Source organism: Neobacillus niacini (assembly GCF_023715415.1).
In the GTDB taxonomy this organism is placed as follows: Bacteria; Bacillota; Bacilli; order Bacillales; family Cytobacillaceae; genus Neobacillus; species Neobacillus niacini_C.
In genome coordinates this window covers 288,358-346,028 of the sequence record NZ_JAMBOB010000004.1, presented here as the reverse complement: position 1 = coordinate 346,028, position 57,671 = coordinate 288,358, and the positions used below count along the sequence as shown (strand labels likewise).

The 57,671-nt window shown below is 40.2% G+C and carries 54 protein-coding genes and 2 riboswitches (2 of these 56 only partly in view); of the genes, 27 read left to right on the top strand and 27 right to left on the bottom strand.

The window, feature by feature from the left end:
• A protein-coding gene (locus M3189_RS10970) for an NAD(P)/FAD-dependent oxidoreductase (RefSeq protein ID WP_251634100.1) crosses the window boundary here: on the top strand, nucleotides 1–470 show its 3' end. Its footprint begins 589 nt before the window's first position; the window shows 470 of its 1,059 coding nt (coding positions 590–1,059); its start codon lies off the left edge, out of view; it ends in the stop codon at nucleotides 468–470.
• 14 nt (nucleotides 471–484) lie between these two features.
• Here the strand turns inward: M3189_RS10970 and M3189_RS10965 are convergent, their stop codons facing one another.
• Nucleotides 485–1,459: a glycerophosphodiester phosphodiesterase family protein gene (locus M3189_RS10965; protein ID WP_285889591.1), complete on the bottom strand. Its 975-nt coding sequence runs from the start codon at nucleotides 1,457–1,459 to the stop codon at nucleotides 485–487.
• 92 nt (nucleotides 1,460–1,551) lie between these two features.
• Here M3189_RS10965 and M3189_RS26935 point away from each other — a divergent pair, with 92 nt between their 5' ends.
• Nucleotides 1,552–1,674 (top strand): hypothetical protein, encoded by a 123-nt coding sequence (locus M3189_RS26935; protein WP_285889562.1) that lies wholly within the window; start codon nucleotides 1,552–1,554, stop codon nucleotides 1,672–1,674.
• Between the two features lie 78 nt (nucleotides 1,675–1,752).
• Here M3189_RS26935 and M3189_RS10960 read toward each other — a convergent pair whose 3' ends face one another.
• The 3 genes from M3189_RS10960 to M3189_RS10950 form a co-directional block, all read right to left on the bottom strand.
• Nucleotides 1,753–1,980, bottom strand: coding sequence for a hypothetical protein (locus M3189_RS10960; RefSeq protein WP_251634096.1), 228 nt, complete (start codon nucleotides 1,978–1,980; stop codon nucleotides 1,753–1,755).
• Nucleotides 1,981–2,043: 63 nt separating this feature from the next.
• The gene (locus M3189_RS10955) at nucleotides 2,044–2,322 is read right to left on the bottom strand and encodes a hypothetical protein (RefSeq protein WP_251634095.1); all 279 of its coding nucleotides are present in this window, start codon (nucleotides 2,320–2,322) and stop codon (nucleotides 2,044–2,046) included.
• The gene (locus M3189_RS10950; RefSeq protein ID WP_251634094.1) at nucleotides 2,307–2,567 is read right to left on the bottom strand and encodes a CGCGG family putative rSAM-modified RiPP protein; all 261 of its coding nucleotides are present in this window, start codon (nucleotides 2,565–2,567) and stop codon (nucleotides 2,307–2,309) included. Before M3189_RS10950 ends, M3189_RS10955 begins: the two co-directional genes overlap by 16 nt.
• A 142-nt stretch (nucleotides 2,568–2,709) precedes the next feature.
• Here M3189_RS10950 and M3189_RS10945 point away from each other — a divergent pair, with 142 nt between their 5' ends.
• The 3 genes from M3189_RS10945 (at nucleotide 2,710) to msrA (ending at nucleotide 5,813) form a co-directional block, all read left to right on the top strand.
• Nucleotides 2,710–3,543: a YitT family protein gene (locus M3189_RS10945; protein WP_251634093.1), complete on the top strand. Its 834-nt coding sequence runs from the start codon at nucleotides 2,710–2,712 to the stop codon at nucleotides 3,541–3,543.
• A 32-nt stretch (nucleotides 3,544–3,575) separates the two neighbouring features.
• The gene (locus tag M3189_RS10940; RefSeq protein ID WP_251634092.1) at nucleotides 3,576–4,538 is read left to right on the top strand and encodes a 2-hydroxyacid dehydrogenase; all 963 of its coding nucleotides are present in this window, start codon (nucleotides 3,576–3,578) and stop codon (nucleotides 4,536–4,538) included.
• 330 nt (nucleotides 4,539–4,868) lie between these two features.
• Nucleotides 4,869–5,813 (top strand): peptide-methionine (S)-S-oxide reductase MsrA, encoded by a 945-nt coding sequence (gene msrA, locus M3189_RS10935; protein WP_251634091.1) that lies wholly within the window; start codon nucleotides 4,869–4,871, stop codon nucleotides 5,811–5,813.
• Nucleotides 5,814–5,842: 29 nt separating this feature from the next.
• On the opposite strand, the gene M3189_RS10930 is transcribed toward msrA, so the two are convergent.
• The 7 genes from M3189_RS10930 to M3189_RS10900 form a co-directional block, all read right to left on the bottom strand.
• Nucleotides 5,843–6,427 carry an MOSC domain-containing protein gene (locus tag M3189_RS10930; RefSeq protein ID WP_353057418.1) on the bottom strand — a complete coding sequence of 195 codons (585 nt, stop codon included), beginning with the start codon at nucleotides 6,425–6,427 and terminating at the stop codon, nucleotides 5,843–5,845.
• Nucleotides 6,428–6,588: 161 nt separating this feature from the next.
• Nucleotides 6,589–7,818, bottom strand: coding sequence for an ATP-binding protein (locus M3189_RS10925; protein WP_251634089.1), 1,230 nt, complete (start codon nucleotides 7,816–7,818; stop codon nucleotides 6,589–6,591).
• Between the two features lie 165 nt (nucleotides 7,819–7,983).
• Nucleotides 7,984–8,781, bottom strand: a complete 798-nt coding sequence (locus tag M3189_RS10920) for an SPOR domain-containing protein (RefSeq protein WP_251634088.1) — start codon at nucleotides 8,779–8,781, stop codon at nucleotides 7,984–7,986.
• Between the two features lie 103 nt (nucleotides 8,782–8,884).
• Nucleotides 8,885–9,793, bottom strand: coding sequence for a DMT family transporter (locus M3189_RS10915; protein ID WP_251634087.1), 909 nt, complete (start codon nucleotides 9,791–9,793; stop codon nucleotides 8,885–8,887).
• A gap of 167 nt (nucleotides 9,794–9,960) precedes the next feature.
• Nucleotides 9,961–11,169, bottom strand: coding sequence for an aminotransferase (locus M3189_RS10910; RefSeq protein WP_251634276.1), 1,209 nt, complete (start codon nucleotides 11,167–11,169; stop codon nucleotides 9,961–9,963).
• Nucleotides 11,169–11,672 carry an Lrp/AsnC family transcriptional regulator gene (locus M3189_RS10905; RefSeq protein WP_251634086.1) on the bottom strand — a complete coding sequence of 168 codons (504 nt, stop codon included), beginning with the start codon at nucleotides 11,670–11,672 and terminating at the stop codon, nucleotides 11,169–11,171. The genes M3189_RS10910 and M3189_RS10905 overlap by 1 nt, the downstream gene beginning before the upstream one ends.
• A 319-nt stretch (nucleotides 11,673–11,991) precedes the next feature.
• Complete coding sequence (locus tag M3189_RS10900) at nucleotides 11,992–12,414, bottom strand: VanZ family protein (protein WP_251634085.1); 423 nt, start codon at nucleotides 12,412–12,414, stop codon at nucleotides 11,992–11,994.
• Nucleotides 12,415–12,569: 155 nt separating this feature from the next.
• Here M3189_RS10900 and M3189_RS10895 point away from each other — a divergent pair, with 155 nt between their 5' ends.
• The 4 genes from M3189_RS10895 (at nucleotide 12,570) to M3189_RS27130 (ending at nucleotide 17,768) form a co-directional block, all read left to right on the top strand.
• Nucleotides 12,570–13,463 (top strand): GNAT family N-acetyltransferase, encoded by an 894-nt coding sequence (locus M3189_RS10895; RefSeq protein ID WP_251634084.1) that lies wholly within the window; start codon nucleotides 12,570–12,572, stop codon nucleotides 13,461–13,463.
• 178 nt (nucleotides 13,464–13,641) lie between these two features.
• Entirely contained in the window at nucleotides 13,642–13,935 is a 294-nt protein-coding gene (locus M3189_RS10890; protein ID WP_251634083.1) for a hypothetical protein, read from the top strand.
• 201 nt (nucleotides 13,936–14,136) lie between these two features.
• Complete coding sequence (locus tag M3189_RS10885) at nucleotides 14,137–17,184, top strand: efflux RND transporter permease subunit (protein ID WP_251634082.1); 3,048 nt, start codon at nucleotides 14,137–14,139, stop codon at nucleotides 17,182–17,184.
• 287 nt (nucleotides 17,185–17,471) lie between these two features.
• Nucleotides 17,472–17,768, top strand: coding sequence for a DUF5658 family protein (locus M3189_RS27130; protein ID WP_353057417.1), 297 nt, complete (start codon nucleotides 17,472–17,474; stop codon nucleotides 17,766–17,768).
• A 48-nt stretch (nucleotides 17,769–17,816) separates the two neighbouring features.
• Here M3189_RS27130 and M3189_RS10875 read toward each other — a convergent pair whose 3' ends face one another.
• Nucleotides 17,817–18,311 carry a sigma-70 family RNA polymerase sigma factor gene (locus M3189_RS10875; RefSeq protein WP_251634080.1) on the bottom strand — a complete coding sequence of 165 codons (495 nt, stop codon included), beginning with the start codon at nucleotides 18,309–18,311 and terminating at the stop codon, nucleotides 17,817–17,819.
• 308 nt (nucleotides 18,312–18,619) lie between these two features.
• Between M3189_RS10875 and M3189_RS10870 the strand changes: the two genes are divergently transcribed.
• From M3189_RS10870 to M3189_RS10850, 5 genes are all read left to right on the top strand, one after another.
• Nucleotides 18,620–19,141 carry a DUF6241 domain-containing protein gene (locus tag M3189_RS10870; protein WP_251634079.1) on the top strand — a complete coding sequence of 174 codons (522 nt, stop codon included), beginning with the start codon at nucleotides 18,620–18,622 and terminating at the stop codon, nucleotides 19,139–19,141.
• 177 nt (nucleotides 19,142–19,318) lie between these two features.
• Nucleotides 19,319–19,792: a hypothetical protein gene (locus M3189_RS10865; RefSeq protein ID WP_251634078.1), complete on the top strand. Its 474-nt coding sequence runs from the start codon at nucleotides 19,319–19,321 to the stop codon at nucleotides 19,790–19,792.
• Nucleotides 19,793–19,974: 182 nt separating this feature from the next.
• On the top strand, nucleotides 19,975–20,949 hold the full coding sequence (locus tag M3189_RS10860; RefSeq protein ID WP_251634077.1) for a ring-cleaving dioxygenase: 975 nt from the start codon (nucleotides 19,975–19,977) through the stop codon (nucleotides 20,947–20,949).
• Nucleotides 20,950–21,179: 230 nt separating this feature from the next.
• Nucleotides 21,180–21,650 carry an RNA polymerase sigma factor gene (locus tag M3189_RS10855; protein WP_251634076.1) on the top strand — a complete coding sequence of 157 codons (471 nt, stop codon included), beginning with the start codon at nucleotides 21,180–21,182 and terminating at the stop codon, nucleotides 21,648–21,650.
• The gene (locus tag M3189_RS10850) at nucleotides 21,650–22,855 is read left to right on the top strand and encodes a hypothetical protein (RefSeq protein ID WP_251634075.1); all 1,206 of its coding nucleotides are present in this window, start codon (nucleotides 21,650–21,652) and stop codon (nucleotides 22,853–22,855) included. The genes M3189_RS10855 and M3189_RS10850 overlap by 1 nt, the downstream gene beginning before the upstream one ends.
• A 39-nt stretch (nucleotides 22,856–22,894) precedes the next feature.
• On the opposite strand, the gene M3189_RS10845 is transcribed toward M3189_RS10850, so the two are convergent.
• Entirely contained in the window at nucleotides 22,895–24,934 is a 2,040-nt protein-coding gene (locus M3189_RS10845) for a molybdopterin-containing oxidoreductase family protein (RefSeq protein ID WP_251634074.1), read from the bottom strand.
• 163 nt (nucleotides 24,935–25,097) lie between these two features.
• A complete protein-coding gene (locus M3189_RS10840) occupies nucleotides 25,098–26,285 on the bottom strand; it encodes a HupE/UreJ family protein (protein WP_251634073.1) in 1,188 nt (395 codons plus the stop codon).
• Nucleotides 26,286–26,573: 288 nt separating this feature from the next.
• On the opposite strand from M3189_RS10840, the gene M3189_RS10835 reads away from it, so the two are divergent.
• From M3189_RS10835 to M3189_RS10815, 5 genes are all read left to right on the top strand, one after another.
• On the top strand, nucleotides 26,574–32,570 hold the full coding sequence (locus M3189_RS10835) for a DUF4350 domain-containing protein (protein WP_251634072.1): 5,997 nt from the start codon (nucleotides 26,574–26,576) through the stop codon (nucleotides 32,568–32,570).
• A gap of 196 nt (nucleotides 32,571–32,766) precedes the next feature.
• Nucleotides 32,767–32,866: riboswitch (TPP riboswitch) on the top strand.
• A gap of 86 nt (nucleotides 32,867–32,952) precedes the next feature.
• Nucleotides 32,953–33,552, top strand: coding sequence for a Ykof family thiamine-binding protein (locus tag M3189_RS10830; RefSeq protein WP_251634071.1), 600 nt, complete (start codon nucleotides 32,953–32,955; stop codon nucleotides 33,550–33,552).
• Nucleotides 33,553–34,134: an ECF transporter S component gene (locus M3189_RS10825; RefSeq protein ID WP_251634070.1), complete on the top strand. Its 582-nt coding sequence runs from the start codon at nucleotides 33,553–33,555 to the stop codon at nucleotides 34,132–34,134.
• A complete protein-coding gene (locus M3189_RS10820; protein ID WP_251634069.1) occupies nucleotides 34,121–35,740 on the top strand; it encodes an ABC transporter ATP-binding protein in 1,620 nt (539 codons plus the stop codon). The genes M3189_RS10825 and M3189_RS10820 overlap by 14 nt, the downstream gene beginning before the upstream one ends.
• Nucleotides 35,727–36,506, top strand: coding sequence for an energy-coupling factor transporter transmembrane component T family protein (locus M3189_RS10815; protein WP_251634068.1), 780 nt, complete (start codon nucleotides 35,727–35,729; stop codon nucleotides 36,504–36,506). The genes M3189_RS10820 and M3189_RS10815 overlap by 14 nt, the downstream gene beginning before the upstream one ends.
• 58 nt (nucleotides 36,507–36,564) lie before the next feature.
• Here M3189_RS10815 and M3189_RS10810 read toward each other — a convergent pair whose 3' ends face one another.
• From M3189_RS10810 to M3189_RS10800, 3 genes are all read right to left on the bottom strand, one after another.
• Nucleotides 36,565–36,846, bottom strand: coding sequence for a DUF3221 domain-containing protein (locus M3189_RS10810; protein WP_251634067.1), 282 nt, complete (start codon nucleotides 36,844–36,846; stop codon nucleotides 36,565–36,567).
• 30 nt (nucleotides 36,847–36,876) lie between these two features.
• Nucleotides 36,877–37,326, bottom strand: a complete 450-nt coding sequence (locus M3189_RS10805; protein WP_251634066.1) for a DUF6376 family protein — start codon at nucleotides 37,324–37,326, stop codon at nucleotides 36,877–36,879.
• Between the two features lie 110 nt (nucleotides 37,327–37,436).
• Nucleotides 37,437–37,880: a helix-turn-helix domain-containing protein gene (locus tag M3189_RS10800; protein WP_251634065.1), complete on the bottom strand. Its 444-nt coding sequence runs from the start codon at nucleotides 37,878–37,880 to the stop codon at nucleotides 37,437–37,439.
• A 184-nt stretch (nucleotides 37,881–38,064) separates the two neighbouring features.
• Between M3189_RS10800 and M3189_RS10795 the strand changes: the two genes are divergently transcribed.
• Together M3189_RS10795 and M3189_RS10790 are read left to right on the top strand one after the other, a co-directional pair.
• Complete coding sequence (locus M3189_RS10795) at nucleotides 38,065–38,676, top strand: transposase (RefSeq protein ID WP_251634064.1); 612 nt, start codon at nucleotides 38,065–38,067, stop codon at nucleotides 38,674–38,676.
• The gene (locus M3189_RS10790) at nucleotides 38,661–40,148 is read left to right on the top strand and encodes a YifB family Mg chelatase-like AAA ATPase (protein ID WP_251634063.1); all 1,488 of its coding nucleotides are present in this window, start codon (nucleotides 38,661–38,663) and stop codon (nucleotides 40,146–40,148) included. Before M3189_RS10795 ends, M3189_RS10790 begins: the two co-directional genes overlap by 16 nt.
• Before the next feature lie 110 nt (nucleotides 40,149–40,258).
• Here M3189_RS10790 and M3189_RS10785 read toward each other — a convergent pair whose 3' ends face one another.
• From M3189_RS10785 to M3189_RS10760, 6 genes are all read right to left on the bottom strand, one after another.
• On the bottom strand, nucleotides 40,259–41,866 hold the full coding sequence (locus M3189_RS10785) for an aminotransferase class V-fold PLP-dependent enzyme (RefSeq protein WP_251634062.1): 1,608 nt from the start codon (nucleotides 41,864–41,866) through the stop codon (nucleotides 40,259–40,261).
• The gene (locus M3189_RS10780) at nucleotides 41,859–42,425 is read right to left on the bottom strand and encodes a glycerol-3-phosphate acyltransferase (RefSeq protein WP_251634061.1); all 567 of its coding nucleotides are present in this window, start codon (nucleotides 42,423–42,425) and stop codon (nucleotides 41,859–41,861) included. Before M3189_RS10780 ends, M3189_RS10785 begins: the two co-directional genes overlap by 8 nt.
• A 202-nt stretch (nucleotides 42,426–42,627) precedes the next feature.
• Nucleotides 42,628–42,900 carry a hypothetical protein gene (locus M3189_RS10775; protein ID WP_251634059.1) on the bottom strand — a complete coding sequence of 91 codons (273 nt, stop codon included), beginning with the start codon at nucleotides 42,898–42,900 and terminating at the stop codon, nucleotides 42,628–42,630.
• Between the two features lie 140 nt (nucleotides 42,901–43,040).
• Entirely contained in the window at nucleotides 43,041–44,354 is a 1,314-nt protein-coding gene (locus M3189_RS10770) for a S1C family serine protease (protein ID WP_251634058.1), read from the bottom strand.
• 298 nt (nucleotides 44,355–44,652) lie between these two features.
• Nucleotides 44,653–45,465 (bottom strand): zinc transporter ZupT, encoded by an 813-nt coding sequence (zupT, locus tag M3189_RS10765; protein WP_251634056.1) that lies wholly within the window; start codon nucleotides 45,463–45,465, stop codon nucleotides 44,653–44,655.
• A 203-nt stretch (nucleotides 45,466–45,668) separates the two neighbouring features.
• The gene (locus tag M3189_RS10760) at nucleotides 45,669–46,037 is read right to left on the bottom strand and encodes a hypothetical protein (protein ID WP_251634054.1); all 369 of its coding nucleotides are present in this window, start codon (nucleotides 46,035–46,037) and stop codon (nucleotides 45,669–45,671) included.
• Between the two features lie 379 nt (nucleotides 46,038–46,416).
• Here M3189_RS10760 and M3189_RS10755 point away from each other — a divergent pair, with 379 nt between their 5' ends.
• The 3 genes from M3189_RS10755 (at nucleotide 46,417) to M3189_RS10745 (ending at nucleotide 48,740) form a co-directional block, all read left to right on the top strand.
• On the top strand, nucleotides 46,417–47,073 hold the full coding sequence (locus M3189_RS10755; protein ID WP_251634052.1) for a 5-bromo-4-chloroindolyl phosphate hydrolysis family protein: 657 nt from the start codon (nucleotides 46,417–46,419) through the stop codon (nucleotides 47,071–47,073).
• Nucleotides 47,070–48,254, top strand: a complete 1,185-nt coding sequence (locus M3189_RS10750) for a toxic anion resistance protein (protein ID WP_251634051.1) — start codon at nucleotides 47,070–47,072, stop codon at nucleotides 48,252–48,254. The genes M3189_RS10755 and M3189_RS10750 overlap by 4 nt, the downstream gene beginning before the upstream one ends.
• 184 nt (nucleotides 48,255–48,438) lie before the next feature.
• Nucleotides 48,439–48,523: riboswitch (cyclic di-GMP riboswitch) on the top strand.
• 46 nt (nucleotides 48,524–48,569) lie between these two features.
• Nucleotides 48,570–48,740 carry a hypothetical protein gene (locus M3189_RS10745; RefSeq protein WP_251634049.1) on the top strand — a complete coding sequence of 57 codons (171 nt, stop codon included), beginning with the start codon at nucleotides 48,570–48,572 and terminating at the stop codon, nucleotides 48,738–48,740.
• Nucleotides 48,741–49,024: 284 nt separating this feature from the next.
• Here M3189_RS10745 and M3189_RS10740 read toward each other — a convergent pair whose 3' ends face one another.
• Nucleotides 49,025–50,077 (bottom strand): multicopper oxidase domain-containing protein, encoded by a 1,053-nt coding sequence (locus M3189_RS10740; RefSeq protein ID WP_251634047.1) that lies wholly within the window; start codon nucleotides 50,075–50,077, stop codon nucleotides 49,025–49,027.
• A gap of 252 nt (nucleotides 50,078–50,329) precedes the next feature.
• Here M3189_RS10740 and M3189_RS10735 point away from each other — a divergent pair, with 252 nt between their 5' ends.
• The gene (locus M3189_RS10735; protein ID WP_251634045.1) at nucleotides 50,330–50,467 is read left to right on the top strand and encodes a hypothetical protein; all 138 of its coding nucleotides are present in this window, start codon (nucleotides 50,330–50,332) and stop codon (nucleotides 50,465–50,467) included.
• A 125-nt stretch (nucleotides 50,468–50,592) separates the two neighbouring features.
• On the opposite strand, the gene M3189_RS10730 is transcribed toward M3189_RS10735, so the two are convergent.
• The 3 genes from M3189_RS10730 to M3189_RS10720 form a co-directional block, all read right to left on the bottom strand.
• A complete protein-coding gene (locus M3189_RS10730; RefSeq protein ID WP_251634044.1) occupies nucleotides 50,593–51,525 on the bottom strand; it encodes a RecB family exonuclease in 933 nt (310 codons plus the stop codon).
• A 100-nt stretch (nucleotides 51,526–51,625) separates the two neighbouring features.
• A complete protein-coding gene (locus M3189_RS10725; protein WP_251634043.1) occupies nucleotides 51,626–53,332 on the bottom strand; it encodes a hypothetical protein in 1,707 nt (568 codons plus the stop codon).
• Between the two features lie 125 nt (nucleotides 53,333–53,457).
• Nucleotides 53,458–53,760, bottom strand: a complete 303-nt coding sequence (locus tag M3189_RS10720; RefSeq protein WP_251634041.1) for a DUF4359 domain-containing protein — start codon at nucleotides 53,758–53,760, stop codon at nucleotides 53,458–53,460.
• Nucleotides 53,761–54,037: 277 nt separating this feature from the next.
• On the opposite strand from M3189_RS10720, the gene M3189_RS10715 reads away from it, so the two are divergent.
• Both M3189_RS10715 and M3189_RS10710 read left to right on the top strand, forming a co-directional pair.
• Nucleotides 54,038–54,940, top strand: a complete 903-nt coding sequence (locus tag M3189_RS10715) for a CPBP family intramembrane glutamic endopeptidase (RefSeq protein WP_251634040.1) — start codon at nucleotides 54,038–54,040, stop codon at nucleotides 54,938–54,940.
• Nucleotides 54,941–55,176: 236 nt separating this feature from the next.
• Nucleotides 55,177–57,671, top strand: partial view of a bifunctional 2',3'-cyclic-nucleotide 2'-phosphodiesterase/3'-nucleotidase gene (locus M3189_RS10710; protein WP_251634039.1) — the 5' portion only. The gene runs 1,801 nt beyond the window's last position; 2,495 of the gene's 4,296 nt are visible here — the first part of the coding sequence; it begins with the start codon at nucleotides 55,177–55,179; the stop codon falls past the right edge of the window.

Below are 57,671 nucleotides of genomic sequence, written 5' to 3'. Positions count from 1 at the left end.
CCACAAAGCTTCTCGAAAGCTCTGTAGAATGTTTCTTTCAATCTTCGATTACGAAATTAATCGCCAATGGCGAACGTGATGAAATCGCCACTGTTGAATTAACGAATCACGAAACAGGTGAAATTTCCTACTTGGCAGTTGATGATGTGGTGATAAGTCATGGCTATGAACAGGACGCAACTCTATTGGAAAATAGTAAATTGAGTATTGATCGGGTGGATAACTATTATATTGCGGGTAACGCTACGAGTGAATCCTCGATTGAAGGTCTATATGCTGCGGGAGATATTCTTATGTATGAAGGGAAAATCAACCTGATTGCCGGTGCATTCCAGGATGCTGCAAACGCTGTAAATAAAGCCAAACAGTTTATTCAGCCTGACGCAGCGAAAGTTGCCATGATTTCTTCCCATAATGAACTTTTTAAAAAACGTAATAAGGAATTAGTGAAGCAATTAGTTGAAAAATAGAGTGAAGGATGCCTTCACTCTGTTTTTTTGTATATTGGTGCGATTTTATCGATCCGATTGGTCCAAATCCCGCCGCTATAGTTATTAGGCAGTCTCGTTAAGTCCTCTGCTGTATCAAAGCCTTCCGACCAGCCGCCATCACCTGCGACCACAATCACTCTGGTATCGACACTGTCCATCCGATTTAGGAATTTATCTGACCATCCCCAAATCCACGGAACAATTTTTTCAGGTAGATGTAATTGTGTTTTCTCGCATGCAGAAGGGATATAGCCTGTCCAGCCAACAGCAATATAAGGAAGGAGACAGCTTTTTAATGTCGCTTTCGACATGACACGAAGATGAGGGATTTCTTCTTTTATTGTGGCAATGGGCTGATCTCCGCCGTAAACCGTCAATTGATTCAAGCGGTTCTCTGGCAGTTCTTTCAGCACTTCAGCCAGCTGTTTTCCTTCTTCGGGATCATCACTTTTAATATGAACTAAAAATGAACGGTTTGGAAAATGGTTGAATACTTCATCAAGAGAAGGCATGAGGCCAACCCCTTTACCGCGAAAGTGATAGGTTTTTCCGTTATCCGCCGTATACCCATAGCCAATATCCAGCTGCTTTAATTCTGCCATCGTATATTCCTTCGTCGTACCCTCTGCATTTGTCCGGCATTCCAGCGTCCAGTCATGAAAAACAGCAAATTGACCATCTTTTGTTGGTTTAATATCCAACTCTACAACATCCGCACCTTTTTCAAATGCTGCTTCCATAGAGGGAATCGTATTTTCAAGATAGGTGTGCTCAGGCGGAAAAATTCGCTCAGCTGTGCATGTGTCACCTTGAATTCCTTCCATGCTAAACGTTTGGCCAAGCCCGCGGTGTGCGAGCAGCAAGGGGTCACCCTCACGATCCTTCGCAAAAATCGAACTATTGTTGAGAAAGATAAATAATGACAGTAAGAGTAGAAAAATAAAAATTCTTTTTAGTACTTTTTTCAGTTTCGTTACCTCCTTTTGAAATGGCTGTGTTAAAGGATACTGTTGATTTTAGAGCCTGTTGATTGAAGCGGAAGGCGCTTGACTCCTGCGGGATGAACGAGCTGAGTGAGACCCCACAGGAGCGAAGCTGCGAGGAGGCTCACGGGCGAGCCCGCGGAAAGCATAGCGCCTGGAGTGTAAATCAACAGCCTAGTTTAACACAGCCTTTGATATAAATCTGCGTTTAATCAATTATATCCGCATAGCAAAAAATCAACAAAAAAAACTGATTGGAGTTGCCAATCAGTACTAAGCTAGATTCTCTTTTTAATATCTTCTCTAATGGATTCAATCAGTGTATCCGATAAATCAGCTGGAAGCGAGGTGCCATCCTTAAATACCCAGGCGTTCATGATTTCCAAATCTGCTTTTTTAAACGTAATGCTGTAATCCATTTGATTATGGGTAAACTCTGTCGTCACATATTCTTCACTATCAAAATCATCATCAATAATCATGTTGGTTATTTCGTATGTATTCACAATAAAAACTCCTTTTTGCATTCTCTAAAATAGAGTTCACAAAAAGGAATTGTTTATACATTATTACGGGAAGTAAATGTCCAGGTGGTTATCTTGGTTTCTTAGTGTGTAGTAGTTTTGAAAGTCTGTGTTAATGCTGGCATATAGATAATCTGTAATATCAATCTTAACGGGGTTTCCATCTATTTTCGTGAAAATTAAGGCAGATTCTGTTACTTGGATGCTTTGAAAATGAAAACCATCCCGCTTGACCATCATATCCTCGTCCTGATAATAATTTAGAATCACTTGGCGATTTTGATAGTTTGACAGAAGTGATAAATCGTTTAATTGTTTTTCCATACCCTTAACACATACCCTCCACAACCGCATTGGTCGATAAATTTCATTTCAATTCTGCTCCCGAAGTAAGATAATAATGCCTCTGCTAGGTAGTCATCAGGATTCCCGAATGAAGCGGGGGTTACGATGTTTACATAGTATCCCATAACTGTATTCTCTACTGCCTCGATGGCAGCTGTAATTACCAACTCCATATCCAAGACATATTCCTCATGCTCCAGTGATATTGACCAATTCTTATCCAACCCAATCACCTCTTTCCTTTATTTTAGTAGGTAGAACTCAGGAAAGAGGTGATAGGAATCACAATCAGCCACGAAAACTCAGCTCAAGTGACAAGGAAAATGGTATATTATTATGGTAGAAAAATATGAAAGTGGTTTTGAGATGAAAAATTCATTAAAAGATATCGGATTAATCTTGATGGGTGCCTTTCTATTTGCAGTCGGTGTGAATTATTTTACGATTCCCAATACCCTTTCTGAGGGCGGTATTTTGGGGATTACCATCATCACCCATTACCTGTTCCACTGGTCTCCAGGGGTTGTGAACTTTGTATTAAATGCTGGACTTTTAGCAATCGGGTATAAGTTTTTTGAAAAAAGAACGATGGTTTACACGATAATTTCGATCGCCGCCAGCTCTGGTTTTCTCTATTTAACAGAAGACATCGGCAAACAGTTAACAGAGGACACCTTTTTAGCGGCCATCTTTGCTGGGTTATTGGTGGGCGCTGGGCTGGGCTTGATTTTTCGAACGGGCGGTACGTCAGGCGGTTCCACTATCTTAGCCAGACTCACCAACCAATGGTTAGGGTGGAGCATTGGGAAAGGCATGCTTATATTTGATATTGTGGTCGTGCTTGGATCTGTATTTATCATTGGCGTTGAAAAAACCATGTATACCTTATTGGTTGTATTCATTGGGGCAAAGGCGATTGATTTCATCGTAGAAGGATTAGATGAAAAAGTAGCAGTCTTGATTATTTCTAATTCGCCCGAAATGGTATTGGAAAACATCACGAGTAAAATGTCTAGAGGAATTACCGTTCTTGAAGGGCGCGGCGGTTTTTCCGGCCAAAATAAAGATGTGCTTTACCTTGTCATCAATAAACAAGAAATCGTTCAGCTAAAAAGCGTCATCAACAGCATTGATAAAAATGCTTACGTGACTGTGCATAACGTGCATGAAATGATGGGGAAAGGATATAAGGCATCTTAAGAAATTATGAAACAAAGGAGCGTGAGACCAACATGAAACCAAAAATCTACATAACACGGAAGCTGCCAGAACTTGTTGTTGATAAGCTGAAAAATGCATTTGAAGTGAGAATGTGGGAAGAAGAAGTGGAACCGGTGCCTAGAGAAATTTTAGAAAAAGAAATACAGGAAGTAGAGGGTCTATACTGTTTGTTAACTGAATCCATTGACAGAAATCTTCTCACTCTTGCACCGAGGTTGAAAATTGTTAGTAATATGGCCGTTGGCTATAACAATATTGATGTAGCTGCTGCAACTGAAAAAGGAATAATGGTCACCAACACACCTGGAGTATTAACAGAAACAACCGCAGACTTAACCTTTGCACTATTAATGGCAAGTGCTAGAAGGATAGTTGAAGCCTCGGATTACCTACGGGCGGGAAGCTGGAAAACATGGTCGCCGATGCAATTAACTGGTCAGGATATTTATGGAGCCACCTTGGGAATCTTCGGGTTAGGCAGAATTGGTGAATCTTTAGCGAAAAGAGCACGAGGCTTTGACATGAATATTCTCTATCATAACCGCTCACGAAAGCCTAGAGCAGAGGAACAGCTTGGTATAAAGTACGTAGATAAAGAAGCCTTACTTCGAGAATCCGATTTCGTTTGTGTGTTGACCCCTTATACGCCAGAAACGGAAAATTATATTGGGACTGCAGAGCTATCACTCATGAAACGAAATGCAGTTTTGATTAATACCGCTCGCGGCGGGATTGTCAATGAAGAAGCACTTTATCATGCTTTAAAGAGTGGACAGATTTGGGGAGCCGGCTTGGATGTGTTTAAAGAAGAGCCGGTGAGAACAGATCATCCACTTCTGAGCCTTCCTAATGTTGTAGCTTTACCGCACATTGGAAGTGCTAGCCGAAACACCAGACTAAAAATGGCGTTACTCGCAGCAGAAAATTTAATTCAAGGATTATTGGGAGAAACACCGAAAAATTTGGTGAATTAACGAATGTTTATTAAATAGGCAGCACTCTGCTTCGACAAAAAATTTCCTGGAAAATAAGGGGGAGTTCGTTGTTTAAACCGATTTTCTAGGATTTAATCAACTGTTTGATTAGAAGCGAAAAGCAGGAAATAAGTCGAAAAAAGGTTAGGAAATGGCCTAACCTTTTATTTTACTAACTTGTTCGATACTATAAACGAAAGATTGAAATTTTCTTATATGGGCCTGTTTATGCTAAATGAATGAAATGTTATCATTATCAGTCCTAATTCCAGTTAACGATGCACGATTGGCGGATAGCGAAAAACTAAACAAGATAAAGGGGTTAGTTTAATGACGGAAATAGCAACGTTTGCTGGTGGTTGTTTTTGGTGTATGGTATCACCGTTTGATGAACAGCCTGGGATAAAGGAAGTGATATCCGGCTATACAGGCGGACATAAGGAAAATCCGACTTATGAGGAAGTTTGCTCGGATACAACGGGGCATTATGAAGCCGTTCAAATTACCTTTAATCCTGCTGTTTTTCCATACAAGAAATTGCTGGAGATATTTTGGCAGCAAATTGACCCGACGGATAATAGTGGACAATTTAATGATCGGGGATTATCGTATCGGGCAGCGATATTCTATCATACAGAAGAACAAAAGGCATTGGCAGAGGGTTCAAAGGCAGAGATTTCAGCGAGCGGTCGTTTTCAGAAGCCGATTGTGACGCAAATCCTGCCCGCTGGTACCTTTTACCCTGCGGAAGAAAAACACCAGAATTATTATAAGAAAATGCCTTTCCACTATAACCACTATCGAGAGGGTTCAGGACGGACACAATTTATTCGTGAAAACTGGAAAAAGCGTAAAAGTGATGAAGAGCTGCAAAAAGAATTGACACCCATTCAATTTGAAGTAACGAGAAAGAATGCGACGGAGCCTCCATTCAAAAATGAATATTGGAATCATATCGAAGATGGAATCTATGTAGATATCATCTCAGGCGAGCCGTTATTTAGTTCACTTGATAAATATGACGCCGGCTGTGGGTGGCCAAGTTTTACAAAGCCGCTGCGACGTCAGGAACTGGAGGAAAGGTTTGATACTTCTCACGGAATGAGGCGCATTGAGGTTCGAAGCAAAGCATCTGATTCCCATCTCGGACACGTGTTTGATGACGGTCCTGGTCCTGATCGCGCAAGGTATTGTATTAACTCCGCAGCACTTCGCTTTATACCGAAGGAGAGGCTTGAAGAAGAAGGATATGGACAGTTTATGAAGCTGTTTTAGCTAAGAAACTCCCAGGTACCCCTGGGAGTTTAATCATTCTGGAATTTTTCTTTTAAATCCAGGAGATAGGTTCGCCATTGCCCCGCAAGCTCCTCGACACCTACTATCTTATCTATCACTTCAACAGACGGAGATGGGTCATGGAAATAGAGATGATGGATGGAGGAGACAGTAATTTGCTCAGGATGTGAAGTCAGCTTTTTTATTTGAGAATCACCTGTGATTTTTCCTTCCTCCAGCACTCTGAAAAAGTATCCTGTATACCCTGTTTCAATAATTCTTTTTAAAAGAAGGTGGTTGTTATTGCGTTTATTGATGGTAGAGCAGGGATAACGACCTTGAGACACTTGCAGCACAGCCTCCCCAATCTGAAAGACATCACCAATACAAACCTCGTCTTCCTTCATGCCTAAGACAGTCAGATTTTCTCCAAAAGCAGAAGGGGTTAATTTGCGGTCAAAAACACTTTCCCAATGAGCATAATGCTCGAAGGGATAAACACAGACGACACGGTCTGAACCGCCATGGTATTCTGGGTTCGCCACTTGATCGCCATTTATCTGATCAAAGCCCACCAAAAGCTCATCACTTTGTTCTTTCCAAATTCCAGACACAAAGTTTTCATCCTTATAGACACGATTTTTAGGCAAACCCTTGCTTCTATAAATTATCTCTCTAGTTTGCAATGTTCTTTTCGCCTCCTTGGTATTTATTTTACTACATGATATAAACGTAAAAATAGAAGAAACCCTCTGAATTTGAGAATTTCTTCTATTTAAGAGAGGCTAAATACTCGCTGTGTTATGGTTGGCAAGATAATTTCAATGGTGGTTCCTTTATTTAGTTCACTTGAAATTGTTAATTCCCCATGATGGCTTTCGATAATCTTATAACATGTCATCAGGCCGAGGCCCGTACCTTTTTCCTTTGTTGTATAAAAAGGTTCACCGAGTGTTGGAATCCGTTCTTTTGGTATGCCGATTCCCTGATCAATGATCTGGATAGAAATTTTTCCTTCTTCCTTTACCTTTACCTTCACATCAATGTTTCCGCCGCTAGGCATGGCTTCTATCGCATTTTTTAGAAGATTTAATAAAACCTGCTTTAATTGGTTTTCCTCACAGCTGATCTTCGGCAAATCGCATTCAAACTCCACGAAAATTTGTACATTGTTTAGAATAGATTGTGTATTAATTAGGGTTACAACATCTTTTGTTAGTTCCTTGACATCCTTTTCCGCAAAAACAGCAGCCGTTGGTTTTGCGAGCACAAGGAATTCGCCCACGATGTCATTGATTCGATCAAGCTCTGATAACACAATATCATAGTATTCGACTCGATGCTGCTCGGTTTTAAATAACTGAACGAACCCTTTAATTGAAGTAAGCGGGTTGCGGATTTCATGGGCGATACCAGCCGCCATTTGACCGAGAAGGGCCAATTTTTCAGATTTCTGCAGGAGTTGCTCCGTTTGTTCTTTTCTTTCCGTGATATCTCTCCCAATTGATAGAATGGCTTCTTTTCCTTCAAACGTTATGTGCATGGAGGAACCTTCAAAGACAAATACAGAACCGTCTAATCTGATAAATTTGTATTCTATATTGTTTAAAGGATGGGTTTCCTTTTTTACCTGTTTCATCCGTTCGTTCAGGCGTTCTGTATATTCTGGAAAAAGATAATTTTTAATAGAGGTTCCAATAATCTCTTCCTTGCCCTTTGCACCAATCATCGTCACGGCTTCCTTATTGACATAGATTACCTTATTATCTTGGTGAATGATAACGGCTCTTGGCAAAGAATCTATCAATTGTTTATAGCTTCCTTCACTAGCCCGAGCTTTTTTTCCAAGGAAACGCACCCGGTCATACTGCCACCCAACCAGCCAGGCAATCAGTGTAAAAATAAGAAAGTCTATTGTAAAGAAATGATCATGATTCAAAATATTTTGAAAGATAGAAAAAAGTACAGAAATTAACACTAACGTTATTTGACCTGATTTATTCATACTGTTTCCTCTAATGATCTGATTTTGCTATTATCATATCACGAATTGGTAGAAGGATAATAGGAAAATATTACTATAGGTTATTTACAAGTCTGTAATAGAAAAAAGCCTAGCTGATGCTGGCTTTTGGTTTTCAATGTGACAAAATTTACTAGTGCTCGAGCATTACGCTTGTGCCATTTTTTGATGTAAGTTTAAGATGGATTGTCCATAGGTAGTACCAGGTACAGCCCATTTTCCGTTTAAAGCGGTCCATGTTGTGGCAGACCCTCGACTTACAAGATGAAAGCGGGGGTCCACTAACGGGTATCGGTTTGGTAAAGGTGCGTTTGTTGCATACGCATATAAATGCTGGAGTTGTGCAAGGACTCCATCTTGAGGTGTCTGAAAGGAGGCGCCTCGAACACCGCCGCCGACAGCTCCGATTCCTGCGAAGTTATTCTGCCCATTCCTTACATCCCCTGTAAACCGAAAATAGTCTGTTTCAAGCATGGCTTGTGCAAAAGCAACATCCCCTCTAATTCCATAATACTCACCAAAAACTTTATAAAAACTTCCGAGCAGCGGCGCATTGGGATTTATTTTTCGCACATATTGATTCATTTGTTCTGCGGTGAGCAAGGTTGGACCTAGAATAGAGGAGGGGATTTGTGGATTTGCTGAAGGGCTGGAACTTGATGGTGGTGCTTGCGGACTAGGTGTTGATCTGACATCAGTAATTGGGCTTGCGCTTTGATTTTCGGTTGCAATGAAGGCATTAATTCCAGTCAATTTATTAATTTCAGTTGCAGTATTTTCAGCATTGGTCCTGCTGGAATAGGCACCTGCCTGTACACGGTACCAGGTTTCTCCAGAGATTGTAGTTGGTACAATATAGGATCGAATGCCTTTTGAACGCAGGAAGGCTACACGCTTTTGTGCATTTTCTCTTGATTTAAAAGATCCGGCAAATACTTTATACATTTCATCTCCTCCATTATTCGTTTCCCCTATAGTATGAGAAGACAAGGGGGATGTCGTCGGACACCAGCCTGTAAAAAGAAAAACCCCCGGATGGAGGTTCCCTTTAAGCCCCGCTCTTAACGGTCCCTTTTATATGAAACTTTTTTTGCTGCTGCATTAAGAAGAAGAAAACACCGAGGAGAACGAGCATTCCACCGGCAATTTGCCAGCTGGCAAGGTGTTCACCCAGCATCAAGACGGCTAATATCGTTGCACCCACGGGCTCCCCTAATATACTCATTGATATGGTGGTAGCATTAACATAGTTTAAGAGCCAGTTATTGATGATATGGCTGATGGTCGGAACAGTAGCAAGTAAAAGGAATATTCCCCATTCCTTAGCTGGATAACCTCCAAAATCAACACTAGTGCTTATGTTATAGATTGATAGAATGATTGTCGCAATAAAAAACACACAAAAGCTATAAATCCAGTGGGAAACTTTTTTCACAATGCTTTGGCCAATCATTAAGTAGCCAACTACAGCTATGACGCTTAAAAAGGAAAGGATATCCCCGAGAATGGCGTCCTGACTTAAGGCAAAGTCACCCCAGCCAATCATCATCGCCCCAATAATCGCAATTCCCATGGTCATCAGTGCGGATGGTGTGGTGCGCTCCTTAAATAGGAAGTAACCGCCGACCAAGGAGACAATTGGCTGAAGCGCAAGGATTATGGTTGAGCTTGCAACGGTCGTTAATTTTAACGAACCGAACCAAAGAACAAAATGTAATGCTAAAAAGAGACCTGAAAAAAATAAAAAGCCCCAATCTTTGCTTGTTATTTTTTTAAATTCCTCGCGGTTTTTCCAAACAATCGGAAGCATTAATATACTTGCAAACATCATCCGGTACATACTTAAAATTGATGCAGGTGCATCGGACCATTTTACAAAGATTGCGGAAAATGATATCGCAATAATCGAAATGGTAAGCGGTAAGACAATCGAGCGGGAATTATCTTGCTGGTTCATTTCTGTCCTCTTTTCTACCATATATGGGTGTTGCTTTTTTGAGTGAAATAAATCTAAATAATCTTACCATAAATGTGGTTTTCTAGGCACTAGCAAAACTCTCCAGAACCATACAAAAAACGTCAAGCCCTTTTTTTAGAATAAGGGTTGACGCTCTTTGCCTGTGTTTAGTTATTAGAATATTGCTCCTGGGCCTGTGTTTCTTTTAATTTCAATGAGCTCATAAACCGTTCCATGCGCTTAACTGCCTCTTGAAGCTGTTCCAAAGAAGTGGCATAGGAGCACCTTACATAACCTTCGCCACTCTCGCCAAAGGCACTTCCCGGCACGACGGCTACTTTTTCAGCTAGTAAAAGCTCTTCTGCAAATTGTTCAGAGGTCATGCCCGTACTTTTAATCGAAGGAAAGACATAGAAAGCACCGCCTGGAGTGTGACAGTCCAACCCAATCTTGTTTAACGATTGGACAATGTAATTCCGTCTTCTGCGATAACTTCTTCTCATACTTTCCACTTCGTGATACGTATTTCGTAACGCCTCGATGGCACCATGCTGCAGCATATGTGGTGCGCACATGGTTGTATATTGTAAAATCTTCACCATTTGTTCTGTAAAGGATGCTGGGGCAGCTAAGAAACCTAACCGCCAGCCTGTCATCGCAAATCCTTTGGAGAAGCCGTTGATTAATATAGTTCGTTCGTACATACCTTCTATGGAAGCGAAGCTCGTATATTCTTCATCATAGGTTAATTCTGCATAGATTTCATCGGAAACGACTAGCAGGTCATGTTTTTCAATTACAGCTGCTAGGTTTGTTAGTTCCTCTTTGTTTAAATAGGTTCCGGTCGGATTGTTAGGTGAACACAACAAAATGGCTTTTGTGCGACTGGTAATCGCATTTTCGATTTGTTCCGGTGTCAGCTTAAAACCATTACTGTGATGTGTTGAAACAGGAATCGGCTTTCCACCTGCCAAGGTGACTAATGGTGCGTAAGAAACGAATGCAGGTTCAATAATTAGAACCTCGTCTCCCGGGTTTAAAATCGCACGGAAGGTTAGGTCAATCGCTTGGCTGGCACCAACGGTCACAATAACTTGGTCGATTGGATTATACTGAACACCAAAACGCCTATATAAGTAGGATGAGATTTCCTGTCGTAGTTCTAGTAAACCAGGATTGGCGGTATAGGAAGTATAGCCTTCTTCTAGAGAAAGAATCGCTGCTTCCCGAATGCTCCACGGGGTGATAAAGTCCGGCTCACCGACACCCAAGGATACGACTCCCTTAATGGAAGCTGCCAGGTCAAAAAACTTTCGAATTCCAGATGGTTTGAGTTCTTTCACCATCTCCGATAAATAGTGTTGATGTTCTTTCATCATGGTGAAACCACCATCCGGTGGTCTTTGTCATTGCTTTCACCGAAGATGACGCCGTCATGCTTGTATTTTTTTAACATGAAATGCGTGGTGGTAGAAATAACATTATCGATTGTAGAAAGCTTTTCCGAAACAAAGCTAGCAATCTCACTCATTGTTTTTCCTTCAATGGTTATCGATAAATCAAAGGCCCCGGACATAAGATAGAGAGATGTCACCTCAGGAAAGCGATAAATTCTTTCCGCTACCTCATCGAAACCAACCCCGCGCTTTGGTGTCACCTTTACCTCAATCATCGCAACGATATTTTCCTTGCCAGCCACCTTGCTCCAGTCAATCAAAGCCGGATAACTCACAATAATCTTCTCATCCTCTAATTTCTTAATAACCGCGGTAACATCCTCCGCGCTCGAATTCACCATCAACGCAATATCTTCCACTGGAATTCGATGATTCTCCTCAAGAATCGATAGAACCTCCAACTCCACACCAGACAACCTCATACCAAATCCTCCTCAAAACGTTCAAATTTAATATTACTATAATACAGCATAGTTAGAATAAATAAAATATTTTCTGTTTAGCAGTTACAGTTACGGTGCCTGTCACCACTCGTGGACACTGTCCACCTGAGGCGGACATTTGGGGCGTACACTTGATTTGGAAGGGTTACGTCTTCCCGTACAATTTCAAATCAATCTACTTGCTCCCTTTGTACGTTGTTAATTTTCCACTCCACGATGACCACCTCATTCGATTATTTTTTTGCTTAAGTATAGAGGCAATACAAGAGAAAATGGGAAGGAAGTTTGTTTAATACTTTTAATATTTCTCTGATACCGAATTTGTTTGACTGATAGTGAAGAGAATAGCTAACCCTAACGTAATCAAAATGCCAATTAAATCAAAGCCGACGTCAAAAACTCTGCCACCTCGGTGAAAGTATAATTGGAGGAATTCTGTTAGAGCGGCAAAGGTGGAAGCCGCTAGTAGGATAAGGAATTTAGATTTATATTTCATTAATAGTAGAATGGTAAGAAAATGAAATGCGAAAATATGACCCGATTTTTGTAGCAATAAGCCCCTGCTAACATCAGAGGGGAATGGTAAAAAGAACTCTAAATAAGGTGGATTTACATCCCATTGAAACCGCACAGCTCCAAAATGAATCAAATCGTGAAGACTTGACGTACAAGTAAACAGCAAAATCAAACCGCACCAAACCAAAATAAACATACTCCTCATCACCCAACCTCCCATCTAACAAGGTTGACCGTTACCAGGAGTTTCATACATATGAATAAAATGGCCAAAATGAATGCATAAATGGTGGGGTTTTGCATAAATGGTGACAGGCACCGCCAGTGGATAATAATATTAAAAGAGGGAGGGATGGATGAATGAAGGTTATTGCGTTAGAAAAGGCGAGGGTTCATGATTTTGCGGCGTATTGTAGAAAGCATCGCGATGAGGTTGATGATTCCTATTTGTATGATTTTGAATTACGGGATTTTCAGGTAGATGATGAGAATCCAACTTATATTCTCATCAATCAGCAGGATGATATTGTAGGAGCAGCTTCTTTGGTGATGGATGATTATCATAAACGAGGAAAAAGAGCACGTTTTCGAATCTTTCATTCTGAAGTGGAGGATATTCAATGTTATCAGCAGCTGCTACAGGCAGTTTTAGAACATACGACAGACCTAAATAAGGTTTTTCTGTTTATTCCAGTTTTTAATAAAGTATTGATAGAAATGACTGAGGGTTTGAAATTTACTATAGAAAGGTATGCCTTTCTCCTTGTTAGGGAGGACCTAGCTCTACCTGAAGTCAAGCTACCAGAAGGATATGAGCTTAGATCTTTTCAAAGAGGACAGGATGAAGAAAATTGGTCAACGGTAAGAAATACAGCATTTGCTACACTTAGAGGTAGTGAAACACCGATCATAACGGAAGGTGTGACAAAGCTCCTTCAAGATGAGGATTACCTTGAGGGTGGCATGATGCTTCTTTTCCATCAGGGGAAACCTGTAGGAGTGATTAGAGGTGCTGATGATGAATATGAAAATTCGCCTATCATGAATATAGGACCGGTTGCAGTTACACCTGAGTACCAAGGACGAGGCTTAGGAAGAATCCTTCTTAGGGCAGTCTTACATTTTGCTAAAGAAAAAGGTTATAGACGAACAATCCTTAGTGTGAACGGAGAGAACGACCGGGCACAGTCTCTCTATATACAGGAAGGCTTTAAACAGGTAGAGGCAGTTGTCTGTTATCACTATTTTTTATAAATTTTACTGTGTAAAAAAGGTGTTTTTTCTAATGAACTAGTTAGAGAAATGCCTTTTTTTTGTGACAAAATATCATTTATCTGGTGATAACAGATTATTCCTACTTAGATTTATTTATTTAATTACGTTCCATATACGCTAAAGTTCCATATGCTTTATTAATAAGGGGTGAAATGTAATGAAAAAAGACCAATTTGACGCAGAAACACTAAAGCACATTAGGAGCCGGTTGGATACTGTTTATGCCATTGCCAAGAAAAATTACAATGACAACCCTGAATTGATGGACACAATCGAGAGTTTAGCTCAAATAGCCATTATGTTTACGAATATTAAACTACAAGAGGTTAATGATCTGGACGAAACCGCTAGCCCGCAAGGATACATCATTTCAAAACTGTCACATTCCTACTCAAGAATGACAGAGTACGAAAAACAAAAAATAAAAGACTTTCCAAAATGGAAACTGTAATAAGCCTGTTAATGCAGGCGCAGCCAAAGAGAAGTGCAAATGCGCTTCTCTCTATTTTTGTCCACCCCAGGAGGACATTTGTACATTAGTGGTGACAGGCACCGACAATGGCCCAGACAAATAATGTTTATTTTACTAAGGTTGGAAAATAATGATAGGTATGGATGATTTTTTTCGTGGTGGAAGGGGCGGGGCGTTTGGATGTGGATTAGTGATTTTTCGATAAGGCGGCCGATTTTTACTCTTGTTACGATGTTTTTTGTTTTGATTTTGGGAGGTGTTTCCCTTTTTAAGATACCGATGAAGTTGATTCCGGAGATGAATCCCCCGGTAGGAGTGGTCGTTACGACATATCCTGGTGCTAGTCCGGAAGAGGTGGTTGAGAAGGTAACCAAACCTTTAGAAGAGAATCTAGCCACCCTGCCTGGGATTAAAACCATGACCTCTACCTCTCAGGAAGGTGCAAATTTTATATTAATGCAATTTTCTTGGGCGACGGATATTGATGAAATTCAAAATGAAGTTCTTCAGCGCCTTGATATGGCTCTGCTTCCAGAGGGTGTTGGCAAGCCGCGTTTCCTTAAGTTTGACCCTGCCATGTTTCCAATTATCCAGCTTTCACTTAGTTCCGAAGAGGATGAAACCTCTTTAAGGGAGCTTGCGAAACAATTGAAGCTCGAACTAACCAAGGTTGTCGGAGTGGCAAGTGTTAACCTTTCAGGCACTTCCACCCAAGAGGTAAGAGTGGAACTGGATCAAGAAAAGCTGAGAAGTTTTCAACTCAGTCAATCGGATATTGTTGACCTCATCAAAGCCAATCATATCTCGATGCCGGGTGACACGATTTTAACAGAAGGGAAGGAGCTTACAACCAGAATCATCAGCTCTATTCATTCTCTTGAAACGCTAAAGGGGCTTACCGTAAGCGTCAATCCATTAACGGGTGAAAAAATAAAGCTTCAGGACATCAGCACAGTTGAATTCACGAAGCTGGATGACCATACGATTACGAGAATGAATCAAAAGCCATCCGTACTGCTCAGTGTGCTGCAACAATCCGATTCCAATACCGCCGCAGTTTCGAAGGAGTTTCTTAAACAACTGGACAAGCTCTTGAAAAAAGAAAAGTACAAAGGGATTGAATCTGAAATACTTTTTGACCAAGGGGAATTTATCCAGATGGCCATCGGAAACATTTCTACTTCACTGCTACTTGGCGGGGCATTGGCGATGGCGGTGTTATTCTTATTTTTAAAAAATATCAATAGTCCGCTAATTATTGGGATTGCGATTCCATATTCGGTTATTGTTACGTTTGTTCTCATGTATTTTGCGGATTTCACCTTAAACATAATGACTCTAGGCGGGCTTGCCCTCGGAATTGGAATGCTCGTCGATAATTCGATTGTCGTTATTGAAAATATTTACCGTCATCTTTCGATGGGAAAAGAACCGAAAGAGGCAGCGAAGGAAGGTACGAAAGAAGTTGGGACAGCCATCACGGCTTCAACCTTAACCACTGTTTCTGTTTTTTTACCGGTGGTGTTTATTACCGGATTGATTGGAGAAATGTTTACTGAATTCGCATTAACGATTTCCTTTAGTTTATTCGCATCACTAGTGGTAGCTTTGACCGTGGTGCCGATGCTTGCGAGCAAGCTATTGAAGGCTCCAAAAAGGAGTTATCTAAACAGGAGGCATAAAAACAGCTGGATAAAAAGAATTGATAAAGGTGTCCGCTGGTCACTTCAGCACCGCAGCGCCGTAATCATCATCACCATCGTATGTCTTGGTATAAGCGTTTTTGGTTTGACGACAGTAGGGACACAATTTTTGCCGAGCACCGATGAGGGATTCTTTAGTATTCGGATAAAGCTGGAAAATGGAGCTGCATTAACAGAAACCGAAAAGGTCGTTGCTGCGCTTGAGGACCAATTGAAAAAGGAAAGAGAGGTCGACACCTTCGTAGGTTTAATTGGCACCACGCAGGAAGGAACCTTTAGGGGAACAACAAATGCCAATGAGGGTGAACTATATATTAAAATGGAGGAATTGGAGAAGCGGAAAGTGACAACCTTTAAATTTGTCGATGATATAAAGGATAGGTTAATGAAGGCAGCTGTGGAAGCCAATCAAACTGCGGAGCTATCCTTTATTATGCAGTCCTCTACAGGATCTAGTCCGCATACACTCACTTTTAGTGTCAGAGATACGAATCCAGAACGATTAACTCAGTCTGTAGATACGATTTATAATGAGTTGAAAAACGTAGAAGAAGTCAATGAATTAACAACGGATTTGATGGAAAGAGTGGATGAAGTTCAGATTAGTGTTGACCGAGAAGCAGCATTGAGGCATGGCTTAGTCCCTGCTCAGATTGCGATGATTGTGAATGATGTGACCCGTGGTTCAAGGGCCACACAGATGGTTTCCGAAACTGGTGAAATTCACAGTATCTTTGTTCAGTATGACCGTAAGATTACGCGTAATCTGGAACACCTCAAAGGTCTCCTTGTGAAAAAGCCAAATGGAGAGTACGTGACGTTGGGTGACGTATCAAAAATTGAAGTGAAAAGTGGACCTGTTGATATCCAGAGAATCAACCAACAGGGTGCGGTGCAATTTACTTTGAAATACAAAACAACCACTAATTTAGGTGCGATAGCAAAGAAGGTCGAGGAGGAGATTGACACCCTGAACCTTCCGGGGGAGTCAGAGATTGTTTTTAGTGGAGAGAAAGAATTGCTTGATTCATCCATCGATGAGGTGATTCTCGCGCTTATTCTTGCGGTTGTGTTCATTTATCTCGTAATGGCGGCACAATTTGAATCTCTAAAATATCCATTTGTGATCATGTTTAGCGTGCCATTAATGGTGATAGGAGTGGCACTAGCCTTGACTAGCACGATGAGTCCTATAAGTCTAACTGTTATCATTGGCGTCATTGTGCTTGCCGGCATTGTCGTCAACAATGCCATCGTCATCGTCGACTTTATCAATCAGAAAAAGGAGAGTGGATTAGCCTCTTATGACGCCATTGTAGAATCCGTAAAAGACCGGGCAAGGCCAATCTTTATGACATCCCTCACTACCATCCTGGGACTCATCCCACTCGCCCTCGGAATCGGCGAAGGAACCGAAATCAACCAGCCCATGGGCATAACCGTCATAGGAGGAATGGTCAGCAGCACACTATTAACCCTATTCGTCATCCCAGTCATGTATAGCATCATAGACCGTGGGAAATAAGTGGGGGATGTTTGGGAAATGGTGCCTGTCACCTTGGTGACAGGCACCATTCGTGGACACTTTCCACCTCAGGCGGACACTCCCTTTTATTAAAGAAGAAATTCAAATAGAAAGGCTCAGATTCGTCGACTCTGAGCCATTTTTCGAGCTTTCTTTATCCTCCTCGACTTCATTCGGCTGTTATAGGGGAAATTGTCTAACGATTATCGCTCACTATGGAAGGAAAACATCCCCTCAAAAAGGAATGTGTAAGAGTTCGTTATTAGGAACAGAGAGGTGATAGTCCAGTGGTTTTCCTTTTTCATTATTTATCGCTCTTAAATATTTTTGATGCCTTCATTACATTCTTTGGATTGAAAAATTCATTTATACAAGAAATGAACCCATTGATGAGCAGAATATATGAAGCCGAACCGGCCTTATTTTTGATTACCAAACTGACATTTTCGCTGTGCCTTTACTTGTTCATTCTTTTTAAAAAAGTACCATCCACCTCCTTTACAAAGGGACTCACTATCTTTGCCTCTAGCTTCTATACCTTGATATTTTTCCTGCATTGCTACTGGCTCCTCACCCTCATCTAAAGGTGCCTTTCCTATCTAAATGGCAGGCACCTTTAACTTTGGGAATTTCTAACGCTGAGTCTTCATCACATCCTTCAATTTTTCGCGCGCTCCTTTACGCCATAGTTTAACAGCACTAATCGATACCTTTTCCTTTTTGGCAATTTCTTTGATACTTAAATCCTTAACAACGGTTAGCAGTAGCCATTTTCTTTGATTGGTTGTCAGGCCTTGGTCTTGGTAATAGGATAATAGGTTGTTTTCTTCAAGTGCACCGTCTGTATAACCTGCTGCAGTATTTTCCCAGAATTCCTCCTCTGGTAAAATTGTCCTTTCTGCTTCCACGGTTGCTTTCGTCAATTCCATTAATAGGTAGCCCCTTATATAGTGATAGGCATAGGTGGAGAAGTTCCCCTTTCTTGGGTCAAACCGCTTACTTGCCACCCATAGGGCAATAAGACTATGCTGATGAAACTCCTCTTTATTTTTATAAATGTGAAGAGTGTGGATGATTTGTTGAATCATTGGCTCATATTTACTGGCTAACTGTTCGAAGCTTTCCAAGGATAGTCCCTTTTCCGAAAGCGCGCTTTTCTTTTTATTCCCGGGTACCTTTACCTTATAGGGAACCGGAGGACGCAGCGAACAGCCTTAAATCACTAACTTCAAGAAAATTGTCAGAACAATCACGTTTTATGCGATTAGTTTAAATTAGCAGGGTTATTTCGCTTTTTTCGCATATTATCAGTTAATTTAAGGCTTTTGCTTTTTGGCTATATGTAATTGGGATAATTTTGTATAATTATTAGAAATTAGGATTTTGTAAAAGAGAGATTAATAGATATGTAAATTTAGTTAAGGGAGAGTGCTGCATGAAAAAGGTAGCTGTGGCGGGTTCTATCATTGGGATAATAGCCTGTGTGATGGGAGTCTATTTTTATTTAAGTGATGGCAGTGGACTGAAAATCAACTTGAAGAAAAATGATCCCGTTGCAACGAAAGAGGCACAAACAAAAATCGAAAAAAGCTTTGAAGCACCGGTATCAAGTAAAGTAATGGCAGAATATGAAACCATGAGTGAAGAGGAACTAATCCAAGAGGTTCACAACATGACACATCAAAAGGTGAAAGCAGACAAAAAATGGGGCTCCTCTGAAATCACCGCCGATAAAGTCCAAAAAATATATGAAGTGACACAAAACAAAGACTTCAAAAAAAGCAGTAACAAAAATATGCTCCTAGACACCCTAGAACCCTGGACAAGACAAGACTTCAGCAACGCCATAAGCGCTCATAACCGTATTTGGTCCTACCAAAAAGGAAACATCGGCAAAGCCACCCGACTCCTCACCCCACAAGAAGAACTAGAGTATATACTGGATGAGTTTAGATGATAGAGGTGCCAATAGTGGTGCCTGTCACCGCTCGTGGACACTGTCCACCTCAGACGGACAGTAGTGGCGTGGCGGATATACTACTCAAATGTTTGTAAGCGGAGTAACTTGGTTAATAATTGGATGTAGCTGGACATAGTCTTTAGTAAGGGGGAGTCTGTACTAAAGGAGAGACATATGTCTAGAAAATCTATGCCATTTACGGGTCTTGTCATAGGAATGGTGCTGCTAGTCTTTATCGTGACTGTTTTTATGTTAATTAAGGGCGCTTGGTTATCACCGGATAAAGTAGCAGTTACTGTGGTGGAGGAGTTTTATCAGTATGAGCAGGAGGGGGAATTTGCCTCATCTTGGGAGCTTTTTCATTCAACCATGAAGAAAAAATTCAGCAGCAAAGGATCTTACATCCAGGACCGGGCACATGTATTTATGAACCACTTTGGAGTTGAAACATTCGATTATACAGTAAGTGAACCTGAAAAAATCGACCAATGGAAAATGTCCAAAACGGAACATGCCATGAAAAACGTATACAAAATCCTCGTCACCCAAACCTACAAAGGAAAATACGGAAACTTTAACCTCGAACAGGAAGTCTTCGTCGTTAAAGAAAAAGATGTTTGGAAAATCGTTTGGGATTATAACCAGTAATGGTGACCTCTTTAATGGTGACAGGCACCGCCCGTGGACAAATTGACAATTTTGTCCACGCGGGGTGGACAGTTAGCCTGCAATAAGGATGGATGTTGACGAGAGGTTCCGGTTTGATTATAATTATCTCGAATTCGAGATAAAAAAGAATAACAAGTGAAGTTCACATAGGAGGTCATTAAATGAAGCTGTTAGGTTTACATCATGTTTCGATCTTAACGGGTAAGGCGGAGAGGAACTTTCAATTTTATACAAAGATTTTAGGTTTGCGTTTGGTCAAGAAAACAGTGAATCAGGATAATACAGAGTCTTATCATTTATTTTATGGTGATGCGAAAGGAAGTCCTGGTACCGAAATTACCTTCTTTGATATACCTGGTCTTGGGCACACTTATCCAGGTGTAGGGAGCATTTCATCGACGTCACTTCGAGTCAAGGATACCAATGCACTTCGTTATTGGGAGGAACGTTTTAAAAGGTTTGGGATTCAACATGGGCAGATTGAGAAACGAAACCATCGTGATTCCTTGGCATTTCAGGACTTTGAGGGGACGAAGTTAATTCTGGTAGCGGATAACGGTGAAGCAGGAGTTCGTCCAGGGATACCTTGGGATAAAAGTGATGTCCCCGCAGACAATGCAATAATCGGTTTGGGTCCAGTTACATTAACGGTTGCGGTTCCTGACAAAACCGTTAAAGTTTTAACCGAAGTTATGGGCTTTCAACAGGCAGGCACCTATCCATCTCTTGCAGGTGATTTTCCTGATATCCAAGTTTTTGAAACAGGCGAGGGAGGTTCTGGTGCAGAAGTACACATCGAATCAAGACCAGATTTACCAAGGGAGCGAGCTGGCCGGGGAAGTGTTCATCATGTCGCCTTCCGGGTTCCGAATGAGGAAGAATATGAATATTGGGTAAAGAGGATAGCGGCATCTGGACTAATAAATTCAGGTAAAGTTGAACGGTATTACTTCAAAGCCCTATATTTCCGCGAGCCTAACCATATCCTATTTGAATTATCAACCGACACCCCGGGTTTTGATGTGGATGAACCGATTGAAACATTAGGAGAAAGGCTGGCACTTCCTCCATTTTTAGAACCGCGCCGGGCAGATATTGAAGCAAAATTACGACCTTTAGATTTAGATCGTATGTAATCCATGGAGACAAGGACCAATTTGGAACTTGTCTTTTCTCTTGGCACAATCTTCCTTCTATATTACTCTATAAGAAAATACACTTTTTTTAAAATTTTTAAAAATTTCCCCAACACTTTTCACTCCTCAAACGTTATCTTACTGAAAGCAGCAAAAACAACTGAAATTCTCAAGCGACATCCTAAAGATTTTTATTTTTAAAATAAAATAAGTAAAAGTGAGTGATCGATGTGAATGTGGGAGTGAGTGATTTATATGAAAAGTTAAAGGATGACTTGTTACGCTTCGCAAAATCCATTGCCAGACATGAACAGGAGGCCAATGATCTAATTCAGGATGCAATGGTCAAGTCGCTTAACGAACCACAGCTGCTCAGTTTACCGGAATATAAGCAGCGTGCATGGTTTTTCCGGGTCATGAAGAACAGGTTAATTGACGACCGGAGAAAAGAACATCGCTTGACACAGTGGGAAGATGACTTTGATTTTCCGATACAACAGGCGGGTGTCAGCAACCTTGAAATAACCGAGTTACTTAGACATTTGCCACAGGATTTAAGTGATTTAATTTTTAAAAGATATTGGTTAGGGCTTTCAAGTCAGGAAATTGGCGGTCAGTCAGGGCTCCCCGCCTCAACGGTGCGATATAAACTTCATCTTGCGATTAAACGATTAAGAACCATATTGGAGGAGGAAAAATAATGAGTCAACGAATTGGAAATGTCGGATTATTAAATTTGGTGAATGCAACAGAAGAGAGTATTAAAGGTGTAGAACGGATTGAAAACGTCGGGTTAGTTCTCTATGGAAAAGACAATGCACATCTATTAACAAAGTTAAATATTGGCAATATCGGGTCGAGTTTAGAGGTTCCAGCTGGATACCGCCTTTTTAATGGAGTTTTTCATCTGGATCAAAATTATCTGTCTTCCATTGTCGAGCCAGTTCTTCTTTTAGTAAATGGTATTGTCATTATTGATCAGAATGTTCGGCCGGACCAGATCCACGCTGGGCAATTAAACTTAATGGTAAACGGAAAAGTGTATAGTCCTTCCCATTTATCTGGTGTGGCCGGCAGGATGTTAACAAAAAGTAACGGCTCAGTTGAAACCTATCATAGTGCACCTCCAAGGTTCGAAAATGGTAAATTTTCAATGACAAATTCCTTCCTGCAATCAATAGAGGAGTCCTTATTTCTAGTTGTAAATGGATTGCTTACTTTTGCACAGGATCTTAATCTTGATTTATTCAATGAGAAAATTAATAAGCTAGAAGTGAATGGGAAAATCGAAGTCTTTGAACATCAAGAATCCCTTTTATATAAAAAAGCAGCAACTTTAACATCCTGTAAAGTGGAAGTAATTCCTGCAGGGTATGAGGTTTTAGGCAAACCACTGCGCCTAAATGCCCGTTCGATTCGCAGATTCCAACAGAAAAAATGGTACACAAATAAACCGGTTATTATGGAGAGCGATGTTCCAAGGGATATGCTAACGAAAGCCATTGAAAAAATTCATTCAACATCCGTCATCATTTGTCACGAGTCAGTTGAGGACCTCGTTTATGAAAGATTGAGTTTGATGGAAACGGAAGTGTTACCCTATGAAAATAACTTTATCTTAATTGAGGGAGAAGAGGAATGGTCAAACGACCAATTCCAGGCCTTAGACCAGCCAGCAAATTTCATTGTCAACGGCCAACTCCTCCTCGATAGGGATGTAAGTGAAGAGGTGCTGCGCTCCAAAGTATCTACATTGGATATCTTAGGTGAAGTCGTTATACGCGAGAAGAAACTAAAAGGTGTCCTTCAAACGATCATTCGACTAAAAACAGGCACTATAGAAGTGGAGAGAGGTAGAGAAGAAACAGGAGCCACACTTCAAAATATCGGCGAGCTCTCACTATAATAAAGAAGGCACCGCCCTTTGGGCGGTGCCTGTCACCATTTATGCATCACTGTATAATTTTTCTACACTTACTCTTCCAGAGAAGAAGGTTGCCCCGCCGCCCATGTCGGCGATTCGGTCTGGTGTTAGGGTGTTAACGAGTTGTTTGGTTCCTTTTAAATCTGCCCAGAGTCCTTGGGTGGCAACTACTCCTGGAAGGACGTTTTCTCCTACACTCACTTTTAACAGACATTCCCCGCGCTGGTTCCAGACACGGACCTGGTCACCATCCTCTATACCGGAAGTCTCAGCATCACGAAGATTCATATGCAATCGAGGTTCTTTTTCAAGACTGATATGCTTTGGATTATTTGAAAAGGTAGAGTTTAAGAAATTATGATTGGGTGCTGGGATAAAGTGATAAGGATGATCCCCGTCCACTGCGATTGGGATGTAAGTTGGCAGCGGCGGATAGCCATTCGCTTTCATCCGCTTTGAGTACAGCTCAATCTTCCCGCTTGGTGTCCGCAATTTACCCGGAAACAATGGTTTAACCTTTGCTTTTATATATTGCTTTTCTACCAAAGTTTCATAATCTAGTCCATCCAGATAGGGATTAGCCTTGAACTCTAGTGCTTCCGCTATCATTTCTTCTTCTGATTCCTTAAAGGCTGCTTCTTCAAATCCCATCCCATTCGCCAGAAGACGGAAAACTTCGACATTGGATTTGGACTCTTCATAGGCCTCGATGACAGGCTGCTGAATCTGCATGTAGTGGTGCCAGTACGAGGTGTAAATATCTGTATTCTCATAAGACGATGTCGCCGGCAATACAATGTCAGCATATTTGGCGGTGTCAGTTAAAAACAAATCATGGACAACCATGAATAAATCCTTACGCTTAAGACCTTTCCTGACTTTAACCCCTTCTGGTGCCACTACTGCAGGGTTAGAACTATAAACATAAAGAGATTTTACAGGAGGGTCTATCGTGAGAAGTGCATCTCCAAGCTGATTCATGTTAATTACCCTTGTCTGTTTGTTTTTTAATAGCCGTGGGCGCTGCAATTTTACGGTGTCAACCGCAAGATACCCTGAATTTCCTTTTATCGCACCACCGCCTTTAACAAGCCATTGACCCGTTAAGGCAGGCAGACATGAAACGGTGCGGACAAACATTCCACCATTATCATGATGCTGTGGTCCGTTGCCAATTCGAATAAATGCAGGCGTGGTATTCCCATACATTCTAGCAAGCTTGTAAATATCCTCAATAGGAACCCCTGTTATTTCTGAAACAGTTTCGGGGTCATATTGAATTACATGCTCTCGCAGCTCTTCATAACCAACGGTATACTGCTGTAGAAAGGAGGAGTCGACCAAATTTTCAGTGAATAAAATATGCATGATGCCAAGTGCTAGCGCACTATCAGTCCCTGGTAAAATCGGAATAAACCAATCTGCTAATCTACCAGTTTGATTTTTATGAACGTCAATAACGACAATTTTTGCCCCGTTTTGTTTGCGGGCTTTTTGTGCAAGTGCTACCTGGTGCATGTTGGTACTAGCTGCGTTAATCCCCCAAAAAATGATGAGCTTCGAATGAACCGTATCTTCAGGATCAATCCCGTAACTGCCACCCATCGTATACCTGTAACCAACAGTCCCAGCAGAGGAACAAATACTTCGTTCCAGCTGTGATGCGCCCAAGCGGTGAAAGAACCGACGATCCATTCCCTCTGCGTTCAAAAGCCCCATGTTTCCATAAAAACTATATGGAAGAATACTCTCCGGTCCATTTGATTCTAATAGTTTTTTCCAACGAGATGTGATGGTCTCAATGGCTTCATCCCAGCTAATTCGTTCAAATCTTCCTTCACCCTTTGCACCAACCCGCTTCATCGGATACTTTAAGCGGTCTTCATCATAAATCCTGCTAGTCATATTCCGAACCTTATTGCAAATATTCCCCTTCGTCACCGGATGCTCTGGATCTCCCTCTACCTTTACAATCCGTCCGTCAACCTTATGTAAAAGCAAACCACATTGGTCTGGACAATCCAATGAGCAAACAGACTTAAAAACCCCATTTTGTTCCATAATAGATCCATCCCCTTTCGGTGCCACCTTCTCGGTGCCTGTCACCATTTATACATCATTGTATATTTTATATCATCATATGACAGCTTTTAGGTTGGAGCAAGTGCATAAAGTTTTCAATAAAAGAAGAAGGACTACCTTTTGGTAATCCTTGTTGTTTTATTTAGGAGAAGATTCTTTCTATGAACCAGAAGGCTCCTAATGCTGCTACTATAATTGACCCTGCTTTAATAATTAATCCGGATGATTTGAGCCTGAAAATATAGGTTAGTAGTGGAAGAACGAGTAATACCAGTGCTAACTGGACAACCTCAATCCCTATATTAAAATTTACTAAAGCAAGAGCTAAATCAGCTTTTGGGATGTTCATTTCTTTTAAGATATTCGCAAAACCAAGACCGTGGATTAAACCAAACAGGAAGGTTAAGCCCCAGCGGTGCCGTATTTCTTTTCTGAAAATATTTTCGAGCGCTACATACACGATGCTAAAAGCAATTACAGACTCAATGAAGCGCGACGGCAATGTAATCACGCCTAAAACAGCGAGACTTATCGTAATACTATGGGCAATTGTAAAGGATGTAATAATCGCTGCATATTGCTTAAACGTCTGCCTTCTAAGAAGTAAGGCTAATAGAAATAATAGATGATCGTAACCCGTTAGGATATGGAGCATTCCGAGCTTGAAAAAGGAAAGCCAAGATGAAGTGGTGGCCTCTACATTAGGGTCAACCTCTTGAGTTGAATCAGGTTGTGTCTGATATTCTTCAGGTTGTGAGGTTTGTCCATCTTGGGATTGCTCCTCCTGAGCTTCAGCTAAAAGTATGGTCCAAGTTCGCTCTTTACCTTGTAAAATTGCTTGTCCAGTTGTACCAGCAAACTCAAAAGAAATTAAGTTAACATAATTGGTAGCAGGGTCATTTACATACAGTCCATCATTAAAGCTAAGGGTGTCACCAGCAGTGAAAGCAGGAAAAGTTAAATAGTAGGTTAAAAAAATCTTATCTTCCTTTTTTTCCAAGACCATTTTTTCCAAGATAGGTTCTTGCTGCCGATTGTTTAAATCTAGAGTTAAATGGTGGTGAACGAGTTCCTCTAAATCATGGTTTTTCTCTTTCATTTCCGACTTCTCGAGTTCATTATTTTTATTTTTATCAATATCCTCTATTAATTCGATAATTGACAGGGTATCAATATAAAAAACAAACTCGGTTTTATCAGGATTCATTTTTATATTTGTATAACTTGCGCTATAGGCATGGGCATGTGCTGAAGAGGGAAATAAAATACCCATCATAGCTAAAATAGCAAGATAATTAAGTAATCTATTTGATTTAAAATGAAATTTCAAAACTTGTCTACTTTGGTAGAAAAAAGAAATCACCTTTCAACCTCCCCAGTAATGTTTTTATAAAATAATTTTAAACGTAAAAAAGAAATCCTCCTATATATAATCACATTTCTCCTAATTTTGTATACATAAGTCGAAAATTATCAGTATAATTCCATGATTTTGGTTATTCCTATATTAGTGAAAATTTTGTAGAATAATAGAGCTACATATTATGGAGAGAGAGAGGGGACTATTTTTCAAAAAAGTAGAAATAGATAGCAAAACTAACAAAAGGGTGGTACAGAGATGAGTTATAGCAAGGGGAAATTTTTAAAACGCTGGATAAGAACATTCATGGCGTTTCTCTTATTAGTTAGCACCTTTTTACCAAGCGGCTTAATGGGGAAAGCCTATGCCGAACAGGCAAATCATGTAGTAATCTCTCAAGTTTATGGCGGTGGGGGAAACTCTGGAGCCCCTTTTAAAAAGGACTTTATTGAGTTATACAACCCTACAAATGAACCGATTTTATTGGAAGGATGGAAGGTAGAATATGCTTCAAATACCGGTGCATTTACTAACTCTACTCCTTTAAATAATACTATTCCTGCATACGGTTACTATTTAATTACCCAAGCTGGTGGGTCAACCGGAACAGAGCCTGTTTTGGCAGATGATTCCGGTACAATTGCTATGTCAGGGTCGAATGGTAAAGTTAGATTAGTAGATAAAAATGGTGATTTAGTTGATTTAGTTGGATATGGCAGTGCAACAACTTTTGAAGGGACTGCTCCGACAAAGGGACTTTCCAATACAACTAGTGCAACCCGCAGACCATATGCAAATACTCAACCTGCTTCAGGTAAAGGGAATGCATGGGATACTAATGACAACGCAGGTGACTTTTTTGTAGGTCCTGTTATTACACCTAAAAACACTGCAAGCACTCCTGAAGAACCAATGGTTCCACAAATTAGTTTACAGCCGAAAGGTTATAATATTCAATTTTTACAAGAAGGTACTACCGTTAAGGTAACAGGAGGACCTGAAGCAGTTGAAGGAAATTCAACTATTAATGTATATGAAAACGCAACCAATGGAACTCCTCTTTCAACAGTAACAGCAGAAGAAGACGGTTCCTTTGACATCAACTTCACGTCTGAAAAAGCGCTGACAGCAGTTTTTGTTTCTGCTACACAGACTGATCTTGACGAAAGTGCTGCTATACAAATTAATAAAGCTGCTCCGAGTAGCAATGTTATTTTTGATAAGTTAAGCTATATGGTTAACGCTGGGCAAGGAACTTTAATCGGCGGCGCTGGCGCAGCGGTTAAGGAAGCCATCATCAATGTTTATGCGGATGAAGCTGCTACTCAAAAACTAACTACAACTGAAGTAAAAGCAGGTACTTCAGGAGATTTCAACATTACGATTAACAATGCACCTGCTACAGTTTATGTTACACAGAAGACAACTAGCGATAAAGGAACTATGTTAGAAAGTTTGCCTGTTCCTATTGAAAAAGCTGTATTAGATGTTGCCACACCTATAAATGAGGTAAAAGCAACTGACTCTAAAGGGATCTTGCTTAACCTCAACAATTTTTATACGATCGAAGGTGTCGTAACCGTTCAAAATGGTGTTCTTGGAACTCAGAAAAATAACTATTATATCCAAGACGAAACTGGCGGTATCAACGTATTTGGAAGCTTTGATTCAGGACTTAGCATTCAACGTGGCGACAAATTAAAAGTGACAGGGAAAGTCATTGTTTATAATGGTCTAACGGAATTCGAACCAACAGCAATTGTTAAAGTCAGCGAAGGAAATCCAATTCCAGCTGTCAAGGATATTACGATTCTTGATTTAAATACATTTACAGTGGCCGAGCCTCTTGAAGGTAGCCTTGTAAAAGTAAGCGGTAAAGTATCTGCTGTTGCAGCTACCGGCGCAAATTACAATGTAACTTTGGTAGATGAAAATAATAAATCAACTACAATCAGGGTAATGGGCGGTACAGAAATTAAGCCAGATACTGATCTTGTAGTTGGTAACAACTATTCGATTACTGGTATCGTTGGACAATATACAACAAATGCTACACACGTTAATGGATATCAAGTATTCCCACGTGATGATAAAGATATCGTGGCGATGTTAAACTTGAGCCATACTCCATTAACAGAAGTATTTCAAGATACAAACATTGAGTTTGTAGCAATTGCAAGCGGTGCAGAGTCTGTTACAGCTTACTACCGTGCGGAAAATGCAGCGGAATTTACAGCACTTCCGATGACTTCTACAACTGAAGGTCGTTATACGGCTACTCTTAATGTAACTGACGTACCTGCTAATGCGTTTGAATACTATATTGAGGCAAAGTCAGGAGAAAAGACGCAAACTTCTGGAACAGCTAGTGCGCCGCATCAAGTAACCTTGATTGAAGACACATTTGCACCAGAATTCCTAAGCGAAACCCCTCAAAATGGTACTAGGGTAGAAAGCCCGCGGCCAGAAATTTCAGTTGTTATGGAAGACCCAAGCGAAGTAGATACAACAACTGTAAAGGTTTGGTTTGATGGATTAGAAGTAACAAACGCAACAATCAGTAAAAAGCAAGTTAAATTCACACCTGAGCAAGACCTTGAAAACGGTGTTCATACCGTTAAAGTAGAAGCAACTGACTCTAAAAGTAATAAAGGTACAAAAGAATGGACGTTTGAATCTGTTCCTCGTTTCACTGGCGGTAATCATTACCGTGGAACTACTCACAATCATACGAATATTTCACATGATGGTGCAGGTAGTCCAGAAGCAGCAGTTGCTGCTGGTAAAAGATACGGATATGACTGGTTTGCTTTCTCTGACCACTCACACGATATCGATCCAACCCTACTTGGTCAGGACACTGTTGTTCGTGATGGTATGCAAGAACGTACAGGTGGTTCAGATTGGCAGTTAACGAAGGATCTAGCTGATCAGAACACTAAAAATGGTGAATATGTAGTTTTCCCAGCGTTTGAAATGACTTCTACAACATGGGGACATTCCAATATCTTTGGTTCAGAGAACTTTATCGATCGTAATATTAACGGCAAGCAATACCAAGATCTAAACCAATACTATGCATGGGTTATGACTTACGATGATATCGTCGGACAATTTAACCACCCTGATATGTCAAATGCTGCTTTCAACAACTTCAAACCTTATAACAAAGAAGTGGACAAGCTTTTCACCATGCTTGAGGTTGGTAATGGTTCCGGACACTATGCTTATGCAAATGCTGAGAAGAAGTTCTTCTCTGTACTAGACTTAGGCTGGCACGTAGCTCCAACTTATGGTGAGGATAACCATGAAGGAACATGGGGACAAACAAGAGCTCGTACAGTAATCGTAGCTGACGATCTTTCACAAACATCTCTATTACACTCTATGCGTAATATGCGTGTGTACATGGTAGAAGATCCAAACTTTACGCTAGATGTACTAGCAAATGGTTATTATATGGGATCTACCGTTGACAGCAAGGATTTGAAGTTCAAGATTAAAGGAAGCGACTTAGTTGCTGAAAATCGCTCTATGAGTGAATATGACTACTTAGCTGCTGATTATAAATCAGATGATAGAGTTGAAAAAGTAGAATTAATCACAAATGGCGGCGTTGTTGTTGATTCATATTCTCCAATGACAAAGGATTTCACATGGGAACCATCTTACAATGTGGCTGGCGGACAGCAATGGTTTGTAGTTCGTGTAACACAAGCAGATGGTGAAAGAATGTATTCTGCTCCAATTTGGTCAAAAGAAGAAGCAGTTGACGTTCGTGTTAACGGAATCGACGTTGAAGGAGAAGTAATTTTTGAAGGCAATCCAGCTACATTAAAAGCAAGTGTAAGCAATAACGGTACACAAGATGTACAAAATGTAAAAGTGGACCTTTACTACGATGAGGTAATAGATGCGAACCTTATTGGGACACAAACTCTTTCATCTATCGTATCGAAGGGCGTTGGAACCGCAAGCTTTACGTGGAGCAATACAATAAAAGGCGATCACAAATTAATCGCTGTGGCTTCATCTGATTATGGGAATCACCAATTTACTCTGGATGTTAATGTAAAAGAGCCACTGGGAATAAAAGTAATGATTGACGCGAAACACAACAATGAAAACACAAGTTCAGACGGTGGGACTTATAAAGACAACCTTAAAGCCTTTACCATTCTTTTACAAAAAGAAGGTTATACGGTTGTTGAAAACAAAGAAACCTTTTCGGATGCAGTATTAAGCACTGTAAAAGTTTTAGTCATTACACACAATCGTACGGCGTTTACAGCAGAGGAAAGTGCAGCCATTGCTAAGTTTGTAAAAAATGGCGGCTCCGTCTTGTTTGCAGGTAAGAGTAATAATAGCACGGACCCTACAATCAATAACTCTTTATTAGGGGAAATTGGTTCAACGATTCGTATGGGTAATGACGGGGTATTCGATGATAGTGAAGAAGGTAACTTCTGGAGCGATCCAAAGGTAAGCCCATTTGCTGTCCGTGTATCCCCGGGCTTAGTTTCGAATTATATTACGGACCGCGTATCATTCTTAGATTACTATAGTGGAACAAGTTTATCGGCAGCTAATAACCAACCGTTAACTGACGGAGGTAAGGTTACGATTTTAGCAAAAGGAAATGAAACCACTTATCAAGGTAATATCAAAGGCGGCTACACCTATGATGCAGTATCCGATGCAACTGGCGGGTCAGCGATTCCATTAATCGCCTCAGAAGAAATCGGAGAAAATGGACGTATCATCGTTTCTGGTATGAACATTTTCAATGATAAGCAGATTGATGAATCGTACGAGCCAAAAGGCAATGACGAATTCTCACTTAATGCGATTAACTGGCTGGCCGGACGCGAAACAAAAGTAGCGAAAATCGGCGATGCTCGTAAATTGGCAGAAGACACTCATACTGTCATAGAAGGAACTGTAACAACAGGCGCTGGAGTATTCTTCGATGCATTCTATGTAGAGGATGAAACCGGCGGAATCATGGCATTCCAAGAGGTTCCAGCTGATAGCATAAAACCAGGTGATAAGGTTCGTATTTACGGGCACATTATTACTTTTGACGGAAACAAAGAAATTGAGTTTACTAGCTTTAATCAGGATGTCATAAAAATTGGTACAGGTGAACCTTTACAGCCTAAATTAGTACCTACAGGTGAAGCGACGTCCGATGCAAACCAAGGTCTGCTTGTTAAGGTAAAAGGTAAAGTGGTATCCATTTTTGACGCTAATTCTTATGTAATCAATGATGGATCTGGCGACATTTTAGTCTTCACAGATGGTTATATTGTTAACCAAAGCGGTCCAGTCCCTGTTCTTAAAGTTGGCGATACACTTGAAGCAGTCGGTCTCTCTGGTACTTTTGCAGATGGTACACGAATCCGTGTAAGGGACACGAAAGAATTGATTGGTACTGATACTAGTAACCCAGAAGCACCCGTTGTTAATGCTGTAACAGATAAAGCAACAGAAATTAGCGGAACAACGGAAGCCAATGCAGTTGTAGCAGCAAAAGTTGATGGTCAAGAAATTGGCTCAACTACTGCAAATGCAGCAGGAGATTTCACAATTGAAATAGCCTTGCAAAAAGCAGGAACGAAGATTCTAGTTACTTCATCAGATGCTGCAGGTAATGTTAGTGAAGCTGCTGAAGTAACAGTTATTGACGTAACTGCACCAGAAGTCCCTGTTGTAAATGGGGTTAATGACAATGACCTATTTATTAGTGGAAAAGCCGAACCAGGCGCAAATGTGACAGCAAAGGTAAATGGTGAAGAAATTGGCAATACTAAAGCCAATGCAGAAGGCGACTTCACAATTGAGATATCAAAGCAAGTAGTAGGTGCAGTGATTTTAGTGACTGCAGCAGACGTTTCCGGAAACGAAAGCTCAGTGGCTCAAGTTATGGTTACCGATGAAGTAGTGACAAAAGTCAGCATATCCTACGTTGTAAATGGTAACCATGCATTTAGGAATCCACATCAGTTCACTGCTACCTCAGAAGGAAGCAGATATGCGGTGTATCGTTTCTTACTTCAAGATGAAAAAGGGGATATTACCCTATTACAAGATTATGGAGTAAACAGCACAGTTTCATGGACGCCTAAAATGCCTGGAACCTACAAAATCATTGTTTTAGCGAAAGATCAATTCAACAATGGTTTCTTCACACACTACAATGAGGCTACAACAGAAATAACCTTTACGGTTGATCCTAGTAAAGGAAAAAAATAAATACTTTTAAAAGGTGGAAAGAGTAGAGATACTCTCTCCACCTTTTTTGAAATAAAATGTCCGCCTGAGGTGGACAGTGTCCACGAGCGGTGCCTGTCACCATAGCCAAAGGCTATGGTGACAGGCACCAAATAAGTTCCTTTACAAGAGGAAGAATTTATCTTACTATTAAGGCAACAATGAAAATTGCATACGGTTTTTGCACTAGGGGAGCTTTTTTGGCTGAGAGGACGTTTGTCCGACCCTTATGACCCGATCTAGATAATACTAGCGTGGGGAAGTGCAGGAGAAGATTATCGTTACATCAACGTTGATATGATTCGACTGCATTCCCATGGGATGCAGTTTTTTTGTTGCCAAATAACGATAGGGGGAATTTTAGATGTCTAATTTTTGTGGAACAAGTGAAATCACAGGGGCGCGTTTTTCGATTTATCCGATGTCTGATAGGTTTGTAGATATTATTCTATCAGCATTAAAGGAAGTAGATACTTCAAAGGTTTGGATGGAGTCGGACGATGTGAGTACATGTGTAAGAGGCAGGTCCGAGCATGTTTTTGATGTTGTGAAAGCTATTTTCTTAGAATCATCAAAAAACGGTGATCATGTTGTGCTGCAAGCGACCTTTTCAAATGGCTGTCCCGGAGATTCTGCAGGCGATGTTTATCTATCCGAAAACTCCGAGCGACTTAATGAGGAAAAATCACAGCAAATTAAACAAGAAGTGGCTGTCCAATTTGCCCTATATCCAATGGGGATTCCAACCTATATGAATGTGATTATGGATCAGTGTAAACTTGCTCAGGAACAGGGAACTTTTACAAAAGGGGTTCACTATGCATCAAGACTTGATGGCGATGCGAACAAGGTTTTCAAAACATTGGAGGATGCTTTCCAAGGTGCGCACGATAGCGATTCTACACATATCGTTATGACGGTTGCGATGTCTGCGAACAGCCCTTCAAAAAAGGGGGATAAATAAATGCTCGCAAAATGGAAACTCCGTGAGGTTATTGTTTTATCCGTACTAGCCGTTGTGTTTGCTGTCGTCTATCTGTTGTTTCTCCAACTCGGTAATGTTCTTTTCGGTCTATTTGGTTTGATTGGCTATGATATTATCTTTGGAATTTGGTTTATCGTTTCGATTATTGCGGCTTATATTATTCGCAAGCCGGGTGCTGCCTTTCTCTCTGAAACAGTCGCTGCGACGGTGGAGGTTATGCTTGGAAACGCAGTTGGACCGCAGTTGATCATCTCCGGTATGATCCAAGGTTTAGGCGCGGAAACTGTCTTTGCCGCAACAAGGTGGAAGAATTATTCGACCTGGGTATTGATGGCAGCAGGGATGGGTTCATCACTATTTAGCTTTGCTTGGGGCTTTTATGTCTCAGGATTTGCCGCTCTGTCGCCAGGTTATGTGACCGCTATGTTCTTTGTCCGCCTTGTGAGCGGAGCATTGCTCGCTGGTTTACTTGGTAAGTATCTAAGTGAAGGTCTTGCCAAAACAGGGGCCTTAAACAGTTTTCCATTAGGAAAGGAACACAAGCGCAATGTCACGGTTTGAACCACAGATTCAGGTAGAGGGACTGGGATTCAGCTATGAAGAGGGCGCTATTTTCAAAGACCTTTCTTTTTCCGTCTTGAAAAATCAATCACTGTTACTTCTTGGCCCAAGCGGTTCGGGAAAAAGTACACTTGCTTATTGTCTAAACAAGCTGTATCCGGAGGCAGTGGATGGAGAATTGGTAGGGAGCATTACTTTTGAAGGGCGAAATCTGGATGAATTTAAACAGGGCGAACTCAACCAGAAAATCGGGATTGTTTTTCAAGACCCCGAAAGCCAATTCTGTATGCTGACCGTTGAGGAGGAAGTAGCGTTTGGCTTGGAGAATTTCCATGTACCACGGGCAGAGATGGAAGCGAAGATTAATCATGCACTTAAATTGGTAGGCCTGCAGGCTGAAAAAAAGACCATGATTCATACACTATCTGGGGGTCAAAAGCAGAAACTTGCTCTTGCGTGTGTATTAGCACTCGAGCCGGAGGTCATCATCCTTGATGAACCGACGGCTAATCTTGACCCTCAGTCAAGTTCAGACCTAGTAGAGACCATCGCTCGTTTAAAAAAAGAGCGCCCGTTTACGCTGATTGTCGTGGAACATAAACTTGACGATTGGGTGGAGCTGATTGACCGCTGTCTTGTTTTCGATTCTAATGCGAGTATTCTTTTCGATGGCAGTTCTGAACAATGTTTTGGGGAATTTGCTCCTTTTTTGAAAAAGGAAGGTATTTGGCTCCCAAAGGTAGTAGAGGCAGCCCTAACAGCAAAGGATGCTGGTGTGTATAAAGGGGAGAAACCTCCGCTCCGAAATCATGAATTACTGTCAGGACTTGAAGATCCAGATGCTTTTTTTAAAAAAGATACCAAAACCAGGTCCAAAAGCAAACCAATCCTCGAAGCTAGTGGCCTGTATGCACGCGGACACTTGAAAAATGTTAGTCTGACGATTCAAAAAGGAGAACTGACAGCACTGGTTGGCGCCAATGGGTCGGGGAAGACGACTCTATCAAAATGTTTGGCCGGACTGATTCCACTTACTCAAGGGGAGATTCATTTTCTCGGCGTTCCGCTTTCCAAGTGGAAGGAAAAGGATTTATTTCAGCTTTTGGGATATGTTTTTCAAAATCCTGAGCATCAGTTTATCACTGACAGTGTTTATGAGGAAATTGCCTTTGGTCTTGAACACAAATCAACTGCTCTTGCCATCCTTGAAAAAATTGGATTGAAAAAACACGCTAATGCCCATCCTTTTTCCCTTAGCCAAGGGCAGAAGCGTCGCTTGAGTGTCGCAACCATGCTCGTTCATGACCAAGAGCTGCTTATTCTTGATGAACCGACATTTGGGCAGGATGCCAACACAGCGTATGAAATCATGAGGGTACTAGATGAAAAACAGGGTGCCGTTTTGATGATTACCCATGATATGGAACTGGTTGACCAATATGCGGATACCATACATGTTTTGGATGAGGGAGAGTTGATTTTCTCGGGGACACCTGAGAGCTTGTGGGAAAAACATGAAGTCGTAGACAGAGCAAGGCTAAAGCTGCCTTTTAGAAAGCAGCTGCTAAACGAAATCGTAAGGAGAGAGATTCATGTCGCTCAATGAGGTGAATCCAAGTATAAAAGCATTCGCTATCGTCATTTCTATCTTAATCTTATCGGTGTTTTTCGATCCAATTACACCACTTGTGACCATTCTTTGGTCCGTAACAGTGACCTTTTTATTTGGCCGTGTTTCTTTTAAAAAATGGCTGCTGTTATTCGCTCCGTTTTTATTTATCGCTGTGATTTATGTCTGGTCAACTATGCTATTTCCACGGCTCCAAGGTGGTGATTCGGTCATTTGGCAATGGGGGTTCTTGACGCTGACAGCAGAAGGCTTTCAGAGAGGAGCTTCACTTGGTTTACGAGTGTTAAGCTTTGCCACGTTATCGATTATGTTTACGTTAACGACGAAACCAACCGACTTCCTGCTTAGCCTTATGCAGCAGTGTAAACTGCCGCCAAAGCTCGCCTACGGAATTATGGCCGGTTACCGATTCCTGCCGTTAATCAAGGAAGAGTTTCAGACCCTGCAAAATGCGCATCGAGTAAGGGGCGTAGCACGGGCACGAACCATACCTGATAAAGTAAAGCAGTTGAAACGATATGTGATACCACTCCTTGCTGGAGCAATCCGTAAAGCAGAGCGCACCGCACTTGCGATGGAATCAAAAGGCTTCACTGGAGATAAAAATCGGATATTCTACCGAGAGATTACGGTGTCGCGTATGGACTGGCTCTTTTTCATCCTCATGATTAGCGCCGTCTGTCTCAGTGCTTTCATTTCTTGGAAACTAGGATATTTGCAGTTTTATAATGGTGAACTGTAAATACGAAGCATTACGATAGCAAAAGAAAACAGGCTGAATGATGAGTCAGCCTGTTTTCCTATTTGATAAGCTCAATATTTAAAGCCGTACCTTGTAAAGGATAGGACTCTCGAATTTTTCCATCTGTCCAAACTGCAACACTTTGACCTTGTTTGAAGTCTCGCACGTCGGTTCCATCAGGCAATGAGAGCCAGATTAAACCCAATTTTTCATCTTCTACTAAAATACTGCTGTGCCCAACTTCCATAACGGTTCCTTTAATATCAGATTCACCCTTAGAATTGCAGCTTGTTAGTAAGAGGAAACCTAAAATGAATGAAAAGATAAAGTATTTTCTCAAGTAGCTCTACCTCCTTCGTTTGGAGTCGAACTATTCACCACTAAGCTGTTTAATCTGGTCAATGATGCTGGTAATATCTTGTACGGATTGAAACAGCTCAGTATTTTCAAGTATTGCCGGATCAAGCAGTCCATCCTTGAAATTGTTTAAATAGGTTTCAATTTCAGCTACAATCGTACTGTTTTGTTCAATGATCTGCTGATGAAGCTCAGCAGCAATATCCGGTGCTTGAATTTCACTAAAGGCTTGAGCGGTTTCCTGCATTTGTTGAAGCATGGTCTGTAAATCCTCAGCAGCCTGGAGGTCACCAACCGCTTGCTGCGCAAGCGCAGGGGCATCACTAGCAAAATCAGTCGCTGCAGACAAATAATCAGTTGCTTCATTAACATAAGAAATCGTATCCTGTGCATCATTGAGGAAAGAACATCCCCCAAGAAAAAATAACATGCTCGCAGATAATACAATCAATAATTTTCTCAAAATAAAACCTCCGTTTATTGGTGTTTTTGTATGGTGCCTGTCACCACTCGTGGACAAAGGCGCCATTTTGTCCGTGTGGAGTGGACAGTTGGGTTTGTGGCAGTGTTTTGTTAAGGTATTATTTCATACCTTTTACAGAGGTTTATTATTGAGGCTGTTGGTTTATTTTCATTGATGTTTATTTTCTTATTTGATTGATGTTTTGGATGTTTATTTTTGAAGTTATGTGATCTTTTCTTTTGTAGAACTAAATTCCTTTGTTTGTCTCTTTGCTTTGTTAATTCATATTTATTACGTTGATATATTTGACTCCTATTAAGAAAATCGATATTATCCTTTTCAATCTCTATAATTAATGCGGAAGGTTTCATTTCAAATGCCCTAGCAAGGTAAAAAAAGATTCCAAATTCTATATCTGGGTACATCTCTTCTTCCAGTTCTCGAAGAAATTTGGGGTCTTCGTCAATAAGTTCAGCAACATCTTCAATTGAAAGCTGCCTTTCCATTCTTAATCTGCGTATTACTTTTCCATGTTCTAATTTGCCTAAATACATCTTTTCCCCTCCTTCCAAGTTAATTATATAACTAATTTCAATTAATTAGAAATGAATGACCTTTCTTCTGTTTACTGAGGAGGGATTTTGGAGGATGTTGTCGAATAGTATAATTTAATTTCCCCGCTTTACAAGCTCACCAATTTTTCATCAATCAAAATCCACCGAAATAGGAGTGATCACAATGGGTCGAAAACGCCGTGCTTGGTTTCCAGGTGCAAAGTATCATATTACAAGTAGAGGAAATCGGAAATCTACACTTTTTTATGATGACGAAGATCGAATGAAGTATCTTAGCTTTTTAAAAGAAACAATGGATCGCTTTCCATTTACGCTCCACACCTTCTGTTTAATGACCAATCATACACACCTCCAGATTCAAACTTCAGACACTTCTCCAACCATTCTTATGAGCCATCTCAATACAAAATACGCCAAATATTTCAATAAAAAGTATAACTACAGCGGCCATGTATTTGAAAAGCGATACGGAGCCGAATTATTAGATTCCCTTGATTATGAATTCGATGTCAGTAAGTATATTCATCTGAATCCGCTCAAAGCTGGCCTAGTAGATGAATTAGAGGACTATCCATGGAGCAGTTACAACGCTTATGTTTATGGCGAAATTAGCCAGCTAGTTGATACCAAACATCTGCTTTCCTATTTTCCTTCACCAGCGTCCAAGCATTATGAGGAATTTGTAAAGACGCCGCTTATGGATCTTTTTTTACTCAATAACGGAAAAGTTATGATGATTTCTAGAAAAGAGGAAAACCCATGTGTGCAAAAGTAACGAGTATTGGATTAAAGGGGATGGAGGGTTATCGTTTACATGTTGAGGTAAAAACGTTTGTTGGAAATGATTCTATCCGAATTGTTGGACTCCCTGACGCCGCAGTTAAAGAGTCCAAAGAACGTATTCTAGCAGCGCTTCGGTCACTAGGATATACCGTAAATGGCCAAAAAATAATTATCAATCTTTCACCCTCTGAACAAAAGAAAAGTGGTCCAATGTTTGATCTTCCTATGGCGATTGGTGTCTTAGTAAGTCTGAATGAACTGGTCATATCGATACCGGAAAACAATGGATTCATTGGAGCACTCTCTTTGGACGGTGGTGTTGTGCCCGTTGAAGGTATGCTCCCTGCAGTTTTAGCTGCGAAAAGGTTAGGGATAAAGAGGCTTTATATGCCTTATGATTCAAAGCTCCCGGTCCTCGATTTCGATGAGTTGGAAATTATCTATATTTCTACATTGAAAGAAGTTATAGAGAAGTTAGAAGGAAGGGGAGGGGCGCTTTTTTTACCAAAAATAGATGTAATTGGTTTAGATGAAAATCATAACTTTATCGACTTCAATCAAATTATCGGACATAAAAGTACTAAAAGAGCATTAGAAGTGGCGGCGGCAGGGGGACACCATGTTTTGATGACTGGACCTCCAGGATGCGGGAAGAGTATGCTGGCAGAGAGCTTTCCCTCCATTTTGCCTCCACTGTCAAAGGAAGGACAATTAGAAATAATTGCTCTACATCAATTAAGTGGAATCAGCTATCCTAATGCAAATTATCCCCCATTTCGAAATCCCCATCATTCTGCATCAGGAATCTCCATAATCGGTGGAGGGACTTACCCTAAGCCTGGAGAGATTTCCTTAGCCCATCGGGGTGTCTTATTCCTTGATGAAATTGCAGAATTCCCGAAAAAAACTCTTGATATGCTGCGGCAGCCATTTGAAAATGGCAAAATTACGATTAGCCGTACACATGCAACTCTAACATATCCAGCATCCTTTATCTTAATCGCCGCCATGAATCCATGTCCATGTGGGTATTCAGGTTCAAATACCCATTATTGCACCTGTACCTCAAGACAAACTCAATCTTACCACAATAGAATTTCTGGACCGCTTCGTGATAGATTTGATATTCATCTCAAAATTAAGCCCGTTAATTTAAAGGTTGAAACTGAAAAAGGGGAGATATCATCAAAATACTTCCAACATAGAGTGGAAACTGCTAGGAACAGGCAATACGAGCGGTATGGAAAAGAACTATGCAACAGTAGGGTTAGCTACGACACACTGCAAAAAACAAGTCCAATATCCCAGGAACAACATAGAACAATTCACCAGCTTGCTTCTAAGAAAAACTGGAGCAATCGTACCCAAATAAAAATCATCCGCCTAGCTCGAACCATTTCCGACCTAGAGGGAGAGAATGATATAACAGATGAAAGCATTTGGGAAGCCGTTACTCTCCGCTGATAATAAGGGTGACAGGCACCGCCCGTGGACAGTGTCCACCTCAGGCGGACACTCGGAAAATAAAAAGGTCACTGCCAGGATTTCTTTCTGACAGTGACTAAACCGGTTTTCTATTGACGATTCACTAATGCTTGTTGTAAGGCATTTTGTTCGTAGGTTATGACTCTATTTAGAAGGTGGGCCATTTTCTCCAAATCGGAGGTTGCGTAGTGATCGATGCAGGCAATCTGAATCCAGTTTCTTCGCTGTAGATAATCACTTTCGTAGTGCAGCTGATAGCCATGATTGTATAGGATATCTCCGATTACAGCGGAAGAAATAGAGCTTGCTATCTCGATCGTGAGAATGATGGGTGAGCTGTTTTCTTCACTGATAATCGTAAAATCAAATTGTTTAAACTGATTTTTTAAGAAAGAGTGTGTTGCCACCACTTTTTCAAAGGTTTCGTTATTAATATCTTCTAATGCTGCCAATAGTGCCTCTAGGAGGTTCGATGACTGTGAAAACGGGATGCTTTCCTTTGCCATGTAGGTTCCTAAATCAAGATATTTCGGAAGGGCTAATGATGGCTGAACCTCGTGGTGATGGAAAACGAACGAAAGCCCTGTTAGCGCACGAATGGCTTTTCCACTAACACCCGTTGCCAAAAATACTCCCTCTAAGTCTACTTCCAATGCCCCTAAAGAACTAATACAATCGAGACATAGTTTCAGTTGACGCTGCTCCGATATTTCCTTCAACAAACCAAGGTCATTGAGCATACCAGAGGAAGTTTCACTGTGAACAGCCCAAATCCAACTGGTTTCGTTTGATAATTCAGCAATGATTTCATTACGTGTGAAAGCCTGTCCCCAATCCTTTTGAAGTACATCGAAATTCAGACCCAATCTACTAGCCTGTTCCACTAAACGGCTGCCAAATTCACCATTTGTTAAAATGAGCCCCCGTCCAGATTCTAAGGAAAGCTGTGCTGCAACAACATCATTGGCAAGTGTTCCAGAGCCTAGGAAAATATGAACATATTTACTATTAACCAATCGACCAAGAATTCTCTTTGCCTTCTCTAGCTTTTCCTTATAAAGGTCTGACCGATGAGAAATCGGGGTTTTGCTTAATGCGGCTATAACTTTATCCGCAATTTGAACCGGTCCTGGCAAAAAGGGGATGGTTGGCGGTAGAATTCTGCCAGCAATCGATTCATCAAATGTTTTCTTAGTTAAGTACATAGGTTGAAATAGTGCATCTTCCGTCCCTGTTAATTGAGCAAAAGGCTGAAATCCTAATTGACCGTAAAGCTTCAATTGGCGGACTGTTCCGGAGATAAAAGCTATATCGTAACCTTTTTTTAAGCAATATTTTATTAGAAACTGTGCGAGACCTAAAAATACCCGGCCATTCCGGTATTCTTTTTTGACAGATAATAGCCTAACTTCGCATGGGGAGTTAACTGGAAATGACATTGATTGCTCAACGGGACCGATTTTTCGATCAAGTGAAAAAGGTCGATTATCGCGAATCGCAGCCATACCAATAACTTCGTTTTCTTTAATACAAATGATATATGTATTTTCAGGATGGAATGCGTCCACTAACTTTTGTTCCTCATTTTTTTGGTGCTGTGGAATTTCCTCTGAAAAGGTTTGATAGTTTAAGCGATGAATTTGTTCGAATTCATCAGGAGTGGTGGCGATTTTGAAAAAAAATTCGTGCTTACTCATTAGGTTTCAGCCTTTCCTTGAGATTTTCTGCATGTGCTGCGTAAAGCATAGCGATAATACCTAATGCTATGAGGCAACTTAGCCAATCATTATTTTTTATAAAAAGTACCACTGGGATAAATAGAAAGGTCGCTAATCCTGCTAAAGTGAAGCTTTTCATAAAAGGATAAAGGACGCAAAAACCCAGGATAATTACCGGAACAAGCAGTGGTTCAAAGGTAATAATTCCACCAATGAAGGTAGAAATTCCTTTTCCACCCTTGAATTTTAGGGTAACCGGCTTGATATGACCAAAAATGGCGAGAGCAAGCCCTACTAGTTGAATAGATTCAGAAAATTGCAAGTAACGGGCAGCCAAAATAACTAGGACACCTTTAAGTGCATCACCGAGAAAAATCAATACAAAAGCACTTTTGCCATGAAGGCGGCCGGCGTTTCTTGCACCGACATTACCGCTCCCTTGAACGCGAATATCCTTACGATAAATGATTTTCGTGATAAGAAAGCCAAACATGATACTGCCTATAAAATAAGAAAGAATAAAATATAACCAAATCATTCGAAACACAACCTTTGTGGGTTCTGGCTATAAAAGGAAAAAATGAATTCATTACCATTATAATATGATTCTTACATTATTCACATATACTTTGTGAAAACAACCTTCAAAAACGAGAACAATGAGGCGCACATAAGCATTTAGAGCAAGTGCTCATCATGACTTAAATTAAAAACATCCTCCAGTTGAGGATGTTTTTCTATTAGTCGCCACCACCCCCACCGCCCGAGTCGCCGCCCCCTGAGTCACTGTCAGAGCTGTAGGCATGATCATTGCTATAGTCATTGTCGTAAGGGTGATAGTGGTGACTCTTACTATTACTTCGGTTAGGGAAAATTAAAAAAGCTAATATAATCGATAAAATCCCAAAAAATACCTGATCAGCAAAAATCAAAAATACCCCAAAGACAAAAATGAGGAAACCAACCAATCGTAAAATCCCTCTCAGAAGCCATTCCTCCCCTAAAGTTAACATTTATTAATAGATATTAACTCCTACTACTTTTTATACGTTTTATCCATATTTGAAACAAAAATGAAACACCAAGGGATTCCCTTGGTGCCTGTCACCGATGAGACAACGTAGTTGTCTCCAATTATTCATTTTCCTTCATTTTAACTATTGTTTTCTTCGTCTTTTTTCTGTTGTTTCTTTTGCTGCTCTTGGAGGGCGAGTATGATATCTTGGACGTCAATTTTTCCATCGTTGTTTAGGTCTGGAATGGTGTTTTCCGGTACCTGTGGCGGTGGTGCTGCTGGTGGAATCTGCGGTGAAGCTGCAGCCGCAGGTCTATTTTTCGGTTTAAAGGCAAAGGTGAATACTAAGAGCAGTATAATCAATAATGCGGCAACGCCATCTACGATATAGAAGATGGTTTTATAATCCGACCATAAAGTTTTACTGTCTCCAGCTCGTTGCTCGGAGTTCGTGATGAACTTTTTAATTTCAGAGTGGTTTGGATAAAGTCTTTGGACCGCTTCGAATTTTTCTAGAGCGTTATCATAGTAGCCGCCCCAATAAAGCTCGAGCCCTTCCTTATACAGTTTATCTGTGTTGCTTGAACTATTTTTCGCACCAGCTTGGTTTGTAAATTCTTTAACGGTATTAACCGGCACGGAAAAGTTGAAGCCTTGAACTTCTTGGCCGTTTACAGTATCGCCTCTAAAGGTTAGTAAGCCAATGATTTCTCCTTTTTCATTGATTACTGGTCCACCACTATTTCCATGCGTGGCAGCTGCATTAATTTGAATAACCGGGCTTCCTTGCTCAGTTTTCTTATCTGTAGCAGAAATTTGACCAGCATTCATTGAGGATACGAGAGAGGAATCAGGTGATAGCAAATCAGAATCGGCAGCAGCCGGATAGCCGCTAACCCAAATATTATCCTGGTTTTGGATATTATCAGAATTTCCAAGTTTTAAAGTAGGAAGATTTTTCCCTTCAACCTTAAGTACCGCTACATCTTTACCCTCATTGACAGGTGCACCATAACTTTTCACTTCACCGTCAAGAATGTCCCCGCCTGGTAAAATAACTTTAATCACCTTTTGAATCTGTGTGTATTGCGTATACGTCAACATGTATTCATACGCTGTTTCATAATCTACCTGAAAATAATCTGCCATAATCGTGACTAGCTGATCAAATGCTGCATTGGCAATATCTTCGTCTTCCATTTGTGCGGATTCTACAACATGGGCATTCGTGACAATATACCCATCAGAGCTGATTATTGCACCAGAACCAGAGCCCCCAACAACAGACTGGTAGTTTAATTGACTTAGTATGGCCTCTACCTCAGGGTCATTAGGATTGTTAAATTGCCACCCAACCACAGAGTAGCCAAGAATCCGAACAACCGCTGGCTTCGTGTATTCCGCTAGCTTTTGAGCTTGAGAAATATTCGAAGAGCTAGGCTTAATACCCATTAGAACAAAAGAAGTAACCATCACCCCAATGAGTATCAAACAAAGCGGAATAGTAAAAAGGGCCCTTTTCATCAATAAATTCACCCTCTTCCATTTATTTTAGAAATTTCCATCTAATATATGCCCCCATTTGAACCTTGAAACTTTGTACCTAAAAATAAATAACCCTGGTGCGTAAATCGGTGCCTGTCACCGCTCGTGGACACTTTCCACCTCAGGCGGACACTTTCTTGAATCCGAAATGAAAAAAAGCCAGCAATTTGCTGGCTTTTGCGTATTCACTTTGATTTGAATTGGTTTAGATGAATAGTAATAGGCTAAGTGCCATGACGGCCATACCAGCCATGAGGCCATAGATTGCTAGATGGGATTCATCATATCTTTTTGCGGCAGGTAATAATTCATCCAAGGAGATGAACACCATAATTCCCGCAACAGCAGCGAAGATGATTCCAAACATGACATCGTTCAGGAAAGGCATTAAGAATAGATAGGCAACGATTGCGCCAATTGGTTCAGATAAGCCAGACAAGAATGATAGTTTGAAAGCCTTTTTCTTATCACCTGTTGCAAAATAAACTGGCACAGAAACGGCAATCCCCTCTGGGATGTTATGGATGGCTATCGCAACGGCGATAGCGATCCCTAGTGCAGGGTCCTGTAAAGCCGAAGTGAAGGTAGCAATTCCTTCAGGAAAGTTGTGGATACCTATGGCAAGTGCTGTAAATGTCCCCATTTTTAACAGGTCAGGTTTTTTCCCGTCAATGGGACCTGGCGTATTCATGTCCTCGACTGTTTTCAATTCATGCGGGTTGGATTGCTTTGGAATAAATTTGTCAATGGCAGCGATCAAGAGCATACCTCCGAAAAATCCACCCACCGTTAACCAGTTACCCGGAACAACACCCATTGCATCCACAAGAGCGACCTTTGCTTTTACAAAAATCTCTACCATGGATACATAAATCATGACACCAGCAGAAAACCCAAGGGTAACAGATAGAAATTTCGTATTTGTATGTGATGTGAAAAATGCGAGCAGACTTCCTATACCTGTTGCAAGGCCTGCAAATAATGTCAGTCCAAACGCTAAAAGCAGATTTTCTGTCATAGTCTCTTCTCCTTTTATTTTATGTTCCTTTATTTGAAGGTTTTGAATAATATTATATATGCGCAAATACAGAAATGTTTCCTTTGAGAAACATTTTACACCTGCTGAAACAAAAAAACAGTAAAAATATTTAAAAAATATAAAAAAAGCGTGAGGTCCATGGATATTACAAAAGGACCACACGCTTTAACTTTAAAAAAAAATCAGTATCCTTGGCCGAAACCGCCGCCATAGCCACCCATTCCAGGACCATATCCCGGTCCATACATGCCATAACCAGGTCCATATCCTGAACCATAACCAGGGGAACCTCCAGGATATCCGTATCCAGCACCGTATCCTGGACCATAACCAGGGTATCCATAACCAGGACCATATCCACCACCAAGACTTGAACCTAAATAACCTAATCCAAGGCCAAGCAGTCCTGCACCTACATTACCTAAATTAAAGCCGCCATGATGTCCACCGCCATGATGGCCACCGCCGTGATGTCCGCCACCATGATGTCCACCTTGTTGTCCGTATCGATAATCAAAGGGCATTCCAAATGATTGATACATTCGTTTCATCGCACTCCTCTATCTATTAAGTTGAAATATTTTCACGTGTTACCTTCATATCCTATGTATATCTGGGTATTCCTCTTGGACTATAGCCTACATAACATGAAACAGCTGGAAAGAGGAGGCCCACTGTCCACCCTAGGTGGACAGTGTCCACGAGCGGTGCCTGTCACCGTCAATGTCACCGCTAGCCCCATCACCCCAAAAATACGTCTTAGGTCTTAGTCTTGTTTACGTTTGTGGTCTATGGAAAGCAGGATTTTTATGGTGTATTGTTGAAGTAATGAAGGAAGTTTTGCCTTTTGATGTATTTTGTTTTGGTTGAAACATTTTTACTTTTCATTCGTATGAATATAAAGGATTTTTTAGTCAGGAGTCGATTAGGATGAACCGATTTTTAACGTTTTTAGTCCAGAGTGTTGTGACTGCTCCATCTGCGGTCACGGTATGGTTTTTAAGCTATTTTGCATTCGATTTAACATTTTTGATGTCGACCGCCATTTCATTAGCAGGCGGAGTCATCGTTTACAAGATTACATCCGGGGTCATGACCTCCCGCTTTTTAAAAAAACAACAGCTTACCAGAAAAGAATATCGTTATATAAAGAAAAACCTAGATGAAGCCAAACAAAAGATTAGTCGTCTAAATAAGTCACTATTTTCCATTCGCGATCTTTCTACATTAAAGCAGAGACTGGAAGTTCTTCGCATTACGAGGAAGATACAAAGCATGACGCAAGCAGAACCTAGACGCTTTTATAAAGCTGAGAAATTTTACTTTTCCCATTTAGATTCCGTTGTCGAGCTTACAGAAAAATATCGTTTTTTAGCGCAGCAGCCTAAGAAAAGTCATGAAATTGATGTTTCTTTATACGAAACACGCCAAACCCTAACCGACCTAACAAAGGCTTTAGAAGAGGATCTTTATCATGTGGTTGAAGATGATTTAGATTCCTTGAATTTTGAAATTGATGTTGCCAAGCATTCCATTAAAAAACTTAATGATCCTAAAACCATAGATGAAAGCAGGAGGTTAAAATGAGCGAAAATAATTCACCTCAATTAAATAAAAACGGAAATTTATTAGACGATATCCTAGCCAACCCGTTTGGTGAAAATCAAGAACTAGCACCACAAGCCCAGCCATCACCACAGCTTCAAGAAGCAAAGCCTACTAAGCTGATTGATGTCATTCCGGAAGAAAATCGGGCAAAGGCCTACCAACTTGCAGAACAAATCGACCCGAAAAACCACCAGGCGATGATTACGTACGGTACCCAAGCACAAGGGAAGCTTTTAAGCTTTTCCCATACAATGCTTGAGCATGTACAGAAAAAGGATATCGGCGAGGTTGGCGAAATCATCAGTGATTTAATGAAGCGCCTTGATGAGGTTAATCCGGATGAATTAAAGGATGGGAAGCCATCCTTTTTCGGGCGTATGTTTGGAAAAATCTCAAATTCTCTTCAAGAGGTACTATCCAAGTATCAAAAGACAGGTGCACAAATTGATCGAATTAGTGTGAAACTTGACCGAAGCAAGAACGTGCTTTTATCTGATATTAAATTGCTCGAACAACTTTATGAAACAAATAAAGAATATTTTCATGCTTTAAATGTGTATATTGCTGCGGGAGAAATTAAACTTGAAGAGCTCCATCAAAAAACAATCCCAGCTATGAAAAGGGAAGCGGAAGTAACAAGTGATCAAATGAAGTTCCAAGAAGTAAACGATATGGTTCAGTTTGCAGACCGTTTGGACAAACGTTTATACGATTTGAAATTGAGCCGTGAGATTACTATCCAGAGTGCTCCGCAAATCCGCCTGATTCAAAACACGAACCAAGCGCTAGTGGAAAAAATACAATCGTCCATCATGACGGCTATTCCACTTTGGAAAAACCAAGTTGCGATTGCGCTAACTCTTATTCGTCAGCGCCATGCAGTAGAAGCTCAGAAAAAGGTTTCCCAGACCACTAATGAACTATTATTGAAAAATGCAGAAATGCTAAAAACCAATACGATTGAGACAGCGAAAGAAAATGAACGTGGACTCGTTGATATCGAGACCCTTAAAAAGACACAGGAAAATTTAATCACCACGCTTGAAGAAACAATGCGCATCCAAGAAGAAGGGCGTCACAAACGCCGCCTGGCTGAACAAGAACTGGCCAATATGGAAAATGATTTACGATTAAAGCTTTTAGAAATCAAAGGTAAATAACAAAAGCGTCAAGTTCCAATAACGGACTTGACGCTTTTTGTTATGACCAAGGTACTAAGGCTGTTTTTTTTGATAAAGATAGGTATTGCAGCCTATTGGGAAAATTGGAGACGGAAACAAAGCAGGACCTAAGACTCTTTTTTATAATGGGGTTGTATCATATAGTTTTATTAAACACATAAATCGTACGAAACGGCAAAACCATTGAAAAATGGTGACGCAAAACTAAAGGGGCTAATGTTTAAGGACGATGCCAGCCAGTTACCGAACACGATCCTCTGCGGTTTATGTAAAACAAACGAGGAGGTTTTCTTTGTGTTGGTGAAAAATGTATTATTATGGGGTAAATATTATTATCATGTATTTCAGTACCGGCATATGGAAATGATGCAGAATGATTGCTTATGTGAGGAACTAAAGTGTGAGCTTAAGGTGAAGTCATTGTATCATAATAGCAAAGCAATTGAATTAGGAGCAAGAATATAAAACTAAGCCTGGGGTTCCAGGCTTTTTATTTTGGGGATAAGTTGTGGATAGAATAAAAAGGAATGTGAGTAAATAATCAACAAATGTGAATAAGTATGTTGATAATGTGGATAATTATTTATTTTCTGTGGATAATCATAAAAAACTTCAAAACAACACCTATCCTTTAGATAAGTGCCTAGTAAACTCGCAATTTTTATAACTATTGTTGATAACTTCTAAATTTTGAAGTTTCATATGAAAAAGCATCGGAGAAATTTCCGATGCTTTTTGTCAAAGGGCTATTAATGTGACATGGCTTGGCTTCCGTCATCCAATCCGTCTTTTGTAACTTTCAAGATTGCAACCGCACCCTTGGTTGCATGGTTAAACTGATGTGTGACAATCGGATAACTGCCTTCTTTTGTGACGGTGAATTCAACAACAGCCCCGCCGCTTGCAGGCAGCATTACGGTTTGCAAACCTTTCATGAGGTTAAATGGATTACCATCGATATAAACATTGTCAAATACGGTTCCGACCACATGAAAGCTGCTGACTTCATTTGGCCCCACATTGTTAATGTAAATCCTAACTTTGTCGCCAACCTTCGCAAGGAGAGGAGTGTCAACTAAGGCGCCAACGGTACCGTTTGTATTCAAATCGCCTTCTTTTAATGCTTTAGCTGAGAAGACGACTTGACTAGGAACTCCATTTGTAAAATCATTTAGGTCGTTGTATTTATACCATTCATTTTGAACGATAACAAATTCCCGGTCAATTTCAGAATCGGTTGGGTAACCGTCTTTAGGCTTAACAATAATCGTTCCGTGCATTCCATTGGCGATATGGGCTAAAACTGGTTTTGTACCACAGTGGTACATGAAAACTCCAGGATTGTTTGCTGGATAGGTAAAGCTTCCTGTTTCATTAGGCATAATATCGATAAAATCCTTTGATGGGGAGGCGTGAACGGCATGAAAGTCCATGCTATGCGGGATGGATGGATCTAAGTTTTTTAAAGTAAAATTAATGGTGTCGCCTTCATTGACTACAATGATGGGTCCAGGTGCTTCACCATTAAATGTCCATGCTTTGTACATATTGCCCTTTGTAATTTCGATATCGGTAATTTGTGCGGTCATGTCAATATTGACTTCGTGTTCTCCAACACGTTCTATGTTGACGGGAGTTGGCTTTTGATTGAGATCTTTGTGAGGTGCAATAACTTGTGAGGCAGTATTAGCTTTTGCTACTTTTGAAGACTGTGGATTCAAGGCGGGATTGGCAGAATTACAAGCACTTAAAACCATTACAGAAGTGACTATAACACTAGCGAACTTCAAGAATTTTTTCATTTGATTCTACCCCTTTAAATTAAATTGTTTACACTTTCATTGTAAATTCTGTCAAAAATATCCTAGTGATTTGAATCACTCATTATTTAGAATTGTATGAACACTTTGTGAAATGTTGAGCAATTAATAATGTTTGTAAGTTAATTAAGTAATTTAAGTAAATAATACAAGTCCCTAGAAAAAGCAGTAGAAATACTTCATACATTGAAATAACTGGGCATATTAAAAATAAACCTACAACGGGAGGAAACAATGGAAAACGAAAAGGAAAGAGACCAAACAAGCAAAGGACTAAACCAAATCTTCGAAATCATCAACGCCAAAGGTGACGAGGGAGAAATAAAGCAGATCCTCCAAACAGATGAAGTTGAAGAAAAGAAAGAGAAATAGGGTGCCTGTCACCAAATGGTGAAACCATTTGGTGACAGGCACCGCTCGTGGACACTGTCCACCCCAGGCGGACAAAGGGCCCCAAAAAACCTCAAACTATGATAAAGTTTGAGGTCTTATTATTGTTAATACATTTCACAAAGTTCTTTGTAGTTGCAGCGGTTGCATTTTTTGATGGTGTTGGTTTTGGGGAATAGGGTAAAGTTCAGTGGCTGGTTTGCAGTAATGTCTTTTAAGTAGTGCTGCATCTGTACAACGCTCATTCCAAAGAGTTCATGGACTTTTTCAAGGTCAGTTTCTGTTAATTGATAGGTTTTGTTTGTACCCGTTAACAGATATTCATTTCGGATGATAATTTCTTCAATCGATTGCACCTTCAATACCCTTTTCAAATAAAGAGCATACAATGCTAGCTGGTGTCTGTCCTCGAAGGCTTCTTTTCCGGTTTTCCAATCAACAATAATCCATTTACCCTCAATCATATCCCGGTACAAAAAATCCATAACGATAAAAATCTTGACTCCATCAATAAACATAAACCGAAAACGTTCAGCCTCAACAAACTGCATTTCTTTCTTTTCTCTTACATCCGTAAAGGTTTTGCTCTTCAAAAAGTTACCCATTGAAACACTTAAGCGTTTCTGGATTTCATCGACTTTATCCTGCGGCAGCTCGCCATGATAGTAAATTTCATGAAGCATTTGAAAATGGTTCGGTCGCTCTCTCCATAAATCAGCACGGACCTTTGAGTCCTTAAAGGCTGAATTCAACTTTCCACGCAATCGCTGAATTAATTCTGCTTCCGGTGGGATGAACCCTGTATTTATATAGTTTCCAATAACTGAAAGAATAAGGTCATGGACAGCACTTCCAAAAAGAATCTCTAAATTTGTCATTTTCTTAAAACGATAGGCATCTTTCGCAAGAATATTGGAATCCCGCAGCCAGCCATTATGGCTGATATAATATTCAAAAGCATACTTTCTTGGGCATTCCATCAGTGCTTTATGGCGTGACAGAGACCAAGAGAATTCAGGATACGGTTTTATTTCAAACATGGTGGCAATCCCCTTTTTAAAACTAATAATCATCCTAAAATGTTACTAGAAAATCCAATAAAGAGCATTCCCGTTCGAGGAATGCTCTATTTGTCGCACCTTATTTCTTCTCAAATTGTTGATTGACAAAAGCATACGTTTCAGATTGCCCTTCTCCACCAAGGAGTGTGAGTGTATTATCGACTAATTTCGCATCAGACATCCCTTTTATAGCTAGGTCAGAACGAAGGCCCACACTTCCATCTTTTGAAACCAGACTGTACACCCATACAAACGATTCATAGGTTTGGCTGAGCGCCATAATCACCAACTCATGGGTGCCATTTTTATCGAAATCATACTCTGTATGGTAAAGGGAAAACTCTTCTTTTAAAACTCCCTTGTCATCAAAAGGTGATGCCTCTGATTCCATCACCAATTCAATAGGGGTTTCGATATTTTGCCCACTCGTTAATACAAGGCCTTTTCCGCCAGTTGGATTTGCCTGCCCAAAAGTTATTTTCTGTTGTTCTCCATTTACAAGGAACATATATGGATTATCAGCATCCCAACGTTTAAAAGGTTCTAACGAGGTTTTTTCACTCACTCCCACTTGATCCGGCTTTGCAGGTTTGTTTGTTTTTGAATAGGCCATCTTTTCATCTTTGTCAAACAAGATGTCATAACCAAGATAAATCCCACTTCCAATCACAAGGGTGCTGAGGAACACAATCGATACATGCCCGCCATACCTTTTTAAAAATCTAACCACAGGACTAGATGTCTCATTTTGAACCTCTTTCACCAATCTTCTAAAGCTAGGGGATGAAATCATTTGGAGTTCATTTTTTGCATTTTTATTCTTCCAAATTGACCTTGGATGGGTTTTCAAATAGGCCTTCAATGCTCGGTGGTAATGATGATCAAGCTGCAGGTTCTTCGCAGTCCATTTAATAAATGATAACATTCGCTCATCGTCAGCATGTTTACTCAAATACCCAAAAAGCTGTGGATAATGATAACTGCCTTCTTCGTTATCAAAAGCAGCGAGTATATGCTGGAAATACTTTTCCGAAAGGTTACTACGCAAAATATTTTTTACTATCTCTCGAAGTTCCTCGCGGTTTTCAAGTGATAAACGCTGAATAATCACTCCTACAGAAACAACAGGTTTGGTAAACAATTCATGAAGGACTTTCAAAATCTTGTACTTACGGATGATTTTTGTATCCTTAAGTTCAAGCTCAGTCAGCTTTCCAGTTGAAAGGAGCGCAAAGGTATCGATGTCCTTGAGAGTCATATTCCGTAATTCAAACCCATCTACTAAAGCAATTTCCGCGTAAACCATCATCTTTTCTTTTATTTTTGAAAAATCAATGTAAGGGTTTGTTACTTTAAATGCTTGGACCGCACTAGCGGCTTTATATGGATTAGTGGAATTGCCAACAGCATCTGCTGTCTTTTGGATTGATAATAGCTGAAAGGAACGATTCTTATGTAAATAGGGTGCAGTTTCCAGGAGATGATTAATCTCTGCTAAGATGTCTTCCACATGTGTGAGGTTGAATTTAGTTTCTAGAATAACCTTTAACAGCTTACTGTAGTCCTGTTGTTGATGAATAAACATTAGAACATAGTTGTAGATAGTTTCGTGGTCCTCAATCAATTTCCATAATGCATGAAAAACAGATTGATTCTGGTAATGTTCGAGTGTGTTCAGAATAAAGGCAAGCCCTTCATCCTTAAGGGTATTCTGGTTAGATCCAAGCACAGCTTTAAAAGAGTCAATTATGTATTCCTGATTATTTTTCGCATAGAAATCACTCAATCCGACAATCTCCCTTATCAGTTTCTACTATTAATGTAATTAATTTACTTATGCTCTGAAACTTTAGCGGATGAAAAGGAATTACTCCCTCAAATAATAAAATAAGAAGACCCTATCTGGTCTTCTTATTTTTCAACTTTGGAAATTGGAATAAATGTATTGAAGAACCCGATGCAGGTAACCTGACTCAGGCCGATTTCGGAAAAATTGGTTTTGTAGACTGAAAATATGAAGTAATCTTTTTCCGTTGTTCCCATATCGAAAACCTCTTCCCCTGCAAGTGAGAGAATCCCTTTTTCAAGGACATTCGATGATTGATCCATCGCTTTATGGGTAATCCATTCGATGTATTCCGAACGCCCAGGGTTTGTTTCGGATAATACGAATACAATGACTATCAATAGGATAATAGAAATGATCTTTTTCACTTTTCAGCCCCATTCTAATTATTGGTAATATTTACTTAAATTAAGTATAAATGGGGAGATTATGATTGTAAATATAAACCTTCGTGCTACATCTCTAGTAATATGATAAATTAGTACTAATTAACTTTAAAGGGGATAAGTCTGTGTCAAGAATATGGAAATGGGTTGTTGCGTGCTTACTTTTCCTGCTGTACCTAAATGGACTAGGAATTTTGGCCGTTCAGTTTTTATAATATAAATAATAAACAGTAATTTCATAGAACAGGGACTGATAATCATGACCATTAATTTAACCAAGCCTGTTTCGAAAAGGCTTTTGTTTGCACTGCTTACCATTACGATTGGAGTCGAAATTGTCCTCTATTTAAGCGGTTTCAGTCTCTTGGCCGGTACCATCTATGATGCCATTATGGTATCTTCCTTTTTTATCGGGTTAAAGCTGCAGCCTAGACTAAGTAACGGAATTCAAAAAACAAAGAGTCAACTTATACACCAATTTATTGGAGCCTTCCTGCTCTTTGTTCTTGGCAGTACGATGATTAATATTTATTCCTCGTACGCCTTCAAGGATTTTAGTGAGGATTATGAGCAATATGTGGATGCGTATACAGACGTGGTTCCGAATGTTGAACCTGAGTTGGAATCTGGCCAACCAATTGTGCCTGTCGACAATATGTGGGAAGTAGTAGGGGAGATTGACAGTATTGGGTACGACATCTTCACGGATATTCTTGCTGGTCTTGAAGAGGTTTGGCGGTTAGCTTATATTATTTTGATCCTTCTTGTTTTTAAAAAAGTGTTTCCAAGGCGATGGGAAAAAGGCAGACGTGATATTTTTGTCATGCTTGCGCTTTTTATCACCTCAGTGCTATTCGGCATTGATCACACCTTAAATTCTGCTCAATCATGGAAATATGAAGTAGGAGCCATTGTAACCTTCGCCAATATGGGATTATTATTTGGTTTAATTCTATTATGGACGAGAAATCTATGGGTGACCGTTCTGGTGCATTCCGTTTACGATATCCTAGCCACACTGTCTTGGTATTACTTTGAATTTATTGTCGAAATAGCGGTATTGGTTCTTTTGCCTATGTACCTCGTATTAATGGCAATCGAAAAGAAGCAACAAATGAAAAGGTCCATTGAAGTAGTAGTTAATGAAGATATAGCCAATTAAACAAGAGGCTGCCATTAATGTTGGCAGCTTTTTAGTATGCCATGATTCACGTCCTAAATCTCTCTGCTAGATTAAAAGTACAGCTGTCTATCACTCAACTAATTTATCAATAATTCAGAAAAAAATAAATTACAAAAAATCTACAAAATTTACAAAAAAAGATATATTTTATTTCGACAATTCCCGTTATAATGAATTTTGTAATAATACTTTTTGTCGAAAGGTGGAAAAACCTAGTGAAAAAAGGTCTAAAAAAGAAGTTTAAAGGACTAGCCGTTTCTACATTGGCTTTGGGACTTCTGGCAACTCCGTACGGGGGAGTATATGCAGAAGGAAATCAACCAACGAATGTTTTGTCGAATGAGGCATTTGTAAAGCTTAAAATCATGGAAACTACAGATATTCATGGAACGATTATGGACCATGATTACTTTGCTGATGCAGCCGTAAAAAATGGCTTGGTTAGAATTTCAACACTTGTAAAAGCTGAACGTAAAGAAAACCCTAACAATCTATTAGTAGATAATGGAGATATGCTTCAAGGGAATCCTTTTACTGACTATGTAGCAAAAGTAGACCGTCCTACCTTTGTTAATCGCTTAGCTGGTCTTAACCGCTATGAAACAGCAGTTCAAGTATCAAAACAAGGCTGGGATACAGCAGAAACTGTAATCATCGTAAGAGGTGATGACTTTGCGGATGCTCTAGCAGCAGCTCCACTAGCCTATAAACATAACGCTCCTATTCTATTAACACAAACAGATACACTAAATGAAGATACGAAAAAAGAAATTAAACGTCTAGGTGCTACCAAAGCTATAGTAGTCGGAGGCAAGACTGCTGTCTCTAATCGTGTAACAAATGCGTTATCATCAAAATTAAATCTATGGGTCAAGCGTGTTTCAGGTTCTGATCGCTTTGAAACTGCTTCTGCAGTAGCAAAAGAACTAGGAAATCCTAAGAAAGCAGTTCTAGTAAATGGCTTTAACTATCCAGATGCGATTTCAGTAGCTTCTTATGCGGCTCAAAATGGATACCCTATCCTATTAACAAGAACTGACGCTGTCCCTAATGTAACCTTGGAAGCGCTTAATAATGTTACTGATACTATTTTAGTAGGCGGCACTGGCGCTATTAGTGAAAAAGTTGAATCAGCAGTCAAGAATCCACAGCGCGTGGGTGGAGAAAATCGTTTTGAAACATCATTAAAAGTGGCAACTGAACTTGGAAGCGTGAAAGAAAAGGTATTCCTCTCAACAGGATGGGGCTTTGCTGATGCGCTTACTGGCTCTGTTCTTGCAGCAAAAGAAGGAGCGCCAGTAGTTCTCGTTGAAAAGGACAAACTTCCTACAGGTGTAACAGAATTAGTACAGAACAAATATGTGACTGTTCTTGGTGGAACAATTGCAGTTTCTGAAAAAGCAATTACAGGAGAAACTCACCCAATCTATGATGCTATGAATATGTTAGATTATGATGTTTCTAACTTCGGCAATCACGAATTTAACTACGGTCTAGATTTCTTACAAAATAGTATTAATGGAGCAGACTTCCCATTTGTATCAGCAAACGTTTATAAAGCTGATGGTGATAGTGATCCAAGCAATAATAAGAATCTAGTGAATCCGTATAAGATTATTAAAAAAGAAGTAGTGGATAAAGACGGTAAAAAGCATAAGCTTAATGTGGGTGTAATTGGCTTTGTTCCTCCGCAAATTATGCAATGGGACAAGCAAAATCTTGAAGGAAAAGTAATAACAGAGGATATCGTTGCTTCTGCCGAAAAATGGATTCCGAAGATGAAGGAAAACGGTGCAGACTTAGTTGTTGTCGTTGCACACAGTGGATTCACAACAAATAGAGATGACAAGGAAAATGCAATTCTTGGCTTGAGTGAAGTGGAAAATGTAGACGCTATTTTACTAGGCCACAGTCATTTAGCACTTCCTGGTGATAAAGCATATAATGCGTTCCCTGGAATTATCGATAACGTAAAAGGAACCATCAATGGTGTACCAGCTGTTCAAGCGAAAGTTGATGGACAATTCCTTGGTGTTATTGACCTAGATTTAGATTTAGTCGATGGAAAATGGGTAGTGAAGAATTCTCAATCAGAGGTTATGGGTACATCTACAGTAGACGCAGACCCTGACATGGTTGAGTTAATGAAGCCTGTTCATGACCATACGATTGATTATATTAACAGTGCAGTTGGAGAAACAACGGCTCCAATTCACAGCTTTTTCTCAAGGGTTCAAGATGATCCTTCTGTACAAATTGTCAGCAATGCTCAAAAAGAGTACATGGAAAAAGTATTAAAAGGAACAGAATATGAAGGGATTCCAATTCTTTCATCTGCAGCTCCATTTAAGGCAGGACGTAATAGTGGTAATGACTACACAAGCATTCCTGCTGGAGAAATGACAATTAAAAACGTAGCAGACCTTTATAAGTTCCCAAATACTGTTTCAGCGTTACTTCTAAATGGTAAAGAATTGAAGGATTATTTGGAATGGACAGCTACAAACTTTAATCAGATTAATCCTGCTGAAACAAAAGAACAGCCATTAATCAATAAGGATTTCCCTGATTATAACTTTGATACCATTGATGGTGTTACCTATGAATTCGATGTAACACAACCATTACGCTATGATTCAAAAGGAACAGTTGTTGCGAATCCTGCTGCAAACCGTATTAAGAATTTAATGTATAATGGACAGCCGGTAAC

Excerpts from the sequence above, each read along its gene's own strand:
- M3189_RS26935 (WP_285889562.1), top strand. The coding sequence starts at position 1,552 with ATGAACGAGCTGAGTGAGACCCCACAGGAGCGAAGCTGCGAGGAGGCT.
- M3189_RS10955 (WP_251634095.1), bottom strand. The coding sequence starts at position 2,322 with ATGGAAAAACAATTAAACGATTTATCACTTCTGTCAAACTATCAAAAT.
- M3189_RS10945 (WP_251634093.1), top strand. The coding sequence starts at position 2,710 with ATGAAAAATTCATTAAAAGATATCGGATTAATCTTGATGGGTGCCTTT.
- M3189_RS10940 (WP_251634092.1), top strand. The coding sequence starts at position 3,576 with ATGAAACCAAAAATCTACATAACACGGAAGCTGCCAGAACTTGTTGTT.
- msrA (WP_251634091.1), top strand. The coding sequence starts at position 4,869 with ATGACGGAAATAGCAACGTTTGCTGGTGGTTGTTTTTGGTGTATGGTA.
- M3189_RS10925 (WP_251634089.1), bottom strand. The coding sequence starts at position 7,818 with ATGAATAAATCAGGTCAAATAACGTTAGTGTTAATTTCTGTACTTTTT.
- M3189_RS10920 (WP_251634088.1), bottom strand. The coding sequence starts at position 8,781 with ATGTATAAAGTATTTGCCGGATCTTTTAAATCAAGAGAAAATGCACAA.
- M3189_RS10915 (WP_251634087.1), bottom strand. The coding sequence starts at position 9,793 with ATGAACCAGCAAGATAATTCCCGCTCGATTGTCTTACCGCTTACCATT.
- M3189_RS10910 (WP_251634276.1), bottom strand. The coding sequence starts at position 11,169 with ATGAAAGAACATCAACACTATTTATCGGAGATGGTGAAAGAACTCAAA.
- M3189_RS10905 (WP_251634086.1), bottom strand. The coding sequence starts at position 11,672 with ATGAGGTTGTCTGGTGTGGAGTTGGAGGTTCTATCGATTCTTGAGGAG.
- M3189_RS10900 (WP_251634085.1), bottom strand. The coding sequence starts at position 12,414 with ATGAGGAGTATGTTTATTTTGGTTTGGTGCGGTTTGATTTTGCTGTTT.
- M3189_RS10895 (WP_251634084.1), top strand. The coding sequence starts at position 12,570 with ATGAAGGTTATTGCGTTAGAAAAGGCGAGGGTTCATGATTTTGCGGCG.
- M3189_RS10890 (WP_251634083.1), top strand. The coding sequence starts at position 13,642 with ATGAAAAAAGACCAATTTGACGCAGAAACACTAAAGCACATTAGGAGC.
- M3189_RS10885 (WP_251634082.1), top strand. The coding sequence starts at position 14,137 with ATGTGGATTAGTGATTTTTCGATAAGGCGGCCGATTTTTACTCTTGTT.
- M3189_RS10870 (WP_251634079.1), top strand. The coding sequence starts at position 18,620 with ATGAAAAAGGTAGCTGTGGCGGGTTCTATCATTGGGATAATAGCCTGT.
- M3189_RS10865 (WP_251634078.1), top strand. The coding sequence starts at position 19,319 with ATGTCTAGAAAATCTATGCCATTTACGGGTCTTGTCATAGGAATGGTG.
- M3189_RS10860 (WP_251634077.1), top strand. The coding sequence starts at position 19,975 with ATGAAGCTGTTAGGTTTACATCATGTTTCGATCTTAACGGGTAAGGCG.
- M3189_RS10850 (WP_251634075.1), top strand. The coding sequence starts at position 21,650 with ATGAGTCAACGAATTGGAAATGTCGGATTATTAAATTTGGTGAATGCA.
- M3189_RS10845 (WP_251634074.1), bottom strand. The coding sequence starts at position 24,934 with ATGGAACAAAATGGGGTTTTTAAGTCTGTTTGCTCATTGGATTGTCCA.
- M3189_RS10835 (WP_251634072.1), top strand. The coding sequence starts at position 26,574 with ATGAGTTATAGCAAGGGGAAATTTTTAAAACGCTGGATAAGAACATTC.
- M3189_RS10830 (WP_251634071.1), top strand. The coding sequence starts at position 32,953 with ATGTCTAATTTTTGTGGAACAAGTGAAATCACAGGGGCGCGTTTTTCG.
- M3189_RS10825 (WP_251634070.1), top strand. The coding sequence starts at position 33,553 with ATGCTCGCAAAATGGAAACTCCGTGAGGTTATTGTTTTATCCGTACTA.
- M3189_RS10820 (WP_251634069.1), top strand. The coding sequence starts at position 34,121 with ATGTCACGGTTTGAACCACAGATTCAGGTAGAGGGACTGGGATTCAGC.
- M3189_RS10815 (WP_251634068.1), top strand. The coding sequence starts at position 35,727 with ATGTCGCTCAATGAGGTGAATCCAAGTATAAAAGCATTCGCTATCGTC.
- M3189_RS10800 (WP_251634065.1), bottom strand. The coding sequence starts at position 37,880 with ATGTATTTAGGCAAATTAGAACATGGAAAAGTAATACGCAGATTAAGA.
- M3189_RS10795 (WP_251634064.1), top strand. The coding sequence starts at position 38,065 with ATGGGTCGAAAACGCCGTGCTTGGTTTCCAGGTGCAAAGTATCATATT.
- M3189_RS10790 (WP_251634063.1), top strand. The coding sequence starts at position 38,661 with ATGTGTGCAAAAGTAACGAGTATTGGATTAAAGGGGATGGAGGGTTAT.
- M3189_RS10785 (WP_251634062.1), bottom strand. The coding sequence starts at position 41,866 with ATGAGTAAGCACGAATTTTTTTTCAAAATCGCCACCACTCCTGATGAA.
- M3189_RS10780 (WP_251634061.1), bottom strand. The coding sequence starts at position 42,425 with ATGATTTGGTTATATTTTATTCTTTCTTATTTTATAGGCAGTATCATG.
- M3189_RS10775 (WP_251634059.1), bottom strand. The coding sequence starts at position 42,900 with ATGTTAACTTTAGGGGAGGAATGGCTTCTGAGAGGGATTTTACGATTG.
- M3189_RS10770 (WP_251634058.1), bottom strand. The coding sequence starts at position 44,354 with ATGGGTATTAAGCCTAGCTCTTCGAATATTTCTCAAGCTCAAAAGCTA.
- zupT (WP_251634056.1), bottom strand. The coding sequence starts at position 45,465 with ATGACAGAAAATCTGCTTTTAGCGTTTGGACTGACATTATTTGCAGGC.
- M3189_RS10760 (WP_251634054.1), bottom strand. The coding sequence starts at position 46,037 with ATGAAACGAATGTATCAATCATTTGGAATGCCCTTTGATTATCGATAC.
- M3189_RS10755 (WP_251634052.1), top strand. The coding sequence starts at position 46,417 with ATGAACCGATTTTTAACGTTTTTAGTCCAGAGTGTTGTGACTGCTCCA.
- M3189_RS10750 (WP_251634051.1), top strand. The coding sequence starts at position 47,070 with ATGAGCGAAAATAATTCACCTCAATTAAATAAAAACGGAAATTTATTA.
- M3189_RS10740 (WP_251634047.1), bottom strand. The coding sequence starts at position 50,077 with ATGAAAAAATTCTTGAAGTTCGCTAGTGTTATAGTCACTTCTGTAATG.
- M3189_RS10735 (WP_251634045.1), top strand. The coding sequence starts at position 50,330 with ATGGAAAACGAAAAGGAAAGAGACCAAACAAGCAAAGGACTAAACCAA.
- M3189_RS10730 (WP_251634044.1), bottom strand. The coding sequence starts at position 51,525 with ATGTTTGAAATAAAACCGTATCCTGAATTCTCTTGGTCTCTGTCACGC.
- M3189_RS10715 (WP_251634040.1), top strand. The coding sequence starts at position 54,038 with ATGACCATTAATTTAACCAAGCCTGTTTCGAAAAGGCTTTTGTTTGCA.